This window comes from Stenotrophomonas maltophilia (assembly GCF_004920835.1).
Taxonomy (GTDB): domain Bacteria; phylum Pseudomonadota; class Gammaproteobacteria; order Xanthomonadales; family Xanthomonadaceae; genus Stenotrophomonas; species Stenotrophomonas maltophilia_AQ.
Genome location: NZ_QFHO01000002.1, coordinates 1 through 56,531 on the forward strand (window position 1 = coordinate 1; position 56,531 = coordinate 56,531).

Sequence of the window (56,531 nt, forward strand, 5' to 3'; positions counted from 1 at the left end):
GTCAAGCAGGGCAAGCCGGGCAAGGTGGCTTTGGTCGCGGTGATGCGCAAGATGCTGGTGATCCTCAACGCCCGCAAAAGGGATGCGGAGGCCCAGATGGCCTCCGCCTGACAAGACAGTTGCTACAGAAGGCCAAGGCAGTCGGGCATGGCTCGACTCTACATGGTCATGTGCAAGGGCCTTACGCGTCGCGGTTACCGCGACGCATCACGCGCTGCTTCTCGATCGCCCAGTCACGATCCTTGGCGGCATCGCGCTTGTCGTGGGTCTGCTTGCCCTTGGCCAGCGCCACTTCCAGCTTGATCTTGTTCTTGCTCCAGTACATCGCCGTTGGCACGATCGTGTAGCCATCACGCTCGACCTTGCCCACCAGCTTGTCGATCTCGCTCCGGTGCAGCAGCAGCTTGCGCTCGCGCCGGTCATTGGCCACCACATGGGTCGAGGCCTGGATCAACGGGGTGATCTGCGCGCCGATCAGGAAGATCTCACCATCCTTGACGTAGGCGTAGGCGTCGACGATGTTGCCGCGGCCAGCACGGATCGACTTCACTTCCCAGCCCTGCAGGGCCAGGCCGGCCTCGAAGCGATCTTCGATGTGGTACTCGTGACGGGCACGCTTGTTCAACGCGATGGTTTTGTTGGCCGTCGCGCTCTTTGCTTTATCCTTGCCGCTGTTCTTGCTCATTTCCGTATTGTCTCCGATTCGGGCCCGCCCGGTCGATTGCCGAAACGTCCTGTATTCATGCCAACTATCCGCCGCAGCGCCCTGGTCGAACATTCGGCCGCACGCATGTTCGACCTGGTCAACGATGTCCAGGCTTATCCGCGCCGCTTCCGCTGGTGCTCGGCTGCCCAGATCCTGGAGCAGGGCGAGGACCGCCTTGTCGCGCGCCTGGACCTGGGCCTGGGCTCGTTCAGTACCTGGTTCCAGACCGAAAACACCCTGCAGCGCCCGCACAGCATCGACATGCAGCTGCGTGACGGTCCGTTCAAGCAACTGCACGGCCGCTGGGAATTCCATGTGCTGGCCGAGGATGCCTGCAAGGTGACCCTGACCCTGGAGTTCGAGCCCAGCTCGCGGCTGCTTGGCCCGGCATTGGCGATCGGCTTCCAGGGGCTGGCCGACCGCATGGTCAACGACTTCGTCCGCGTCGCCGACGAGGCCTGAACGATGATCGAGGTCGAGGTGGTGCTGGCCTGGCCGCGACAGGTGCTCTCGCGCCGGCTGCAGCTGGAAGAGGGCGCCACCGTGGCTGAAGCCATTGTCGCTGCCGCGTTGGAAGGCAGTGCTGGATGCCCGGCCGTGGCCGTGCACGGCGTACTGGCGCGCCCGCAGCAGGTACTGCTGGATGGCGACCGCATCGAGCTGCTACGCCCGCTGCTGGCCGACCCCAAGGACAACCGCCGGCGTCGCGCGCTCGGCGGTTGATTCCCGCAACCCGTCCGCGTGGACGGGCAGGGGGCCTCAGCGGCCCTTCTTCTTCTTGTCCTTCGGCAGGTTGCGGCCGAACTGGCGGACGGTCTGCTGGGCCAGGGCCTTGTCGTTGCCCGGGAAATACTCGCCTTCCCAACGGGTCACGTTGTCGTTCTCGAAGAACACGGTGAAGTTCTTCACCTCGGTACGGCCGAGGCGGTTCACGCGCTGGCTGGCGGTGTAGTCCCAGCGCTGCGCATGGAACGGGTCGGGAATGGACGGGGTGCCCAGCAGCGCGGTGACCTGCTGCTTGCTTTGCCCGACCTGCAGCTTGGCCACGGCATCTTCCCGGATCAGGTTGCCCTGATAGATGGGTTGCTTGTAGATGATGCCGCACCCGGTGGTGGACAGGGCGACGGCGGCGACCAACAGGAGATTGCGCATCGGGACTGGCGGTTGGGGAAATCAAACCGATGATACACTCCCGGCGTGCCACCGCGACCCAATCCGAGGCAGCTGGCGCTAAATCGCCAATGAACGGAGACCTATGGAAACCCACGACCTGCGTAAAGTCGGCCTGAAGGTGACCCATCCGCGGATGCGGATCCTGGCGCTGCTCGAGCAGCGCAACGCCCAGCACCACATGACCGCCGAAGATATCTACCGCCAGCTCCTCGAGCACGGCGACGAGATCGGCCTTGCCACGGTGTACCGGGTGCTGACCCAGTTCGAGGCCGCCGGCCTCGTGCTCAAGCACAATTTCGAAGGCGGCCAGGCCGTCTACGAGCTGGACCGTGGTGGCCACCATGACCATATGGTCGACGTGGACAGCGGCAAGATCATCGAGTTCGAAAGCCACGAGATCGAGGAGCTGCAGCGCAAGATCGCAGCCGACCACGGCTACGAGCTGGAAGAGCACTCGCTGGTGCTGTACGTGCGCAAGAAGCGCAAGTAGGCCGTTCCGGCCAGCTGGATGCGACAAGACCCCGGGCCTGCCCGGGGTTTTTCGTTGATGGGGTCAGTGCCCTTTCCCTGCGGGAAGGGGATCCGACCCCGGCCTGCCCAGCACGGCGTCCAGATCCACCGCCTCGGCCATCGCCTGGTTGCCCGCATCGCCCGGGTGCAGGTGGTCGCCGGAGTCATAGGCGGCAGCCATCCGTGACGGATCCGCCGGGTCGCGCAGGGCGGCATCCAGATCGATCACCGCATCGAACGGGCTCCCGGTACGCAGCCAGGCATTGAGCTGCTGGCGCAGCGCTTCTTTTTCCGGCTGGTAGTAGTCGTCCAGCGGCGTGCCGGGCAGGGCGCCGGCGAACGGCGTCAGGGTGGCAACCAGAATGCGCAGGCCCCGGCCACGGGCCTGGTCGGCCAAGGCGCGATAGCCAGCCTGCAGTTCGGCCAGCGTTGGCCGCACCTGGTTCCGGGCGAAGGCGGTACCGGGCCAGCTGATGTCGTTGATGCCGATCAGCACGATCACGCTGGCCACGCCCGCTTGGTCCAGCGCGTCACGCTGGAAGCGACTGAGGGCGGCGTCCCCCATCCCGTCGCGCAGCAACCGGCCACCGGAGATGCCGGCGTTGACCACGGCCACGCCTTGCGGTGCCAGGCGCGCCGCCAGATGGTCGGTCCAGCGCTGGTCCTGGTCGAGGCTGGCGGTAGCGCCGTCGGTGATTGAATCGCCGATCACCACCACGCTGCGCGCGCTGGCCGCCGCCTCGACCTCGATGCCGGTCAGGAACAACCGGGCAGTGCTGGGGCTGGCCCGCTGCAGGTCGAGGGTTCGGCTCTGGTCGCCTTCGGCGATCCAGCTGGTCTGGCGGCCGTCCCAATGGAAGGTCTGCAACGGGATTGGTCCGGGCACGTAGACGCTGACCTGCAGGGCCTGGCGGTGTTTGGTGGCCAGTGGCAGAGGATCGCTCAGCCGTTCCTGGCCGGGGGCGATCAGCACGCCGGGCTGGCCGTCGAAACGGAGTGGCTGCGGCGTTGCGCCTGCCTGTGCCGCCACACTCGCCGCTCCGATCCGCAGCGGCTGGGTGCCGTAGGCATTGCTCAGTCGCACCCGCAGCCGAGGGCCGCCCAGGCTGATACGCGCGGTCTGGCGGAAGGTCTGGTCATGCAGCTCGGCCGGAATAAGGGTGGGAAACAGGAAATCCGCGCCCCACACCCGCTGCGGGCTGGCCTGCCAGCTGGCGACCCAGTGCGGGGCAGGGGCGGCGCTGGCAGCGCCGGACAGGGTGATCAACGCGGCGGCGGTGAGCTGGCTGAAGCGGTTCATCGGGCAATCCCGGGAGGAGGGAGCGCCATGGTGATTCCGCAGTGATCTGTGAACTAGACTGCGCATGGATAATCATCTGTGAACTGTATTCATAGCCATGGCACGACCCGACATCAACCGATCCGGCGAACTGGAAGTGTTCGTGCGGGTGATCGAGACCGGTGGCTTTTCCGCCGCCGCCCGTACGCTGGACATGACGCCGTCGGCAGTCAGCAAGCTGGTGGCACGGCTGGAGCAGCGGCTGGGCACGCGCCTGCTGCAGCGTTCCACCCGCCAGCTGCAGCTGACCCCGGAGGGCTGCGCGTTCTATGAGCGTGGCCTGCGCGTGCTCGCCGACCTGGAGGAGGCCGAGCGTTGCGCCAGCGCGCATGCCGAGCCGCGCGGACGGCTGCGGGTCAATTCCAACGTGCCGTTCGGCCAGCATTTCCTGTTGCCGCTGCTGCCGGCGTTCCTCGAGCGCAACCCGCAGGTCGGGGTGGACCTGACCTTGAATGACGAGGTGATCGACCTGCTCGAGCAGCGCACCGACGTGGCCGTGCGCGCCGGCCCACTGAAGAGTTCCAGCCTGGTCGCGCGACGGCTGGGCGCAACGCGGATGATGATCGTGGCCGCACCGGCCTATGCGCAGCGGCACGGCCTGCCGCGCAACGCTGAAGAGCTGCTGTCGCACAACCGTCTGGACATCGGCCATGCGCGTGCGATGCAGGGCTGGCCATTGCTGCAGGAAGGGCGCGAGCGGATGCTGCTGCCCAGCGGCAATGCCCGCGCCAGCAACGGCAATGCACTGCGTCAGCTGGTGCTGGGGGGCTTGGGCATGGCGCGACTGGCGACCTATCAGGTGCAGGAGGACATCGCTGCCGGACGCCTGTTGCCGGTGCTGGAAGCGGCCAATCCCGGTGACCTCGAAGAGGTGCACGCAGTGTTCCTGGGGCAGGGCGGTTACCTGCCGCTACGCGTACGCGCGTTCCTCGATTTCCTGGTGGAAACGGTGGATCTGGCGCGGCCGTTGGGGTGAGCCTGGTAGTGCCGGCCGTTGGCCGGCAACCTCACGATCTTCGCCCAACCGCGTCGGGGTGCCGGCCAGCGGCCGGCACTACCGTGCGGAAGTCGAGCATGGCCCGACGCTACAAAAGCGGGCCTCAGACCTGCAGCAGCTTGCGTGCGGCGGCGCGCGCTTCCTTGCTCACTTCCACGCCGCCGAGCATGCGTGCCAGTTCTTCTTCGCGCGCCTTGCTGTCCAGCTTTTCCACTGCGCTCTGGGTCATGCCTTCCACCGGCGCCTTGCTGACCCGGTAGTGCGCATGGCCCTTCGAGGCGACCTGCGGCAGGTGGGTCACGCACAGAACCTGGCGCTTCTCGCCAAGCGCACGCAGCTTCTGCCCGACGATGTCAGCCACCGCGCCGCCGATGCCGGAGTCGACCTCGTCGAACACCATGGTCGGCACCGCATCCAGGTCCAGCGCGGCCACTTCGATGGCCAGCGAGATGCGCGACAGTTCACCGCCGGAGGCCACCTTGCGCAGCGCGCGCGGCGGTTGGCCGGCGTTGGCCGCGACCAGGAATTCCACGCGTTCGGCACCCTGCGGATCGGGCTTGCCGGCGTCCTGCGGCTCCAGCTCGATCAGGAACTGGCCGCCGCCCATGCCCAGCTCGGCAATAATGCCGGAGGTGGTGGCCGACAGTTCGGCAGCAGCGCTGCGGCGGCTGGCGGACAGTACGTCGGCCTGTACGCGCCAGGCGGCGGCGGCCTTGTCGATCTCGCCGGCCAGGCGCTGCAGGCGCTCGTCGGCGCCACGCAGCTGTTCCACTTCGGCATGCATGCGCTCGCGCTGCGCGCCCAGCTCGTCCATCGGCACGCGGTGCTTGCGGGCCAGGTCGTGCAGTCGGCCGAGGCGACGCTCGTTCTCTTCGAACTGCTCGGGGTCGGCATCGAGGTCATCGTGCACCCGGTCCAGCAGCGAAAGGGCTTCGTGCAGCTGGATCGAGGCGTTCTCGATCAGGCCGTCCACCTCGCCCAGGCGCGGGTCGTGCTCGATCAGCCTCGACAGCTCATGGCGGACCTGTTGCAGCAGGTCCAGTGCGGAACTGCCGTCGTCGCCGTTGAGCTGGTTGCTGGCCGCCTGGCAGGCGCTCAACAGGGCGCTGGCATGGGCCTGGCGGCGGTGGCTGGCGCCGAGTGCGGTGATCGACTCCGGCTCCAGGTCCTCGCGGTCGAGCTCGCGCAGCTGGTGTTCGAGGAAGCCGATCCGGTCACTGACGTCGCCCTGTTGCGACAGGGCAAGCGATTCGTCGACCAGCGTCTGCCAGGCGGCGGCGGCACGGCGCACCTGGCGGCGCTCGTCCTCGTTGCGGGCATAGGCGTCGAGCAGGGCCAGCTGCGACGGACGCGTCAGCAGGGCCTGCTGCTCATGCTGGCCATGGATTTCGACCAGCAATCCGGCCAGGTCCGCCAGCTGTGCCAGCGTCACCGGGCGGCCGTTGATCCACGAACGTGAACCGCCATCGGCGCGGATCACCCGCCGCAGCTGGCACTGTTCCTCATCGTCCAGCTCGTTGTCGGCCAGCCACTGGCGTGCGGCCTGCAGCTGGTCCAGCGCGAATTCGGCGGAAAGCTCGGCGCGCGCGGCACCGTGGCGGACCACGCCACTGTCGGCGCGGAGGCCGGACAGGAAGCCCAGGGCGTCGACCATCAGCGACTTGCCGGCGCCGGTCTCGCCTGAAACGACCGTCATGCCGGGCCCGAACTCCAGTTCGGTGGCGCGGACAACGGCAAAATCCTTGATCGAAAGATGTCTGAGCATGGGTAAGGGGTATCAGCAGCCGCGCAACGCTAGCACGTGGGCGAGGGAGGTCCAATGACTTGCCAAGGTGATGCGCCGCCATTATCTAGTGTCCGTGTCTCACAGGTTGATTCCATGCACGGTTCTCCCGACCAGCTTGCCCCGCGTGCGCGCCATCTGCTGCGCACGCTGATCGCGCGTTACATCCAGGACGGCGAGCCGGTCGGCTCGCAGACGCTGGCGCGCGTGGCCGGCCTGGAGGTCAGCCCGGCCACCATCCGCAACATCCTTGGCGACCTCGAAGACCTGGGGCTGCTGGCGTCGCCGCATACCTCGGCCGGGCGCGTCCCGACCGCGCATGGCTACCGGGTGTTCGTCGACAGCCTGCTGCAGATGCAGCCGCCGGGCGAGGGCGAGCTGGCCCGCCTGCGTCAGGAACTGGCGGGCGGCGGCAGCACCCAGGCCCTGCTCGGCAGCGCCTCGGAACTGCTGTCGGCGATGAGCCACTTCGTCGGCGTGGTCAGCGCGCCACGACGCGAGCAGTTCGCCTTCCGCCAGATCGATTTCGTGGCGCTGGATGGACGCCGGGTGCTGGCGATCCTGGTGTTCGCCGACAACGAGGTGCAGAACCGCGTCATCGAGACCCGTCAGGACTTCGCGCCAGGCCAGCTGGAGCAGGTCGCCAACTACCTCAATGCCCATTTCGCCGGCCTGCCGATGGCCGAGATCCGTACCCGCCTGCTGCTGGAGCTGCGCGACGCCCGCTCGGAGCTGGAGCAGCTGCTGGCGCACAGCATCGAGCTGGCCGAGCAGGCCCTGCAGCCGCCGGCCGACGACATGCTGGTGGCCGGCCAGACCCGGCTGATGGGAGTACAGGACCTGTCCGACCTGGAGCGACTGCGTGAGCTGTTCGAGCTGTTTTCCAGCAAACGCGAGATCCTGCAGCTGCTGGAGCGCACCATCCAGGCCCCGGGCGTGCGCATCTTCATCGGTGAGGAGACAGGGATGATGCCGCTGCAGGGCGTCTCGCTGGTCACCGCCCCGTACACCGCCAATGGCCAGGTGCTGGGCGTGCTGGGCGTGATCGGGCCCAAGCGGATGGCCTACGACCGCATGATCCCGCTGGTCCAGGCCACCGCCGATGTGCTCGGCGCGGCCTTTTCACCGGCCGGGCGTACTCCCGGAACATCCGACGCTTGAAACGCAGCATCCCGCCCACACTAGGGTGGGTGGAGGCGGAGATTGACCGCCAGGGACCCAGACATGAACCACGAACATCCAGATATCGAATCCCAGCAGAGTGCCGCCGATGCGGCCGCCGCCGCCGGCGTGAGCGACGAAGTGGAGCGCCTGCGCGCCGAGCTTGAGCAGGTCAAGGCCGATGTACTGCGCGAACGCGCCGACCTCGAGAACCAGCGCAAGCGCGTTGCCCGCGACATCGAGCAGGCCCGCAAGTTCGCCAACGAGAAGCTGCTGGGCGAGCTGCTGCCGGTGTTCGACAGCCTGGATGCCGGCCTGAAGGCCGCCGGCGATGATGCCCATCCGCTGCGTGAAGGCCTGGAGCTGACCTACCGGCAGCTGCTGAAGGTCGCCGGCGACAACGGCCTGGTCCTGCTGGACCCGACCGGCCAGCCGTTCAATCCGGAGCATCACCAGGCCATCAGCCAGGTGCCGACTCCGGGTGCCGCCCCGGGCAGCGTGGTGACCGTGTTCCAGAAGGGCTACCTGCTCAACGAGCGCCTGCTGCGGCCGGCGCTCGTGGTGGTGGCGGCCGACTGACCCCCGCGGGGCCGGGAGGCGGGCACGGCCCGCGCCCGACCCGACGCTGAACGCGCCGGACAACCGGAAACACAGCGTTCGGAGGATGGCTTGAATGTTCCACGGGCCTCCCCCACTTCGTATTCATCCACCGGCCGAACGGCCGGACTGACCTAAACAGCATTCTTCAGGAGTCTCCCCCATGGGCAAGATCATTGGTATCGACCTCGGCACCACCAACTCGTGCGTGGCGATCATGGACGGCGGCAAGGCCCGCGTCATCGAGAATTCGGAAGGCGATCGCACCACTCCGTCGATCGTCGCCTACACCAAGGACGGCGAAGTCCTGGTGGGTGCCTCGGCCAAGCGCCAGGCCGTCACCAACCCCAAGAACACCTTCTACGCGGTAAAGCGCCTGATCGGCCGCAAGTTCACCGACGCCGAAGTGCAGAAGGACATCGCGCACGTCCCGTACAGCATCCTGGCCCATGACAATGGCGATGCCTGGGTGGCCACCAGCGATGCCAAGAAGATGGCACCGCAGGAAATCTCGGCCAAGGTGCTGGAGAAGATGAAGAAGACCGCCGAGGACTTCCTCGGTGAGAAGGTCACCGAAGCGGTCATCACCGTGCCGGCCTACTTCAACGACAGCCAGCGCCAGGCAACCAAGGACGCTGGCCGCATCGCCGGCCTGGACGTCAAGCGCATCATCAACGAGCCGACCGCGGCCGCGCTGGCCTATGGCCTGGACAAGGGCGACAACAAGGATCGCAAGATCGTTGTCTACGACCTGGGCGGCGGCACCTTCGACGTCTCGGTGATCGAGATCGCCAATGTCGACGGCGAGAAGCAGTTCGAAGTGCTGGCCACCAACGGCGACACCTTCCTGGGTGGCGAAGACTTCGACAACCGCGTCATCGAGTACCTGGTTGAAGAGTTCAACAAGGACCAGGGCATCGACCTGCGCAAGGATCCGCTGGCCCTGCAGCGCCTGAAGGATGCTGCCGAGCGCGCCAAGATCGAGCTGTCCAGCGCCCAGCAGACCGAAGTGAACCTGCCGTACGTCACCGCTGACGCGTCGGGTCCGAAGCACCTGAACATCAAGTTGACCCGCGCCAAGCTGGAGTCGCTGGTGGAAGAACTGATCAGGAAGTCGATCGAGCCGTGCCGCGTCGCCCTGAACGATGCCGGCCTGCGTTCGAGCGACATCAGCGAAGTGATCCTGGTCGGTGGCCAGACCCGCATGCCGAAGGTGCAGCAGGCGGTGACCGAGTTCTTCGGCAAGGAACCGCGCAAGGACGTCAACCCGGACGAAGCCGTGGCACTGGGTGCTGCGATCCAGGGCGGCGTGCTGGGCGGCGACGTCAAGGACGTGCTGCTGCTGGACGTGACCCCGCTGTCGCTGGGCATCGAAACCATGGGCGGTGTGTTCACCAAGATCATCGAAAAGAACACCACCATCCCGACCAAGGCCTCGCAGGTGTTCTCCACCGCCGAGGACAACCAGTCGGCCGTGACCGTGCACGTGCTGCAGGGTGAGCGCGAGCAGGCCCGCTTCAACAAGTCGCTGGCCAAGTTCGACCTGTCCGGCATCGAGCCGGCCCCGCGCGGCCTGCCGCAGGTGGAAGTGTCCTTCGACATCGACGCCAACGGCATCCTGCACGTGTCGGCCAAGGACAAGAAGACCAACAAGGAACAGAAGGTCGAGATCAAGGCCGGTTCGGGTCTGTCCGAGGAAGAGATCGCACGCATGGTCGCCGACGCGGAAGCCAACCGCGAAGAAGACAAGAAGTTCCAGGAGCTGGTGCAGGCCCGCAACCAGGCCGATGCCCTGATCCACGGCACCCGCAGCGCCATCACCGAGCACGGCAGCAAGGTTGGCGGCGATGTCATCGGCAAGGTGGAAGCGGCCCTGGCCGACCTGGAAACCGCGATGAAGGGTGACGACAAGGCGCAGATCGAAGCCAAGTCGAAGGTGCTGGAGGAAGCTGGCCAGTCGCTGTTCGCCGCTGCTTCGGCCGAGCAGGGCGGTGCCGCCCCGGGCGCCGACGCCGGCAATGCGGGCAAGGCGCAGGATGACGTGGTGGATGCCGAGTTCACCGAAGTCAAGGACGACAAGAAGTCCTGATCCGGACCGACGCGGGACGCTGCCTGCCAGCGTCCCGTTGTCGTACCAGGGTCCTGACCGCCCTCTGGCGTGTCGGGGCGCCCGACGCAAGAGCGGACCTGGTTCCGCTCTTCCGCTTTGACGAATCCCGACTTTCCGGAATGCGATCCACGATATGAGCAAGCGCGATTACTACGAAGTGCTGGGCGTTGCCCGCACTGCCAACGACGAAGAGCTGAAGAAGGCCTACCGCCGTTGTGCGATGAAGTTCCACCCGGACCGCAACCCGGGTGATGCGGCGGCCGAAGCCTCCTTCAAGGAGTGCAAGGAAGCCTACGAAGTGCTGTCCGACGGCAACAAGCGCCGCATGTACGACAGCCACGGCCACGCCGCGTTTGAGCACGGCATGGGCGGTGGCGGCGGTCCGGGCGGCCCGGACATGAACGATATTTTCGGCGACATCTTCGGCAACATCTTTGGTGGTGCAGGCGGCGGTGGCCCGCGCCAGGCCCGCCGTGGTGCCGATATCGGTTACGTGATGGAGCTGGACCTGGAAGAAGCGGTGCGTGGCGTCGAGCGCCGCATCGAAATTCCAACCCTGGCCGAATGTGGCGACTGCGATGGCAGCGGCTCCGAAGACGGCAAGGTCGAGACCTGCAACGTCTGCCATGGTCGCGGCCAGGTGCGCATCCAGCGCGGCATCTTCGCCATGCAGCAGGCCTGCCACAACTGCGGCGGCCGCGGCCAGATCATCGCCAAGCCCTGCAAGACCTGCCACGGCAACGGCCGTGTCGAGGAAGACAAGGTGCTGTCGGTGAAGGTGCCGGCGGGCGTGGATACCGGCGACCGCATCCGCCTGTCGGGCGAAGGCGAGGCCGGTCCGGCCGGTACGCCGCCAGGCGATCTGTACGTGGAAGTGCGGGTACGCGAGCACGCGATCTTCCAGCGCGATGGCGACGACCTGCATTGCGAAGTGCCGATCCGCATCTCGCAGGCCGCGCTGGGCGACACCGTGCGCGTGGCCACCCTCGGCGGTGAAGCGGAAATCCGCATCCCGGCCGAGACCCAGACCGGCAAGCTGTTCCGCCTGCGCGGCAAGGGCGTGCGTTCGGTGCGCAGCCGCAGCGAAGGCGACCTGTACTGCCGTGTGGTGGTGGAGACCCCGGTCAACCTCACCAACGATCAGCGCAAGCTGCTGGAGCAGTTTGAGGCGACCTTCAACGGTGAGGATGCGCGCAAGCACTCGCCGAAGTCGGCGACCTTCATCGATGGCGTGAAGGGCTTCTGGGACCGGATGACGTCCTGATTCTTCAACGGAAACGTTGAACGGTAGCGCCGGGCCGTGCCCGGCGTTTTCGTTTGTGGTGCGGTAGATCCACGCCAGGCATGGATGCCGTTCGCCGGGTCAACGGAAAAACGCCGCCGGCGTCTGCCCGAGCTGGCGCTTGAACATGCTGGTGAATGCACTCGGGCTGTCATAGCCCATCGCCAGTGCGACATCGATGACCTTTTCGCCGAGCGCCAGCCGTTCCATTGCTGCCAGCAGCCGCGCCTGCTGCCGCCACTGGCCAAAGGTCATGCCCAGTTCGCTGGCGAAATGACGCTGGATGGTTTTCACGTCCACCGCCAGTGCCTGCGCCCAGTCCTGCAACGTTGCGTCATCCGCAGGATGCTTCTGGATGTGCAGGCAGATCTTCAGCAGGCGGGGATCGGACGGTTCCGGCAGGTGCAGCGGCAGCGCATCCATCCGCCGCAGTTCGTCCAGCAGCAGGCGCACCACACGGCCATCGCGGCTGTCGTCCTCGTGCGCGCCCTCGATCAGGCTGGCAGCCAGCAGCAGTTCACGCAGCAGGGGGGCCACTTGTATCGCGAAAGCTTCGGCAGGCAGGTGTGGCGCGAACCCCGGCTCCACATACAGGCTGCGCATGTGTACCTCGGCAATGCAGTCCACCGCATGGGCAATGCCGGCAGGCACCCAGATCGCACGGGTGGAAGGCACTACCCAGCGGCCGACTTCCGAGCGCACCACCATCAACCCGGACTGCGCATAGACCAACTGGTGGCGGCGGTGCTTGTGCGGCGAGATATGCGTGCCGGCCTGGTAATGGCGGGCACGGCAGGTCACCGGTCGTTGTATCGGCACCTCCCGCCAGGGAGCGGTTTCGCGGACCGGGCAGGTGATGTCCTTTTTGCGATAGGCCATGACCAGAACGCGGCAGAAGGGAGGAAGGTGCAACCGTAGCATGCGTGGCTCGCCCCCAACCTGACTGTGTCCATGTCGACCCTGGCTTCCCCCAAAACGACCTCACGCCCGGTGGCTCCCGGCGTGTTGGCCGCCATTTCTACCTCGCATGTCGTCAACGACATGATGCAGTCGCTGATCCTGGCCATCTATCCGGTGATCAAGGGCGGCTTCAATCTCAGCTTCACCCAGATCGGCCTGATCACGCTGACCTACCAGCTCACCGCCTCGATCTTCCAGCCGCTGATCGGCATCGCCACCGATCGCCGTCCGGCGCCGTATTCGCTGCCGATCGGCATGGCCTCGACCCTGTGCGGCATGCTGCTGCTCGGCTTCGCGCCGAACTACACGATGGTGCTGCTGGCGGCGGCGATGGTCGGCATTGGTTCGGCCATCTTCCACCCGGAAGCCTCGCGCATCGCGCGGCTGGCCTCGGGCGGTCGTCATGGTTTCGCGCAGTCGGTGTTCCAGGTCGGCGGCAACTTCGGTACCGCGCTGGGCCCGTTGATTGCCGCCGCGGTAATCGTGCCGCATGGCCAGCATGCCGCATCGTGGTTTGCCGGCGCCGCCCTGATCGGCATTGCATTGCTGACCTATGTCGGTCGCTGGTACGCGCTGCACCTGGGTACACCGCGTCCGGCCAGCACCGCGTCGATGGCCCCGCGCCATCCGCCACGCACCGTGGCCAGGGTGCTGGTGATCCTGCTCGTGCTGATCTTCAGCAAGTACTTCTACATGGCCAGCATCGGCAGTTACTTCACCTTCTACCTGATCCACCACTTCGGCATTCCGGTGGCGCAGGCGCAGCTGCACCTGTTCGCCTTCCTGGTGGCCTCCGCCGCCGGCGGATTCCTCGGTGGCCCGCTGGGTGACCGCATCGGCCGCAAGCCGATCATCTGGACCTCGATCCTCGGCGTGGCGCCGTTCGCGTTGATGCTGCCGCATGCCGACCTGCTGTGGACCACGGTGCTGGCGGTGCTGATCGGCTTTGTGCTGTCCTCGGCGTTCTCGGCCATCGTGGTGTATGCGCAGGAGATGATGCCGCACCGTATCGGCATGGTGTCGGGGCTGTTCTTCGGCTTCGCGTTCGGCATGGGCGGGCTGGGGGCGGCCGTGCTGGGCCTGCTGGCGGACAAGACCAGCATTGAGTATGTCTACCAGCTGACTGCGTTCCTGCCGCTGCTCGGCATTGTCGCGGCGTGGCTGCCACCTTCGCGGCCTGTTGTTCACTGAGGGAGTGTAGGTTTGCAGGGCTTGCAGCCCTGCACCTGCCGAAGCAACGTCAACGTCAACAGCAGAAGCGGGCTATCCGTGGGTTGGCGGGGTGGGGCGGTGTGGGATGGCAGGACCGTTGGCGCCATGGATGGCGCCATCGAGCCCCCATGGATGGGTTTACGGCGTGTCCTGCCATCCCACACCGCCCCGCCAAATACGCAGATAGACCAGAGCCGGTTGTTGCCTTTGACGTTGATCTGGCCTGTAAGCAGGTGCAGGGCGCAGCCCTGCCGAACCCTCCACCGGGCGTAGAATGCGGGCATGAGCGAATCCCTTGATAACCACCTGGTCCACGGCCGCCGCCAGCGGCCGGACGGGCCCTCGCCGATCGATGTCATCTCGGTCCAGTCGCAACTTGTCTACGGCCACGCCGGCAACAGCGCCGCGCTGCCGCCGATGCGTGCACTTGGCGTGCGCGTGGCGGAGATCCCGACCGTGCTGCTCAGCAATGCGCCGTTCTACGACACCACCCGCGGCCGCGTGCTGCCCGCCGACTGGTTCGCCGATCTGCTGCTCGGCACCCGCGAACGCGGCCTGCCGCAGCGGGCGAAGATGCTGGTATCCGGCTACTTCGGCAGCACGGCCAATGGCGCCGCGTTCGCCGATTGGCTGGATGAAATCCTGCCGGCCTGCCCGCAACTGCGCTACTGCCTGGACCCGGTGATCGGCGATACCCATACCGGGCCCTACGTGGAACCGGGCCTGGAGGCGATCTTCGCCGAACGCTTGCTGCCGCATGCCTGGCTGGTGACGCCCAATGCCTTCGAACTGAATCGCCTGACCGGCATGCCTGCGCTGGCCGAGGTTGACGCCATCGCTGCCGCGCGCACGTTGCTGGACCGCGGTCCGCACTGGGTGATCGCGCACAGCGTGGGTGGCAACCCGGGTGAGTTGGTGACTTTGGCGGTCGGCCGCGAGGAAACCTGGCGCTGGACCTCGCCGCTGCTGCCGGTGGACGTGGCCGGTACCGGCGACGTGCTGATGTCGCTGGTGGTGTCGTTCCTGCTGCGCGGTGAGTCGATGCAGCAGGCGATCTCGCGCGCCATCGCCGGTACTCATGCGGCATTGGAAGCGACCCTGGACAACGGCTTCGAGGAATTCGACGTGATCGCCGCGGCGCCTGCCGCGCTGGCCGAAGGCACGCGCTTCCGCGCCGAACGCGTGGCATGAGCGGCCTGCAGGAATGCACGCCGCGCACGGTCGGCATCATCGGTAGCGCCGGCGCCTATGGGCGCTGGTTGACCCGCTTCTTCCAGCAGCACATGCAGTTGCAGGTGATCGGCCACGACCCGGCCGATGCAACCTCGCATACGCCGGAGCAGCTGTTGGCGCAGGCCGATGTGCTGGTGTTCTCGGCACCGATCCGGCACACGCCGGCGCTGATCGCCGAATACGTGCGGCAATCGGCCGGTCGCGAGCGGGACCGCCTGTGGCTGGATGTGACTTCGGTAAAGGAGGCGCCGGTACAGGCGATGCTGGTCTCGCAGGCCGAAGTGGTCGGGCTGCACCCGATGACCGCTCCGCCCAAGGCGCCGACCCTGAAGGGCCGGGTGATGGTGGTCTGCGAAGCACGGCTGCAGCACTGGCAGCCGTGGGTCGACGCGTTGTGCGCGGCGCTGCAGGCCGAGTGCGTGCGCGCTACGCCGCAGCATCACGACCAGATGATGGCGCTGGTGCAGGCGATGGTGCATGCCACCCATCTGGCCCAGGCCGGCGTGCTGCGCCAGTACCAGCCGCAGTTGGGAGATCTTGCCGCGATGATGCCGTACCGCTCCGCGTCGTTCGAGCTGGATACGGCGATCATCTCGCGCATCCTCTCGCTGAACCCGGCGATCTACGAGGACATCCAGTTCGGCAACCCCTACGTGGCGCCGATGCTGGAGCGCCTGGTGGGCCAGTTGCAGGCCCTGCAGGTACAGGTCGGGCAGGGCGACGACACTGCGCGTGCTGCGTTCCGCGAGCAGTCGCTGTCGGCCAACCACAATGCCTTCGGTGAGCAGGCGCTGGCCGCTGGCAACTACACCTTTGAACGGGTGGGGTACCTGCTGGCCGATCTGACCGAGCGCAACGCGTTGTCGGTACACCTGCCGGAAGATCGTCCAGGTTCGTTGCGTGAGCTGCTGAACGTGTTCGAGCAGCATCGCATCAGCCTGGCCTCGATCCATTCCTCGCGCACTCCAAGCGGCGAAGTGCACTTTCGTATCGGTTTCGTGGCGGGAAGTGATCCGGCCGCCATCGCACTGGCGGCGGCCGAGGTGGACGCCAGCGGCATCGGACGGGTGCTGGGCTGAGTATATTCATCCACAGGCGGTGTGGATGATTTCTGAGCAAAGGTGTGGATAACCGCCTGCAGCCCTTGCCAGGAAAGGCTGTCAAGATGGTTGGTCAAAAATTCACCACGCTTTTTATGGCGTCGGGCCATGCTCAACTACCCTTGGCAAAAAGCGTGTCGACCAAGGTCGACACCTACCAGGGCGTGGCGATACGAGCAAGGTCGACACCTATCAGGGCGGGGCGATACGAGATCCGGTAGCGCCGGGCCATGCCCGGCAAACCTCAGATCGTCAGCCGCACTTCACCGCCACTGGTGGTGAACTCACGGCCATTGCGGACCAGCTGGCGTCCATCATCCAGCTCGTAGCGCGGCGTGGACTCGGAGTTGTGCCCGCTGCCATTGGCCTCGGGCTTGAACTCGATGATGATGTGGCTGTCGCCATTGCTGTCGACGGCGGGGAACTGTCGGAACGACATCGTGCACCTCCTTCAGCAGGTGTTGCTGACGCGTGGCCAGCTTGGCGCGCCGGGTGTTAGCCGGCTGTCATCAATCGATGAACTGCAGCCTTGCCAGTTCAGCGTACAGACCGCCTTCGGCCAGCAACTGCGCGTGCGTACCCTCGGCCACGATGCGGCCCTGGTCCATCACCACGATGCGGTCTGCCTTGAGCACGGTGGCCAGGCGGTGGGCGATGACCAGCGTGGTACGGCCGGCCATCAATCGCTCCAGCGCCTGCTGCACGCCATGCTCGCTCTGCGCATCCAGCGCGCTGGTCGCTTCATCCAGCAGCAGGATCGGTGCGTCCTTCAGCAGCGCACGGGCGATCGCCACACGCTGCTGCTGGCCGCCGGACAGGCGCGCGCCACGCTCACCCAGTTCGCTGTCGTAGCCCTGCGGCAACGCACGCAGGAAGCCGTCGGCCTCGGCTGCGCGCGCAGCATCTTCGACCTCGGCGTCGCTGGCCTGCAGCCGGCCGTAGCGGATGTTGTCGCGTGCGCTGGCCGCGAACAGGGTGGGCTGCTGCGGCACCAGCGCAAGCTGGTCGCGCAGTTCGGCCGGATCGACCTCGCGTACATCGATGCCGTCCACGCAGATGTGGCCAGCAGCCGGATCGTGGAAGCGCAGCAGCATCGACAGCACCGTACTCTTGCCGGCGCCGGATGGCCCCACCAGCGCCACGGTCTCGCCCGGGCGCACATGCAGGTTGAAATGATCCAGCGCAGCCTGGTCAGGGCGCTGAGGGTAGTGGAACACCACGTCGTTGAACTGGATCTCGCCGCGCAATGGCTGTGGCAATGCGTGCGGCTGTGCCGGTGCGCGGATCTCGATGTCTTCCTGCAGCAGTTCGCCGATGCGGCCCATGCCGCCGGCCGCGCGCTGCAGCTCGTTCCATACTTCGGCCAGCGCGCCCACCGAGCCACCACCGATCAGTGCATACAGCACGAACTGGCCCAGCGTACCGGCGCTGAGGCGGCCGTCGATGACGTCGTGCGCGCCCAGCCACAACACGCCGACGATGGCGCCGAACACCAGCAGGATGGCGCTGGCGGTGACCAGCGACTGTGCGCCGATGCGGCGGCGCGCGGCACCGATGGCATCAACGAGTGCCTTGTCGAAGCGTCCGCGTTCGTACGGTTCGCGTGCATGTGCCTGCACCGTGCGCACCGCTCCCAGAGTTTCGCTGGCCAGGCTGTTGGCATCGGCGATGCGGTCCTGGCTGTTGCGTGCGACCGTGCGCAGCTTGCGCGCGCCGATGATGATCGGCAGCACCGCCAACGGGATACCCAGCAGCGACCACGCGGCCAGCCGCGGGCTGGTGACGAACAGCATCGCCAGGCTGCCGATCACGGTGACCGTGCTGCGCAGGGCCACCGACATGGTCGAGCCGACCACGCTGCGCAGCAGTTCGGTGTCTGCCGTCAGGCGCGATACCAGTTCACCGCTGCGGCTGCGGTCGTGGAAGCCCGCGCCCAGGTGGATCAGGTGGGCGTACAGCTGGCTGCGCAGGTCGGCTACCACCTTTTCGCCAAGCAGCGATACGAAGTAGAAGCGCGCCGCCGTGCCCAGTGCCATGACTACCGCCACCAGCATCAGCAGGGCGAACGCGCGGTTGATCTGGCCGCCACTGGTGAAGCCATGGTCAATCATCTGCTTCACTGCCGGTGGCAGGCTCAGCGTTGCCGCCGATGACACCGCCAAGGCCAGCAGCCAGGCCGTGAACAGGCCACTGTGGCGGCGCACGAACGGCCACAGCGTGCGCAGGCTGCCGAGGCGGCGCAGCGGCGGGGTCGAAGCGGGGGCGTCGTCCTTGTCAGTCATCCTGGTCGTCGTCTTGTATGCGGATACGGTCACGGGTGGCGTCGCGCAGGCGGATTTTCAATGCGTCGACCTGATCGGCAGGCAATTCGACCCGCAGGCACACGCCGTCGGCATCGAACTGTTCATCGCGCTTCTCTGCGGCGAAGACGGGCAGGGTGGCGTGCAGGGTGCCCAGATCCTCGAACCCGGCCAGCAGCCGCAGCCGGGACATGGCCACCAGCGGCAGCCTCGGCGCGGTACGCAGGCATTCGGCCGCGGCCCCGCCATAGGCACGCACCAGACCGCCGGCGCCCAGCTTGATGCCGCCGAACCAGCGCGTCACCACCACCATCACCCGGTCGAAGCCCTGGCCATCAATGGCGGCCAGGATCGGCCGGCCGGCGGTGCCGGCCGGCTCGCCATCATCGCTGGATCGATAGTCCTGGCCGTGCCGGTAGGCCCAGCAGTTGTGCGTGGCGTCAGTCACCGCAACCTGCTGCAGGAAGGCCATCGCCGCCACCGCACCGTCGATTGGCGCGGCGTGGGCGATGAAACGGCTGTGCTTGACTTCCAGCGTGTGGTTGACCGGCTGGGCGAGGGTATCGGGCATCCCCACCATTCTACGGGGTTGCTGCAGTACCCGGTCCGGCTCAGTCGTCCAGCAGCGGACGCAGGTCGCGCGGCAGGCGCGATTCCGGATACTGCTGGATGTAGCGCTCCAGGCTGGCGCGGGCGAGGTCGCGCTGGCCATCGTCGCGACGTTCTCGAATTTTCTGCAGCCACTGCCGCCGTGGCAGCCGGGCGTCAGCGGCCACTTCGGCCTGCACCGTGTCCGCACTCAGGCCAGCATCGCTGCCGCGGCGCATGACCCCCGGTGCGGAACGGCTGGGGGCTTCGCGCTTCATCGAGGTGATCTCTACCCGGTCCAATGCCGGGGCCTGTTCGGCCTGGACGCTGTTGGGCTCTGGCGTGCCTGCCGAGCGTGCCTTCAGCGAACCACTGGCGACAGCCGGCGCCATCAGCGGCGCGGGTGCCGAGTAGGCAGTGGGGGCAGGGGGCGCCGGTGGCGCCGCAGCCGGGGGCGGCGGCAGTGCAGCGAAGGCGCTGTCGGCAGCGGGTTCTGCCGCCATCGATCGCGCGGCCGGTGCCGGTGCATCGGTGGCTTCTACTGGTGCTGGCTTGCGCTCGCGTGCAATGGCTTCTGCCGGGGCGGCAACAGCTTCCGGTGTTGCCGGGGCAACAGCCGGTTCTGCAGCGGCAGCCGTGCTGTCTGCGGCGCTGCTTTCAATCGTCTGCTCAGTGGCGGCGACATCGGCAGCTGCAGGCGCTGCCGCCATCTGGGCTTCGCCGGCGGGAACCGGCGGCGGTTCCGGGCGCAGCTGCCAGGCGATACCGATCGCGAACACCATCGAGGCCGCGATGCCGAACACAGCCGGCCAGCGCGGGCGGGTGCGCCGCACGCGGGGCGCGTCCGGTGAGGTGGTGGCATCGGCGGACGGCGCATCCACGGCGGCACGTGCCGCGGCCAGGATGGCGGCGTCCAGCGCGGCCGGCGGTGCCTGCTCGGCGCGACGGCCGAGCAGCTGGGCCAGCTCGCGTTCTTCCGGCGTCAGGGGGTCGTTTCGGTTCATGCGTTCAATCCCGCACGCAGCTTGTCCATCGCATAGCGCAGCCGCGATTTCACGGTTTCCCGGCCCACGCCGGTGATCTGGCCAATCTCCTCCAGGCTCAGTTCCTGATCCAGCCGCAACTGCAGCACTTCACGCTGCTCGGGCGGCAGTTGCTCCATCGCCAGCTGGATGCGGCGACGCTGTTCGAATTCGGAAAGCTCGGCTTCCGGGGTCTGCCCGTCCTCGATCGCCGCCAGGCGCAGGTCGGCATCGGCCGGCGCGGCGGGGCGGTGGCGGGCAGCGCGCCAGTGGTCGTTCAAGCGGTTGTGGGCGATGCGGAACAGCCAGGTGCTGAACGCCGCTTCGGGCTGCCAGCCGGCGCGGGCGCTGATCACCCGCTGCCACACATCCTGGAAGATCTCCTCGGCCAGCGCGTTGTCCCGCAGTTGCCGCAGCAGGAAGCCGAACAGGCGCTTGCGGTGGCGTGCATACAGGCTTTCGAACGCGCGCAGGTCGCCACCGGCCCAGGCCAGCATCAAGGCTTCATCGGTTGGCAGTGCGCTGGCTTCCACGGCGTACAGGGTAAGGCCTGCAGACGGTGGCGCATAGCCGGTGGCGGCGGCGGGAAGGGCGAGGGTCATGGCTCGGAAGGGGCTACGGTCGGCAGGAAAAACGTACGGGCGCACGATTCGGGGTTTGCGGGCTTCCATTGCCCCCCGGGTGGCGCGCTATGCTCGGCGGCTCAGGGGAGGCGACGCACAGACGGCGCCAAGAGATTGTCATTTGTCCACGCATGCTGAACCGGCGGAAGAACCACTACACGAGGCCGTGCTGAGCACGGCGCTGGTGCGCGCGCTGCATGCGCTGCTGCCGGAAACGGCAGTGCTCCGGGTCGGCTGGGAAGACCCGCAGCTGGGGCGTGGCGAGGGCGGCTGGCCGCCCGTCAGCGGTGACCGGCCTGCAGTACCTGCTGGCATCGGCGATGGCCAGCATGGCTGGGACTACGACGGTGCGCGCCTGCTGCTGTCGGTGGAGGGCGCGATCCCCTCGCCGGCGTGGTGGGGGCTGGCCCGGCAGGCGATGGAGCTGGCCCTGCAGCGCGGCCGCCAGGCGGGACAGATCAAGGCGCTGGAGGAGGCCGAGCGTCTGCAGCAGGCGCTGTTCCAGATCGCCGACCTGGCCGGTGCCGACCTGGAGATGGGCGAGATGCTGCGCCACGTGCACGGTGTGCTGGGCACGCTGATGTACGCCGAGAACTGCTACATCGTCGAGTACGACGATGTGCGCGACCAGATCCGGTTCCTGTACTTCGCCGACCAGGTCGATGACTTCGTTGCCGACCCGGCGCAGAGCCATGACGCCAGCGAGATGCCGCGCAGTCTGACGGTGGCGCTGCTGCGCCATGGCAGGCCGCTCAGTGGCCCGTCACGCGAGCTGCTGGCGCGGGTGGTCGAGCAGGAGCACGATCCGCAGCGTGGCCCGGAAAGCCTGGACTGGCTGGGCGTACCGATGCTGCGCGATGGCCGCGTGTGCGGTGCCATCGTGGTGCAGAGCTACGAACACGCGGCCCGCTATGGTGAGTCCGAGCGTGCCCTGCTGGGTTTTGTCGCCCAGCATGTGCAGACCGCGATGGACCGACGCCAGGCCCAGGTGCGGCTGGAACAGCAGGTCGAGCGGCGCACCCAGCAGCTGCAGCGCGCCAACCACAGCCTGCAGGACGAGGTGGCCGAACGACGCCGTGCCGAGCAGCTGCAGACCGCGTTGTACAACATCGCCGAGATGGCGATGTCGGCCGACAGCCTGGCCCAGTTCTACGGGCGGGTACACGGCGTGGTGGGGCGCCTGCTCGACGCGCGCAATTTCTACATCGCGCTGGTCAACGCGGCGGGCAATGGCCTGGATTTCGTCTATTCGGTGGACGAGCACAATGCCAGCCGTGCGCCGCGACCGTTCAGCCGTGGCCTGACCGAATACGTGGTACGCAACCGGCGGCCGCTGCTGGCTTCGCGCGCGCAGATCGATGCGCTGCTGGCCAACGGCGAGGTGCGCGAATCCGGTGCGCGCTCGCATTGCTGGCTGGGCGTGCCGCTGCTGCGCGACGACGAAGTGGTCGGCGCGATCGTGGTGCAGAGTTACAGCCAGAACAGCACCTTCAGCGTGCACGACCAGCGCCTGCTGACCTTCGTCGCGCAGAACATCGGCACCGGCCTGGCCCGCCAGCGCGACCAGCAACGGCTGCGTTCGGCGCATGCCGAGTTGGAAAAACGGGTGGAAGAGCGCACCCGCGAGTTGGCCGAGGTCAACGAGAAACTGCTCGGCCAGATCGGCGAGCGGCTGCGCGCAGAACAACGGCTGACCCACCAGGCCATGCACGATGCGCTGACCGGCCTGCCCAACCGCCTGCATCTGCTCGACCGCCTGCAGGATGCGTTGTCGCTGGCCCGTCGCGAGGGTGGACCGGTGTTCGCCGTGTTGTTCCTTGACCTGGACCGCTTCAAGCTGGTCAACGACAGCATCGGCCATGCCGCAGGCGATCGCATGCTGGTGGAAGTGGCCAAGCGCATCGTGTCGATGGCCAGCACCGACGATGTGGTGGCGCGGCTGGGCGGTGACGAATTCGCAGTGCTGCTGCAGTGTCCGCAGGGCCTGGCGCAGGCACTGGATTTTGGCCAGCGACTGCTGCTGGCGCTGCAGGAATCGATGTGGATCGCCGGCCGCGAACTGTTCCCGTCTGGCAGCCTGGGCATCGCCCTGTGGAACCCGCGCTACCGTACCGGCGAAGAGCTGCTGCGAGATGCCGACGCCGCGATGTACCGGGCCAAGGCGCAGGGCCATGACCGCTGCGCGATCTTCGACGAGGACATGCGCGAGCAGGCCATGCGCAGCCTCGACCTGGAAGCCGATCTGCGCCGCGCGATCAACAACCACGATTTCGTGCCGTTCTACCAGCCGATCGTGCGCCTCTCCGATGGCGAGGTGGTCGGGCACGAGGCGCTGCTGCGCTGGCAGCACGAGCGCCGTGGCCTGCTGCTGCCGGGGGCGTTCCTGGAGCTGGGCGAGGAGAGTGGGCTGATCGAACAGGTCGACTGGCTGATCTACGAACAGGTCATCGCCGGCCTGGCCGAAGGCGGGCACACCTATGTGTCGGTGAACGTGTCACCGCGTCATTTCCGCTCTGCTGAGTTCAGCGGCCGGCTGTTCGGCCTGCTGGATGCGTACGGTGCCGATCCGCAGCGGCTGCGGCTGGAGATCACCGAGGTCGCACTGCTGGATGACGGCCCGCACACGCTGCGCATCCTGCAGGGCCTGCGCGAGCGCGGCATCCAGGTGCAGCTGGACGATTTCGGTACCGGCTTCTCGGCGCTGTCCTACCTGCACCGCTTCCCGATCAGCACGCTGAAGATCGACCAGAGCTTCATCGCTGGTCTGCATGGACCGGAAGTGCAGAGCACGCGCGCGCTGGTCGAGGGCGTGCTGTCGCTGGCGCGCACGTTGGGCATCGAGACCATCGGCGAGGGCATCGAAACCGAGGCGCAGCAGCAGACGCTGCGCGAACTCGGCTGCGACTACGGCCAGGGCTACCTGCTGGGGCGGCCGGCACCGTGGGGCTGCGCGGCGGTCTGAACCACCGCGCAGGGAAGCCTCAGCGCAGGGCGGCGCTACGCTTCTCGTCGATCCACTTCGAGGCCTGCGCCGGTTGGTAGTTCTTCATCCACGCCAGCATTTCTTCGATGTCCGAGCCGTACCACAGGTCCTGGCGCTGGTCCGGATGCAGGAAGCGCTCTTCCACCATGCGGTCGATCATGCCGATCAGCGGTGCGTAGAAGCCTTCCACGTCGAGGAACGCGCACGGCTTGTTGCCGATGCCCAGCTGGCGCCAGGTCAGCATCTCGAAGATCTCTTCCATGGTGCCGAAGCCGCCGGGCAGGGTGACGAAGCCATCGGCCAGGTCGAACATGCGCGATTTGCGCTCATGCATCGAGCCTACGATTTCCAGTTCGGTGAGGCCGCGATGTGCCACTTCCCAGTCGGCCAGCTGGCGCGGAATCACGCCGGTCACTTCGCCGCCGGCAGCGAGCACGGCATTGGCCACGGTTCCCATCAGGCCGACGTTGCCGCCGCCGTACACCAGGCGCATGCCATCGCGGGCGATGCGGTCGCCCAGGGCAAGGGCGCGTTCGGTATAGGCCGGCTTGCTGCCAGCGTTGGAACCACAGTACACACAGATCGATTTCATGGATCTTCCTGTCTCTTGGCCGGAAACGAAAACGCCCCATCGCCGACCGCAGAGCGGTCAGGGACGGGGTGTCTATGGATTATGGACCTTCGCGGTTGCCGTCTGTAGAGCCGAGCCGCGCTCGGCTGTTCTTCGTTCAGATCGCGGCAACGGTAGAGTCGAGCAAGCTCGACTCTACAAAGAACGGGGCTTACGCCGCGGCGGCCTGCTCGCGGCGCGGGCCTTCACGCAGGGCGCGGCCGACCAGGCCCACCAGCAGGTCCAGCTCCTCGCTGTCCATGCCGAAGTGCGGAGTGAAGCGCAGCGAGTTCTCGCCACCGTGGATCACGTTGATGCCGTGCTGGCGCAGCCATTCCTCGGTGGAATTGGCGCCGTAGCACTTGAACTGCGGGGCCAGCTCGCAGGAGAACAGCAGGCCGGTGCCCTGCACCTTGGTGATCAGGCCGCCCAGTTCGCCCTTGAGCTGCTCCAGCTTGCGCACCGCCTCGGCACCGCGCTCGGCGATGTTGGCGCGTACCTGCGGGGTCAGCTGGGCCAGGGTGGCGCAGGCCACGTCCAGCGCACGTGGGTTGCTGGTCATGGTGTTGCCGTAAATGCCCTTGCGGTACAGCTGCGCGGCATGCTCGGTCACGGCCAGCACCGACAGCGGGTACTGCGCGGCGTTGAGCGCCTTGGAATAGGTTTCCATGTCCGGCGGATCGAGGCCTTCGAAGCCCGGGTAATCGACCACCGACAGCACGCCATGCGCGCGCAGGCCGGCCTGGATCGAGTCCAGCAGCAACAGGCTGCCATGGGCACGGGTCAGTTCGCGGGCCACCGCATAGAACGACGGCGGCACCGAACGGCCCGGGTCGCCTTCGCCCATCACCGGCTCCAGGAACACCGCCTCGATGAACCACTGGTTGCGCGCGGCATCCTCGAACACCTTGCGCAGGCCGGCCTCATCGTACGGCGCCACGGTAATCACCGAGTCCTCGCCGCGGTAGCTGGCCAGGTGCTGCATGTAGCTCTTGCGGCTGGAATCGGAATACAGGGCAGGGCGGTCGGTACGGCCATGGAAGCTGCCCTTGACCACCACGCGCTTGATCGCGGCGCCGGCGTGGCGGGCACCCGGGTCGGTCTGCAGCTTGGCATTGACGTCGGCGATGCGCGCGGCCAGGCCGACCGCTTCAGAGCCGGAATTCAGGCACATGAAACGGGTGAACGGGCAGCCGCCACGACGGTGGCCGATCTCGGCGCGCAGCGCGGTGATGAAGCGCTGCTGGGACAGGCTGGGGGTCATGATGTTGGCCATCACCTGCGGGCGCGCCATCGCCTCCAGCACGGCATCCGGGGTGTGCCCGAAGCCGAGCATGCCGTAGCCGCCGGCGTCGTACAGCACCGCGCCCTTCAGGGTGACCACCCAGGGGCCGCGTGCGGCCAGTGCCACGTACGGAGTCACCGCATCATCGGCATAGAAATTGACGAAGCCGTCCTGCATCGCGTCGATCTGCGCCTGTTCGTCCTGCGCCAGCAGCGGCCCCAGGTCGGCCTGCACACGCGCGAATTCCTCGGCGGCGGCGTCCACCGCGGCGATCAGCTGCGGGTGGTTGGCGGACAGGGCCTTCAGGGTGGCATCGTCCAGGCCGGAGGTGAGGCGGGTGCCGGGCTGGTTGCGCAGGGGGGCGAGACGTTCGATGAAGCTCATTGCAGATCTCCTGAAACAATGGGTCGCACGGGTCTTCAAAAGCAAAACGCGCGTCATCACGCGCGCTTGGGGCAGGCTCGTGCAGCGGACTTCCAACTCGATGCTAGCACTTGTTTTTTTGCGCGATAACCCCGCAGAAACCTGCTGCATAGCAGCATTTTGCGCGACGTTCGCCGCGAAGCGCGCCGGCTCGCAGACGCTGGACGTACAATGCGCGCCATTGTCGACCTGTTGCCGCCCACTGCCTTGAAGAAGTCCGATTTCAACTACGACCTGCCGGCTGAACTGATCGCGCAGGCGCCCTTGGCCGAACGTTCCGCAAGCCGCCTGCTGCTGGTGCCGCAAGCCCCCGCCGCCTTCACCGATCTGCAGGTGCGAGACCTGCCGTCGCTGCTGCAGCCGGGCGATCTGCTGGTGTTCAACGACACCCGGGTGATACCGGCGCGCCTGTTCGGGCAGAAGGCCAGCGGTGGCCGCGTCGAGATCCTGATCGAGCGCCTGCTCGGCGGCCAGCAGGCACGTGCCCAGGTGGGCGCCAGCAAGTCGCCCAAGGCCGGCAGCCGCATTGCGCTGGATGCCGGTGGCGAAGCCGAGGTGCTGGGCCGCGATGGCGAGTTCTATGTGCTGCAGTTCCATGTGCCGGAATCGCTGGAGCAGTGGCTGCTGCATGCCGGTCGCCTGCCGCTGCCGCCCTACATCCAGCGCGAGCCGGGTGTGGACGACCGCGAGCGCTACCAGACTGTGTTCGCGCGTGAAGTGGGCGCGGTGGCGGCGCCGACAGCCGGCCTGCATTTCGACGAACCGCTGCTGGCCGCGCTGAAGGACAAGGGCGTGGACTTTGGCCACGTCACCCTGCACGTGGGTGCGGGCACCTTCCAGCCGGTGCGTGCCGATGACCTGAAGGACCACGTGATGCACCGCGAGTGGCTGAACGTGGGTGCCGAGCTGGTGCAGCAGGTACGGCGCACGCGCGCCGCCGGCGGCCGGGTGATCGGCGTCGGTACCACCGTGGTGCGCGCGCTGGAAAGCGCGATGCGCGATGGCGAACTGCTGCCGTTTGCTGGTGAAACGCAGATCTTCATCACCCCGGGCTACCGCATCCGCAGCGTCGACGCGATGGTGACCAACTTCCATCTGCCGGAAAGCACGCTGCTGATGATGATTTCCGCGTTCGCCGGCAAGGAGCGCGTGTTCGATGCCTACCAGCACGCGATCGCGCAGCGCTACCGCTTCTTCAGCTACGGCGACGCCATGCTGCTGTTCCCGCAGGCGGGGTAGGGTAGCGCCGGGCCATGCCCGGCGAGCACGCCGTGCGGCCCAAGAGCCGCCGGACGTGGCCCGGCGCTACCTGTAGGTGCCGCGTTTGGGGGACAATAGGCGACTATTTGCCCGAATGACCGCTCCATGTCCCGATTGCAGTTCCAGCTCCAGACCCGCGACGGCCGTGCCCGCCGTGGCCGCCTGACCTTCCCGCGTGGCACGGTGGAAACGCCGGCCTTCATGCCGGTGGGTACCTATGGCTCGGTCAAGGGCATCCTGCCGGACCAGGTGCGTGCGTTGGGTGCCGAGATCATCCTCGGCAATACCTTCCACCTGTACCTGCGGCCGGGCCTGGACATCATCGCCGACCACGGCGGCCTGCATGGCTTCTGCCGCTGGGCTGGCCCGATCCTGACCGACTCCGGCGGCTTCCAGGTGTTCTCGCTGGCCCACCGTCGCAAGATCACCGAGCAGGGCGTGACCTTCGCCTCGCCAACCGACGGTGCCCGGGTGTTCCTGGGCCCGGAAGAGAGCATGAAGATCCAGAAGGTGCTCGATTCGGATGTGGTGATGATCTTCGACGAGTGCACCCCGTACCCGGCCACCGAGGATGTGGCGCGCCGCTCGATGGAGCTGAGCCTGCGCTGGGCCCAGCGCAGCCGCAACGCGCATGACGAGCTCGGCAACGACGCGGCCCTGTTCGGCATCGTCCAGGGCGGCGTGCACACCGACCTGCGCAGCCGCTCGGCCGATGCCCTGCAGGCGATCGGCTTCGACGGCTATGCCATCGGCGGCCTGGCCGTGGGCGAGCCCGAAGACGAGCGCAACGCCATGCTCGACCACCTGGACCCGGAACTGCCCGCTGACCGCCCGCGCTACCTGATGGGCGTGGGCCGGCCGGAGGACCTGGTCGAGGGTGTCGCACGTGGCGTGGACATGTTCGACTGCGTGATGCCCACCCGCAACGCGCGCAACGGCCACTATTTCACCTCGTTCGGCACCGTTCGCATCCGTAATTCCCAGTACGCGCGCGACATGGACCCGATCGAGCCGGGCTGCGGCTGCGTGGCCTGCACCGGCGGCTACACCCGGTCCTACCTGCGCCACCTGGACCGCTGCAACGAGATGCTGGCGCCGATGCTGGGCACCCTGCATAACCTGTTCTATTACGAAAAGCTCATGGCCGACATCCGCGCGGCGATCGAGGCGGGAACCTTCCTGGCCTTCCGTGAGTCTTTCTACACGGCACGCGGGGCGGCCGCGCCGCCCCTGTAACCCGAACACCCCCTGCCAAACGGCCCAAGGACGAATGCCCGGGGCCGTGGCATACTTCAAGGCTGACCCAGATCCGCGGTCGACACCTCGTGCCCGTGAAAGGGCCGAAGCGCCGCCCAACCAAAGGACCAACGATGAACCTGCTTGCCTTCCTGATTCCCGCCGCCCACGCCCAGGCCGCCGGCGGCCAACCGCAGGGCATGGGCCTGACCACGCTGCTGTTCCCGGTCATCCTGATCGCCATCATGTACTTCCTGATGATCCGCCCGCAGATGAAGCGGCAGAAGGAGCACAAGTCCATGCTGGAGAAGATCAAGCGTGGCGACGAAGTGCTGACCAACGGCGGCATCGCCGGCAAGGTCACCGACATCGGCGACAACTTCGTCACCATCGAAGTGGCCGAGAACGTGCGCATCCGCGTGCAGAAGGGCGCTGTTGGCAGCGTGCTGCCGACCGGCACCCTGGATTCGGCCAAGTAAGCCACTCCCTTTCCGAAGCACAACCGCGGCGCCGGGGATGGCGCCGCGCGGGACCCAAGCAATGCTCGAATTTCCACGCTGGAAGTACGTCGTCATCCTGATCGTACTGGCGCTCAGCGCGCTGTACGCGCTGCCCAACATCTACCAGAAGGACCCGGCCATCCAGATCACCGCCAACCGTGGCGGGCAGATCGACGATGCGCTGCGTGACCGTGTGCTGGCCGACCTGAAGAAGGCCGGCGTGGACGCCGTTGGTGCCGAGAAGGAAGGGGAGAGCCTGATCGTCCGCCTGCCGGACCTGAAGGCGCAGTCCGCTGCCAGCGACGCCCTGCGTGACACCGTCGGTGAGAACTACACCGTGGCCCTGAACCTGGCCTCGACCGTGCCGGACTGGCTGGCCAACCTCGGTGGTCGCCCGATGGTGCTGGGCCTGGACCTTCAGGGTGGCGTGCACTTCGTGCTGCAGGTCGACCAGAAGGCCGCCCTGGACAAGCGCCTGGATGCCTACACCGAAGACGTGCGCAGCACCCTGCGTGATGCGCGCATCCCGTACCAGTCGGTGGAACGCCGCGCTGACAACAGCATCGTGGCCAACCTGAGCCCGTCCGCCGGTGACGATGCCGCGCAGCGCGCCCGTGCCGCCCTGGTCAAGGCGCAGCCGACCCTCGGCTACGACATCAGTGGCAACCGCATTACGGTGACCGTGCCGGAAACCGAGATCACCCAGATCGCCAACGGCGCCATCGAGCAGAACATCAACACCCTGCGCAACCGTGTGAACCAGCTCGGCGTGGCCGAGCCGATCATCCAGCGCCAGGGTGCCGACCGCGTGGTCGTTCAGCTGCCGGGCGTGCAGGACACCGCCGAAGCCAAGCGCATGATCGGCGCCACCGCCACCCTGGAATACCGTGCGGTGGTCGAGGGCAACGCGCAGGACGCCATCACCGCCGGCCGCATCCCGCCGGAGGCGAAGGTCTACCAGCAGCGTGATGGCCGCGGCCCGATCCTGCTGAACAAGCGCGTGATCGTCACCGGTGACCAGATGGTCGGCGCGCAGGCGGTGACTGATTCGAACAGTGGCTCCCCGGCAGTCAGCGTGACGCTGAACAACGTCGGCGGCCAGCGCATGTTCGACTTCACCAGTGCCAACGTGAACAAGCCGATGGCGGTGGTCTATACCGAGCGCGTGCCGACCGTGACCGTCGTTGACGGCCAAGAAGTGCGTGGCTTCAAGGTCAACGAGGAAGTGATCTCGGTGGCCAACATCAACGGCGTGTTCGGCAAGAACTTCCAGACCACCGGCCTGCAGAAGAAGGAAGCCGAGGACCTGGCCAAGCTGCTGAAGTCCGGCTCCCTGGCGGCGCCGATGGACTTCGTCGAAGAGCGCGTGGTCGGCCCGAGCCTGGGCGCCGAGAACGTCAAGAACGGTATGCGCGCGGTCGTGTTCGCATTCCTGTTCACCCTGGTGTTCTTCAGCGTCTACTACCGCATGTTCGGTGTGATCACCTCGATCGCGATGCTGTTCAACCTGCTGATCGTGGTCGCGGTGATGTCGCTCTTCGGTGCGACCATGACCCTGCCGGGCTTCGCCGGCCTGGCGTTGTCGGTCGGCCTGTCGGTCGACGCCAACGTGCTGATCAACGAACGTATCCGTGAAGAACTGCGTGCCGGCGTGCCGGGCAAGACCGCGATCGTGACCGGTTACGAACGTGCTTCGGGCACCATCCTCGACGCCAACCTGACCGGCCTGATCGTCGGTGTGGCGCTGTTCGCATTCGGTACCGGTCCGCTGAAGGGCTTCGCGCTGACCATGATCATCGGTATTTTCGCCTCCATGTTCACCGCGATCACCGTGTCGCGTGCACTGGCGACGCTGATCTACGGCCGCCGCAAGAAGCTCCAGAACGTGGCCATCTGACGGGACGACACGCACATGAAACTGTTTCCGCTGCACATCCTCCCGAACGACACCAAGATCGACTTCATGCGCTGGCGCCATGTCGCGATGGTCGTCACGATCATCGTGTTCCTGGCCTCGATCGCCATCATCGGCTTCAAGGGCTTCAACTACGCCCTGGACTTCACCGGCGGCACCCTGATCGAAGCCCGCTTCGACAAGGCGGTGGACGTCGAGCAGGTCCGTACCAAGCTCGAAGAGAGTGGCTTCGACGGCGCCCAGGTACAGAGTGTTGGTGGCAACACCGATCTGCTGATCCGCCTGGCCCCGCACGGTGAGCACGCCCCGGGCACCGGCGATGCCGCGCACGAGGACAAGGCCACCGCCGCGGCCGTAGTGAAGGCGCTGTCCACCGCTGACAACCAGGCTACGGTGCTGCGCAATGAGTTCGTGGGTCCGCAGATCGGCAAGGACCTGGCGATGAATGGCCTGTACGCCACCATCTTCATGCTGGCCGGCTTCCTGATCTACATCGCGGTGCGCTTCGAATGGAAGTTCGCGGTCACCGCCAGCATCGTGGCGATGTTCGACCTGATCGTGACGGTGGCTTATGTGTCCCTGCTGGGCCGTGAGTTCGACCTGACCGTGCTGGCCGGCCTGCTGTCGGTGATGGGCTTTGCGATCAACGACATCATCGTGGTCTTCGACCGCGTCCGCGAGAACTTCCGCAGCCTGCGCGTGGACTCGATGGAAGTGCTGAACCGTTCGATCAACCAGACGCTGTCGCGTACGGTGATCACGGCTGTGATGTTCTTCCTGTCAGCGCTTGCCCTGTACATGTACGGCGGCAGCTCGATGGAAGGCCTGGCTGAGACGCACATGATCGGCGCGGTGATCGTCGTGCTGTCCTCGATCCTGGTGGCGGTGCCGATGCTGACGATCGGTTTCCTGCGCGTGAGCAAGCAGGACCTGCTGCCGAAGGCGAAGGACGTCGAGGCATTGGCCCGTCGCCCGTAGGCACCTACTGCATGCAGCACACAGAGAACCCCGCGCAAGCGGGGTTTTTTGTTGGCAGGGCGGCGCCCTGCACCTGCCGAAGCAACAGCAACAGCCAAATCCAAAGCGAAGCGGCATTCCGTGGGATGGCGGGGCACTGTGAGTTTGCGGGGACGCCGTAAACCCATCCATGGGGGCTTGGTCGCCGCATCCATGCGGCTCACACCCCGCAAACCCACAGTGCCCCGCCTTCGACAGGTTCACGCGGCTGTTGGTGGGTGCCGACCGTTGGTCGGCACATCTGTCAGATATCGATACAAACAAATGGGGGCAGATCCGTTTTCCTTCGGAAAACGGATCTGCCCCCAAGAGCTGTTCCGACAGATCGCGGAAGACTGTCGAAGGCGGGGTGGGTCCGGTGGAGGGGGTGTGAGCGGCATGGATGCCGCGACCAAGCCCCCATGGACGGGTTCACGGCGTCCCCCTCCACCGGACCCACCCCGCCATCTCACAGGAACCCAGCTTTTGACGTTGCTCCGGTCTCTGCAGGTGCAGGGTGCAACCCTGCAAAACACCACCACCCTACGCCAGCGTCGGTTGTGCAATCTTCCCCCGCGCACTACGATCCTGCGGTTCGCGCGCGCAGGCGCGCGCCCGTATTCCTGCTGAGCGCCCCGCGCGCCGCATCTGCCAACCCGAGGTATCCATGGTCATCAAACCGCGCGTCCGCGGCTTCATCTGCGTCACCACCCACCCGACCGGCTGCGAGGCCGCCGTCAAGCAGCAGGTCGACTACATCCGTGCGCGCCCGCCGATCCAGAACGGCCCCAAGCGCGTGCTGGTGATCGGTGCCTCTACCGGCTACGGCTTGGCTGCGCGCATCACCGCGGCGTTCGGCAGCGGCGCGGCGACCCTGGGCATCTTCTTCGAGCGCCCTGGCACCGAGAGCAAGCCGGGCACTGCGGGCTGGTACAACTCCGCCGCGTTCCACAAGTACGCCGACGAAGCCGGCCTGTACGCCAAGAGCATCAACGGCGATGCCTTCTCCGATGAAGTGAAGGCCAGGACCATCGAGATGATCAAGGCCGATCTCGGCCAAGTGGATCAGGTGGTCTACAGCCTGGCCGCGCCGCGTCGCAAGCACCCGAAGACCGGTGAAATCATCAGCTCGACGCTGAAGCCGATCGGCGAGCCGATCACCCTGCGCGGGCTGGACACCGACAAGGAAGTGCTGACCGAGACCCACCTGCAGCCGGCCACGGCCGAGGAAATCGCCGGCACGGTCGCGGTGATGGGCGGTGAGGACTGGCAGATGTGGATCGACGCGCTGGCCGATGCCGGCGTGCTGGCCAACGGCTGCACCACCACTGCCTTCACCTACGTGGGTGAAGAGATCACCCAGGCCATTTACTGGAACGGTTCGATCGGCGCGGCCAAGAAAGACCTGGACACCAAGGTGCTGAGCCTGCGCGAGAAGTTGGCCAAGATCGGTGGCGACGCGCGCGTGTCAGTGCTCAAGGCGGTAGTCACCCAGGCCAGCTCGGCCATTCCGACCATGCCGCTGTACCTGTCGCTGCTGTTCAAGGTGATGAAGGAAAAGGGTACCCACGAAGGCTGCATCGAACAGCTCGATGTGCTCTACGACATCCTCTACGGTGCCAGCGCCGATGGCGTGGCGGTCGATCGCCTGCGCCACGACCTGGTTGATGGTGACGGCAACAAGGTCGCGCTCATCGACGAAGAAGGCCGCCTGCGTGCGGACTACAAGGAAATGGCGGCGGACGTGCAGGGCAAGGTTGTCGCGCTGTGGCCGCAGGTGACCAACGAGAACCTGTACGAGATCAGCGACCTGGCCGGCTACAAGGCCGACTTCCTGCGCCTGTTCGGCTTTGGCGTGGAGGGAGTCGATTACGAGGCCGACGTCAACCCCGACGTGAAGATCGACAACCTGGTCGATCTGACCTGATCAAGCAAAAGGCCGGCGAAAGCCGGCCTTCACTTTTGGTAGTGCCGGCCGCTGGCCGGCAACCCCGGGTACCTGAGGCTGCCGGCCAGCGGCCGGCACTACCATCGGTCAACCAAACTCGAAGCCCATCTCCGCCAGCGCTGGGCCGACAAAGTCGCCCTGCACATAGTCCACGCCGGCACTGAACAGCAGGGTCATCGAGTTGGCATCGCTGACGAACTCGGCGATGGTGCGGATGCCGGCTTCCTGCGCACGCGCGGTGATCTGGCTGATGCGGTCGATGTTCTCACGGGTGGCCGCCAGGTCGCTGGTGAAACCACGGTCCAGCTTGAGGAACTGGGGCTGGAAGTGGGCCAGCAGCTGGAACGAATCCAGCCCCGAGCCGAACTGCTCCAGGCCGATCCGGCAACCCAGCGGTGCCACTTCGGCAAGGAACTGCTGGGCGCTGCGCAGGTGGGTGAACACCTTCGCTTCCGGCGCATGCAGCCACAGCCGCTCGCCAGGCACACCCTGTGCCTGCAGCTCACGGCGAAGGGTGGCGATCATCTGCGGGTCGTCGAACGATTCCGGGGTCACCTTCACCAGCATCTGGGTGGCATGCCCTTCGCGGGCGCGCTGGCCAAGCACGGCGATCGCCTGCGAGACCACCCAGCGGTTGATGTCGGCCAGCAGGCCGTGCTCCTCGGCGATGCCCAGGAACGCAGTCGGGCTCAGCAGTTCGCCGTTGTGCTCCAGGCGCAGATACGCCTCGTACAGCTCCAGTGACTCGCCCTGCAGGTTCAGTACCGGCTGGTAGTGCAGCTGGAAGCCGTCGCCAGCCAGTGCTTCACGGATGCGCGCGACCCAGCGCAGCACGCGTTCTTCCTCCACGCGGTCAGCGGCGGCCGGGTCGAAGATGCGGCAGGTGTTGCCCAGCTCGGCGGCGGCATGCGTGCATTCGCTGGCGCGCGCCAGTACCTGGCCGATGCTGGCGATCTTCTCGCCCACCTGCACGCCGCCGATGCTCACCGTCACCGTGGCCGAGCGGGCGCCGATGCTGAACACATGCGCGGCGTAGGCCTCGCGGATGCGCTCGGCCAGCGCCACGGTCTGCGCATACGGGCCGGCCTGCAGCACGGCGAAATTGTGCTCGCCGAAACGGGCCAGTTGCGCATCCTCGCCCACCACTTCGGCCAGCAGGCCGGCGAGGGCGCCGATCAGGGTGTCGGCCGACGCCAGGCCGATGTCCGGCAGCAGGCGCGCATAGTGGTCCGGCTCGATCAGCAGCAGGCCGAACTGGCCTTCGCTGCGCCCGGCCTGGGCTACCGCGCTTTCCAGCTGCAGCATGAAGGTCGGGCGGTTGAGCAGGCCGGTGACCTGGTCGCGCTGGCGCAGGTCCTCGACCTCGCGCGCCAGTTCCGGGTCGAACTCCATGCGGCGGCGGAGCACCACCTGCAGGCAGGACTCGCCTTCATAGGTGGCGGCAGTGAATTCCATCGTCGCCGGAAACGCGCTGCCGTCCTCGTGACGGGCATCGAGCTGGTACTGCGGCGGCGGCGCCTCGCCACGGCTCAGGCCCTTCAGCAGCTGCTTGAAGCCCTCCACGTGCTGGGCGGCGACCATGTCCAGCAGGGAGATGCCTTCGATGTCGTCGAAATGCTCGTAGCCGAACATTTCCAGGTAGGCATCGTTGGCGCGGATATGCATGCCTTCGTGCACGTAGGCGATGGGATCGCGCGAGGAGGCAATCAACGCATCGCAGCGGCGCTCGGTCTCGCGCATCTGTGCCTCGATGCGGCGCAGGCCGCGACGCGCCTGCAGGTCCACCCACTGGTCACGGATCACCGCAAGCAGATGCTCGGGGCGCTGGCGCAGGGCGAGGGCGCGGATACCATGGCTGCTGGCCTGCACCAGCTCGTCCTCGTCGATGCGCTCGGCCAGCAGCACCAGCGGAATGTCCTTGCCGCTGGCAGCGATATGTTGTGCGGCCAACGGCAGTGGAATGCCCTGCGACGGTGACGCCAGCACCAGGTCGATGGCCTGGCTGGCCAGCACCTGGGCCAGTTCGGCCGCGTCCTGCGGGCGCCATGGGCGCACCGCGATGCCGCTGTTGCGCAGGGTGCTGACGATGGCTTCGGCATTCTCGCCGCTGTCGTCGACGATCAGCAGGCGGATGGTGATGTCGTTCGCGTTCTGCATGCACTGCTCCCCAATCTGCGAACCTAGATACACGATGCGCGGCGAACCGTCCATGCGCGCACCCCTTGCGCGCATCGAACGGCGATGTGGTTCACACCACGCCGCCGGCCGCGTGGCCGCTGGCCCAGGCCCACTGGAAGTTGTAGCCGCCCAGCCAGCCGGTCACATCCAGCACCTCACCGACGAAATGCAGGCCGGGCACGCGCTTGGATTCCAGCGTCGAAGACGAGACTTCGGCCGTATCCACGCCGCCCAGGGTGACTTCGGCGGTGCGGTAGCCCTCGGTGCCACTGGCCACCAGCGGGAACGCGCCCAGCAACTGTGCAGCCTGGCGCAGCACCGGCTCGTCCAGCTGGCGCACCGGACGGTCGGGCAGCCAGTGCTCGCACAGGCGCTGCGCCAGCCGCTTCGGCAGCACCTCGCCCAGCACCGTGCGCAGTTCGGCGGCGGGCCGCTCCTGCTTCATCTGGCGCAGCCAGTCACCGGCATCCTGGCCAGGCAACAGGTCCAGCTCCAGCGCGTCACCGGGTTGCCAGAACGAAGAGATCTGCAGGATCGCCGGGCCACTTACGCCGCGGTGGGTCAGCAGCATGAAGTTCTGGAAGCTCTTTCCATTGCAGCGCGCCTCGATCGGCAGCGCCACGCCGCTGAGATCGGCCAACCGTTCCTGGTGCTTGCCGCTGAGAGTGAGCGGCACCAGTCCGGCGCGGGTCGGCAGCACCTGGTGGCCGAACTGGCGGGCGATCTCATAGCCGAAACCGGTGGCGCCAAGGCTGGGAATCGACAGGCCACCGGTGGCCACCACCAGCGAGGCGCAATGGAACAGGCCCTGCGTGGTGTGTACGCGGAAACCATCGGTGCCATGCTCGATGCGCTCGACGCTGCACTGGGTACGGATCTGCACGCCCGCCGCCTGGCATTCGTCCACCAGCATCTTCACGATCTGCTTGGACGAAATGTCGCAGAACAGCTGGCCCAGCTCTTTTTCGTGATACGCGATGCCGTGCTTGTTGACCAGCTCGATGAAATGCCAAGGTGTGTAGCGCGCCAGCGCCGACTTGCAGAAGTGCGGGTTGGCCGACAGGAAGTTGGCCGGGGTGGTGCCGGTGTTGGTGAAATTGCAGCGGCCACCACCGGACATCAGGATCTTCTTGCCGATCTTGTTGGCATGGTCGATCACCTGCACCTGGCGGCCGCGCTGGCCGGCCGTGATCGCGGTCATCAGCCCGGCTGCACCGGCACCGATCACCACCACATCGCAACGGAGCGCGCTCATGCCTTGGCGCGCTTGCGCCAGTTCGGGATCACGTCGAGCTGGATCTGATCGTCCAGCAGCTGCACCTCGCCGTCCTGGATCAGCACGCTCCAGCGCATCGCACGCTTGATCTGCTGGCCCCAGCGCTCGACGAAGTCGCCGTCCAGATCAACCACGGACAGGTTGTCGAAGCGCGCCAGGCCCTTGCCCTGCTTGCCCCACCAGATCTCCGAAGCGTTGCCGCCATAGTTGATCACCTGCACCTGGCGGCTGCGGTTGCTGGCCTTGCGGATGCGCGATTCGTCGGGATGGCCCAGGTCGATCCACTGCAGGATGTCGCCGGTGTAGTCGTGTTCCCACAGGTCCGGTTCGTCATCGGTGCTCAGGCCGCGGCCGAACTCCAGGCGGTCGCCAGCGTTCAGCGCGAAGGCGAGCAGGCGCACCATCAAGCGGTCGTCGGTCTCGGACGGGTGCTGGGCCAGGGTCAGGTTGTGGGTCGCGTAATAGCCGCGATCCATGTCGCTGATCTGCAGTTCGGCCTTGCGGATGGTGGCGGTGAGAGCCATTGGGGTACCGTGGACTAAAGAGGACCATGATAGAGGTTTGCTCCGGGGGTGTCCGTGGCGGGGCTGTCTGTGCAGCGTCAACGTGGCACGCTTGGGCTCTTTTCCGTTGCCTGAGTGGACCTGATGATCCTGCCCAGCCGCCTGCAGCTTCCGCCCGGCCACTGGGCCACCCTGCTCGACGGCCTGTGCGCGCGTTTTCCGCGCATCGATCGTGAGCAATGGCAGGATCGCTTCACGCGCGGCCGGGTGCAGGACGCGCAGGGCAGGGCGCTGGCAGCGGACATGCCCTGGCAGGTGGGGCTGGAGATCCAGTATTTCCGGGAGGTGGTGGACGAGCCGGTGATCCCCTTCGCCGAGACCATCGTCCATCTCGATGCGCATCTGCTGGTGGCCGACAAGCCGCACTTCCTGCCGGTCACGCCAGCCGGAGGTTATGTGCGCGAGACGTTGCTGGCACGCCTGATCGCGCGCACCGGCAATACCGATCTGGTGCCGCTGCATCGGCTGGACCGGCTGACTGCAGGCCTGGTGCTGTTCTCCACGCAGGCTGCATCGCGCGACGCCTACCAGCGGCTGTTCCGCGAACGCCGCATCAACAAGACCTACGAGGCGCTGGCACCGGCGCTGCCCGCGGCGACGTTTCCGCTGCATCGGCACAGCCGCTTGGCCCCGGCCGAACCGTTCTTCCGCATGGCCGAAGTGCCCGGGGAGCCCAATGCGCGCAGCCGGATCGAGCTGATCGAGGGTGAGGGACCGATCTGGCGTTATCGGCTGCTGCCGGAAACCGGCCGCAAGCACCAGCTGCGCGTGCACATGGCGATGCTGGGCGCGCCGATCGAGGGCGATGACCTGTATCCGCAGCTGCGGCAGCGGCCGGCAGGCACGGCCGAGGTGCCGCTGCAGCTGCTGGCGCAGGGGCTGGCCTTCGACGACCCGTTGAGCGGCGAGCGTCGGGTGTTCAGCAGCCAGCGCTGCCTGCGCCTGCCTGATCAGGAAGGCTAGACGCGTTCAGCGGGCCGGATGGCGTGCCAGCCAGCGGTCCAGCTCGGCCGCAAACAGCTGCCGGTCGCGTGGACCCAATGGCGGAGGCCCCCCGGTCTGTACCCCGGCGCCGCGAAGTTCCTCCATGAAATTGCGCATCGACAGCCGTTCGGCAATGTTGTCCGGGGTGTACAGCTGGCCGCGCGGGTTCAGGGCCACCGCCTTCTTTTCCAGCACCAGTGCGGCCAGCGGGATGTCCTGGGTGACCACCAGGTCGCCGGCGGCCACCCGCTCGACGATGGCGCTGTCGGCCACGTCCAGGCCCTGCGGCACCTGGATCGAGCGCAGCCAGCGTGAGGGCGGGGTACGGATCCACTGGTTGGCGACCAGGGTCAGTTCGATCCCGACCCGTTCAGCCGCCCGGAACAGGATGTCGCGAATGACGGTGGGGCAGGCATCTGCATCCACCCAGATACGGGGGCGGGCGTGTTCAGCTTGGGTTTCAGCTTCAGTCATTTACCCAGTGTAGGGTAGGAAAAACCTGAATGGGGACTCGGGGTTAGCCGCGGAAAGGCGCCAACCCTTGCCACGCCTAGCGGGCGGCGTTTGCCGATGAACGTCCGGGCTATCGCTTTTTGCAGAAAACACGCGTATCGTTCGTCCCACTGTGTTTGCTAGGGTCACCGTGAATCGTGGCCTGGTGCAGTTGATCTCACGATCCGCTCATCGATCCGCTTTACCAACGCCTGCAACTCAGTCTCGGCCCCGATACCCGGTGGCTGCGATTTTTTCAACATGTGTTTCAGGAGTTAGTCAAATGTCTGATCGTCAGACCGGCACCGTCAAGTGGTTCAACGACGCCAAGGGCTTCGGCTTCATCACCCCGGAAAGCGGCCCGGACCTGTTTGTGCACTTCCGTGCCATCCAGGGCACCGGCTTCAAGACCCTGCAGGAAGGCCAGAAGGTTACCTTCATCGCCGTCCAGGGTCAGAAGGGTATGCAGGCTGACCAGGTGCAGGCGGTCTAATCCGTCTGCTACCGTTTGGTAGCCAGAACGCCGGAAGCGAAAGCTTCCGGCGTTTTTTATTGCCCGCTGCTTTTTGTAGAGTCGGGCCATGCCCGACTGCTTTCAAACGCAGTGGGGCATGGCCCGACTCTACAAAGGGCATGCACCGTGCGCGGTACGATGCAGGTCTTCCCAAGGATCGTCCCCATGCGCATCGTCCACCATCTGGAAAACTCCCGTTCACTACGCGTGCTGTGGATGCTGGAGGAGCTGGGGCTGGACTACGAGCTGCGCCGCTATCCGCGCGATCCGAAGACGCTGCTGGCACCGCCGGAACTGCGTCAGGTGCATCCGCTGGGCAAGTCGCCGGTACTGCAGGATGGTGAGCTGGTGCTGGCCGAATCCGGTGCCATCCTCGATTACCTTGCCGACCGCTACGACACCCAGCGCCAGCTGTCGCCGTCGCCGACGCCTGCCGATGGTGCCGAACGCATCGCCTACCGCTACTGGCTGCACTACGCCGAAGGCTCGGCGATGCCGCCGCTGCTGCTGACCCTGGTGATCGGTCGCATCCGCAGCGCACCGATGCCGTTCTTCGCGCGCCCGATCGCACGCAGCATCGCCGACAAGGCCGAGCGTGGCTTCATCGGCCCGCAGCGGCGTCTGCACCTGGACTGGATGGAGCGCCGCCTGACCGAAAGCCCGTGGTTCGCCGGCGAGCGCTTCAGTGCCGCCGACATCCAGATGAGCTTCCCGATCCAGGCTGCGGCTGCGCGCGGTGGTGGCATCGACGACAAGCCGGCACTGCGTGGCTTCCTCAAGCGCATCGGTGAACGCCCGGCCTATCAGCGTGCCGAGGCCCACGGCGGTCACCTGCAGGCACTCAGCGGCAATTGAGGAGGGTGGCCGTCGCCCCCATCTTCAGCACCATGGATACCGACAGCTCCCGTTTCGACAACCGCCTGCTGCATACCCTGCCAGGCGACCCCGAATCCGGCCCACGCCGCCGCGAAGTGCTGGGCGCCGCCTGGTCGCCAGTGATGCCGACCCCGGTGACGGCGCCCACGCTGCTGGCCTGGGCGCCGGACGTCGCCGCGATGCTTGGCTTCGATACCGCTGAGGTCGAGAGCGAAGGCTTCGCGCAGGTGTTTGGCGGCAATGCACTGTACGCCGGCATGCAGCCATGGGCAGCCAACTACGGTGGCCATCAGTTTGGTCACTGGGCCGGTCAGCTCGGCGATGGGCGTGCGATCTCGCTGGGTGAACTGGTCGCGCCGGATGGCCGCCACTGGGAGCTGCAGCTGAAGGGGGCCGGCCCGACGCCGTACTCACGCGGTGCCGATGGGCGCGCAGTGCTGCGCTCATCCATCCGCGAATTCCTGTGCAGCGAGGCGATGCATCATCTGGGTGTGCCGACCACGCGCGCGCTGTCGCTGGTTGGTACCGGCGACGACGTGGTGCGCGACATGTTCTATGACGGCCATCCACGTGCCGAGCCGGGTGCCATCGTATGCCGGGTGTCGCCGTCGTTCCTGCGCTTTGGTTCCTTCGAGCTTCCGGCGTCGCGCGGGGAAACCGCGTTGCTGCAGCAGCTGGTCGATGCCTGCATCGCCCGCGATTTCCCTGAACTCCAAGGGCAGGGTGAGGCACTGTACGGCGACTGGTTCGCGCAGATCGCGGTGCGCACCGCCGAGATGATCGCGCACTGGATGCGCGTCGGCTTCGTGCATGGCGTGATGAACACTGACAACCTGTCCGTGCTCGGCCTCACACTCGATTACGGCCCCTACGGATGGGTCGAGGACTTCGACCCGGACTGGACGCCGAACACCACCGACGCGCAGGGCCGCCGCTACCGTTTCGGCACCCAGCCGCAGGTGGCGTACTGGAACCTGAGCCGATTGGCGCAGGCGCTGTCTCCGCTGTTCGGCGATGTCGCACCGCTACAAGCGGGCTTGGCGGCGTATCAGACCACCTTCGTGGCCTGCACGCGTCGCGATGCTGCCGCCAAGCTCGGACTGGCCGCGGCCGATGATGACGACCTGCAGCTCTTCCTGCGCTGGCAGCAGCTGATGCAGGACGGTGCCATGGACATGACACTGGCTTGGCGTGCGCTGATGCGTATCGATCCGACGGCACCGGATGCGGCGCTGCTGGACGAGGTGTACTACGACGAGGCGCGCCAGCAGGCGGTGCAGGTACCGTTGCAGCAGTGGCTGCAGGACTACACGGCGCGGTTGCAGGCCGATCCGCTGTCGGCCAGCGAGCGCACGGCGAAGATGACCGCGGCCAATCCGCTGTACGTGCTGCGCAACTGGCTGGCCCAGGAGGCCATCGACCGCGCAGAGCAGGGCGACCTCGGCGGCGTTCATGCGTTGCAGGACGTACTGCGCGATCCATACACCGAGCGTGCCGGCCTGGAACACTTCGCCGGCAAGCGCCCGGCCTGGGCCGACAACCGCGCAGGCTGCTCGATGCTGTCCTGCAGTTCCTGAGGGTGGGTTTCGGCAGGGCTGCGCCCTGCACCCGCAGAGGCCAGGTCAACAGCCAGAGCAAAAGCGGATTCCGTGGTTTGGCGGGGCGGTGTCGGATTGCGGGGACGCCGCAAGTACGTCCGTGTAGGCTTGGCAGCCGCATCCATGCGGCTGACACCCCGCAATCCGACACCGCCCCACCTCCGACAGATTTCGCGCTGCTGCGGGTAGGTGTCGACCTTGGTCGACACGGTAGATCCACGCCATGCGTGGATGCTCTTCGTTCAATTTTCGAAATATTCGATTTCGATTGAGATTCATCCACGCATGGCGTGGATCCGCGACAGATCGCAGAAATCTGTCGAAGGCGGGGTGGGTCCGGTGGCGGGAGTGTCCGCGGCATGGATGCCGCGGCCAAGCCCCCAAGGGTGAGGGTGCTTTGCTTGCGAAGCACTGCTTCGCAAGCGCCCGAACGCACAGCCGCCAGCGGCTGGGCCGGACCGCGGAGCGGGGTTTACGGCGTCTCCCGCCACCGGGCCCACCCCGCCATCCCACAGGAATCCCGCTGTTGCCGTTGCTCTTGCCGTTGCCTTGGCTTGAAGCCTCTGCAGGTGCCGGGCGCAGCCCGGCCGATATCCCTCAACAGGCAGGCGGCGCCCGGAACGGGTACCCTATGCCGCCATCAGATAGCCAATGTGACATGACCGACGCCATCGTCGCTCCGCAGTGGGCCTCCCGCCTGCGCGACATCGCCGACTTCCCCAAGCCCGGCATCCTGTTCAAGGACATCATGCCGCTGCTCGCCCATGGCGAGGACTTCCGCGGTGCTGTCACTGCCATGGCTGATCGCTGGCGCGACCAGAAGCTGGACGCGGTGGTCGGCATCGAATCGCGTGGTTTCATCCTCGGCGCCGCGATGGCGCTGGAACTGGGCGTCGGCTTCGTGCCGGTGCGCAAGCCGGGCAAGCTGCCGGGCCAGGTGCTGCGCGAGGAATACACGCTGGAATATCGCAGCGACTGCATCGAAGTGCACGCCGATGCGCTGCCGGCCGGTGCCCGCGTGGCGATCATCGACGACGTGCTGGCCACCGGTGGCACGCTGGTCGCGGCGCTGTCGCTGGTGCGCCGCCTGGACGTTGACGTGGTCGGTGCCGGCGTACTGGTCGAGCTCGACGGCCTCGGCGGCCGCGCGCGCTGGGAAACGGACCTGCCGCTGTACACCGAACTGGTGTTCTGATTAGAGGGTAGGTGCCAACCAAGGTTGGCATCTACCAGAGCGAATGGCCGGGAGCCGGTAGTTGCCAACCTTGGTTGGCAGCGCTTTTCGCGACTGGCGCCATGGACGGGCCAACCAAGGTTGGCCGCTACCAGGTCAGATCGTTGCCAACGTGGTTGGCAACGCTGCTTCAATCACATCATCCGAACGCGGAAACGACGGCCCTTGATCTTGCCGGCTTCCAGCTTCGCCACGGCCTTGTTGGCCTGCTCACGCGCGATCGCCACATAGGAGCGGGTCGGGAAGATCGCAATCTTGCCGATGAACTTGCTCGACAGGCCGGCGTCGCCGGTCAGTGCACCGAGGATGTCGCCCGGGCGCAGCTTGTCGGTCTTGCCGCCGTCGATACGCAGCGTACGCATCGCTGCCTGCGGCAGCTCGGCCGGGCGTGAAGTCGCCAGCGGCGTCTTCTGCCAGTCCAACGGCTGACCCATCTGCGCTTCAATGGCTTCGGCGCGGGTCTTCTCGCGGCCGGCCACCAGGCTGATCGCCAGGCCACTGGCACCGGCACGGCCGGTACGGCCCACGCGGTGCTGGTAGCTCTCAACGTCGGTCGGCAGCTCGTAGTTGATCACCGCCGCCAGCTCTTCCACGTCCAGGCCGCGTGCGGCCACGTCGCTGGCCACCAGCACGTTGCAGCTGCGGTTGGCCAGCAACAACAAGACTTCCTCGCGGTCGCGCTGCTCCATGTCGCCGTGCAGGGCCAGTGCGGAGAACCCGAACTGCTGCAGCGAGTTGGCCACTTCGTCCACGTCCTTGCGGGTATTGCAGAACACCACCGCCGATTCCGGCGTGTACTTCAGCAGCAGGCCGGCAAGCGCCTTCTGGCGATGTGCCGGTTCCACCTCGCAGAACATGTGGCGGATGGCCGGTGCCTGGTCGGCGCCTTCCACGGTCACTTCCACTGCCTCGCGCAGCAGGTCACGCGCCATGGTGCGGATGCTGTCCGGGAAGGTGGCCGAGAACAGCAGGCTCTGGCGGTCCTTGTGGGTCCGGCCGGCGATCTCGCGGATCGGCTCCTCGAAGCCCATGTCGAGCATGCGGTCGGCTTCATCCAGCACCAGCGTGCGCACCGCGCCCAGATTCAGCGCGCGCTTGCGTGCCAGCTCCTGCACACGGCCAGGCGTGCCGACCACCACGTGCGGGTCGTGGCCTTCCAGCGAAGCCAGCTGCGGACCCAGCGGCACACCGCCGACCAGCAGCAACAGCTTCAGGTTGGGGATGCCGGTGGCCAGCTTACGGATCTGCTTGCCGACCTGGTCGGCCAGTTCGCGGGTCGGGCACAGCACCAGCGCCTGTACGCGGATCAGGCTGGGGTCGATCGCCTGCAGCAGGCCCAGGCCGAAGGCGGCGGTCTTGCCGCTGCCGGTCGGCGCCTGTGCGATCACATCGCGGCCATCGAGGATGGCCGGCAGGCTCTGCGCCTGCACGGGGGTGAGGGTGGTGTAGCCGAGGGCATCCAGGCCGGGCTGCAGGGCCGGGCTCAGCGGCAGGGTCGAGAAGTCAGTCATGGCGCATTGTACCCGTCTGCGCGGCCGCTCCCTGCCCCAGGGCCTCCATCCATGTGGGTGCCGACCTTGGTCGGCACTCTCCTGCTCAGCCCAGCACGGCCAGTACGCCCTGGTGGATCGCCAGACCACCGAACAGCAGCCAGGCGAACAGGATCAGCGCCAGCAGCAGCGGCTTCAGGCCTGCCTGGCGCAGCGCCGAGACGTGGGTGGTCAGGCCCAGCGCGGCCATCGCCATCGCCAGCAGGACCGTGTCCAACTGCACCAGCCCGGCCTGCAGGCCAGCCGGCAGCAGATGCAGCGAATTGAAGCCAGCCACCGCCACGAAACCGAAGGCGAACCACGGCACCACGATGCGCGCCTTGCTGCCGTCGGCGCTGGCCTTGCCGCCACGCGCCAGCCACAGCGACAGCGCCACCAGGAACGGTGCCAGCAGCATCACCCGCACCATCTTGGTGATCACCGCGGTATCGGCCGCCGCTTCGTTGACCGCGCGGCCAGCCGCCACTACCTGTGCCACTTCATGCACCGTCGCACCGGTGAACAGGCCGTACTGCTGCGCGTCCATCGCCAGCCAGCCGTGCGACTGCACCAGCGCATACAGGGCGGGATACAGGAACATCGCCAGCGTGCCGAACACCACCACTGTCGACACCGCCACCGTGACCTGCGCAGCACGGCCGCGCACCACCGGTTCGGCGGCCATCACCGCCGCGGCGCCGCAGATCGCGCTGCCGGCACCGATCAGCATCGCCGCCTCGCGTTCCATCTTGAACACGCGCATGCCCAGCCAGCAGGCCAGTCCGAAGGTGCTGGCGACCACCAGCACGTCCATCAGCACGCCAGTGACGCCAACATGGCCGATGTCCTGGAAGGTCAGGCGCAGGCCGTACAGCACGATGCCGGCGCGCAGCAGCCAGTGCTTGGAGAAGCCGACACCGGCCGCACTGCTCGGTGCCAACCGCGGGTACAAGGTGTTGCCGACCACGATTCCGGCGACGATGGCCACGGTCAGCGCACTCAGCCCGTGCGCCTGCAGCCAGGGCAGCTCGGCCAGATACAGTGACGCCGCCGCGATCAGGCCCACTAGCAGCAGGCCGGGCAGACGCGGTTGCCAGCGTTGGCGCAGGGCGGGCAGGGACCAGGGGGAGAGAGCGGGGGCGTTCATGGCAAGGGTAGGGCTGGAGTGATGGGGCAAGCGTGCGCCCCAGACGATGACCTGTAAAACGAATAATATGGGTGAAACCTACCCATCAAGGAGGTAAGCGCCATGCGCCTGACCTTGCGCCAGTTGCAGGTCTTCGTCGCCATCGCCGACCACGGCAGCACCACTGCTGCCGGTCAGGCCATTGCGCTTTCGCAATCGGCCAGCAGCGCCGCCCTGCAGGAGCTGGAGGCGCACTTCGGCACGCCGTTGTTCGACCGCATCGGCCGCCGCTTGGCCCTGAACGGCCACGGCCGCGCACTGCTGGAGCCGGCGCGCACGCTACTGGTCAACGCCGCCGATCTGGAGCGGCAGCTGGCTGCCGGCGGCGACCCGTCGCAGGGTGCACCGCTGCGGCTGGTGCTGGCCGCCAGTACCACCATCGGCAACTACCTGCTGCCGCCGCGCATCGCCGAACTGCTGCGCCAGGCGCCGCAGGCCGAAGTCGACCTGCGTATCGACAACAGTGCCGGCGTGGTCGCTGCCGTGCAGCGCCTGGATGTGGATGCCGGCCTGATCGAAGGCCCGTGCCATGAGCGCGGCCTGCAGGTCACCGCTTGGCAGCAGGACCCGCTGGTGATCGTGGCCGCCGCCGACGTTGCCGCGCGCTGGTCGCTGGATGAACTGCGCCGCGCCCGCTGGTTGCTGCGCGAACCGGGCTCCGGCACCCGCGAAGCGGTGGAGCAGGCCTTGCTGCCGCACCTGCGCGGCTTCGCCCAGACCCTGCAGCTGGGCAATACCGAAGCGATCAAGCAGGCCGCCATCGCCGGGCTGGGTCTGGCCTGTCTTTCGCGTCATGCGCTGGAAGAGCCGCTGGCCCTCGGCCGCCTGCGCGTGCTCGAGACTCCGCTGCCTGCCCTGCAGCGCACCCTGTGGCTGGTACGTCACCCCGGCAAGCAATGGCTGCCGGGGTTGCAGGCGTTGCTGGGGGAGGTGGGGTAAGCCATCAGATTCCCAGTCGATTCCATCCATCGACACTTCTTGTAGTGCTCATCCACGCATGGCGTAGATCTACCGTGTCGACCAAGGTCGACACCCACCAGAGCAGAATACCGTCCCGCCTCCCACAGGAAACCAGCTTCTGCCGTTGCCGTTGAGGTTGCCGGCCAGCGGCCGGCACTACCGCGGGTGCCGGGTGCAACCCGACCGACGCCCCCAACCGGTACAATGGCCGGATGCCTCTGATTACCCTACAGAACGTCGACTTCAGCGTCGGCGGCCCGTTGTTGCTGGAAAAGGCCGAGCTGTCGATCGAGCCGGGCGAACGCATCGCCCTGATCGGCCGCAACGGCGCCGGCAAATCCACCCTGCTCAAGCTGCTGTCCGGCGACCACAAGCCCGATGACGGCGAAGTCCGTGTGCAGCAGGGCGTGCGCGTCACCCGCCTGGAGCAGGAAGTGCCGCACGGCGCCACCGGCTCGGTATTCGACGTCGTCGCCGACGGTCTCGGCGAACTGGGCCAGTGGCTGGCCGAATTCCACCACCTCAGCCATGCCGAGGTGTTCGATGGCGAAGCGCTCGGCAACGTGCAGGCCAAGATCGACGCCGCCAACGGCTGGGGCCTGGACCAGCGCGTCAGCGAAACCCTGACCAAGCTCGATCTGGATGGCGAGGCCGAGTTCGGCCGCCTGTCCGGCGGCATGAAGCGCCGCGTGCTGCTGGCTCGTGCGCTGGTGTCCAGCCCGGATGTGTTGCTGCTGGACGAACCGACCAACCACCTCGACATCGAAGCCATCGACTGGCTCGAAGCGTTCCTGAAGGGCTGGAGCGGCAGCGTGGTGTTCGTCACCCATGACCGCCGCTTCCTGCGTGCGCTGGCCACCCGCATCGTCGAGATCGACCGCGGCCAGGTCACCAGCTGGCCCGGCGACTGGGCCAACTACGAGCGCCGCCGCGAGGAACGCCTCAACGCGCAGGCGCAGGAAAACGCCCGCTTCGACAAGCTGCTGGCACAGGAAGAAGTCTGGATCCGCCAGGGCATCAAGGCCCGCCGCACCCGCGACGAAGGCCGCGTGCGCCGCCTGAAGGCGATGCGCAACGAGCGCTCCGCGCGCCGCGACCTCAGTGGCAACGTCAAGATGGAAGCGGCCCAGGGCGTCAGCTCGGGCAAGAAGGTCATCGACGTCAAGGACATTTCGTTCGCCTTCGGCGAGCGCACCATGGTCCGTGACTTCAGCACCACCATCCTGCGTGGTGACCGCATCGGCCTGATCGGCCCCAACGGCAGCGGCAAGACCACACTGCTGAAGCTGCTGCTGGGCGAACTGCAGCCGCAGAAGGGTGAAGTCAATCCCGGCACCAACCTGCAGATCGCCTATTTCGACCAGTACCGTGCGGTGCTGCGCGAAGACTGGAGCGCCATCGAGAACGTGGCCGAGGGCCGTGATTTCCTCGAGTTCAACGGCAAGCGCAAGCATGTGCATGCCTACCTGCAGGACTTCATGTTCACGCCGGAGCGCGCGCGTGCGCCGATCACCCGCCTGTCTGGCGGTGAGCGCAACCGCCTGCTGCTGGCCAAGCTGTTCGCGCAGCCCTCCAACCTGCTGGTGATGGACGAACCGACCAACGACCTCGACGTGGAAACCCTGGAGTTGCTGGAAGAGCTGCTGGGCGAGTACACCGGCACGCTGCTGCTGGTCAGCCATGACCGTGACTTCATTGACAACGTGGTGACCTCCACGCTGGTGATGGAAGGCGACGGCGTGATCGGTGAGTACGTGGGTGGCTACAGCGACTGGCAGCGGTACGCCAGCAGCATTGCCGCCGCGCCGACGGCGGTGGCTGCCGCCAAGCCGGCCGCCGCCGCACCTGCTGCAGCGGCCGCTACGCCGGCAGCGCCCAAGCGCAAGCTGGCCTACAAGGAAGCGCGCGAGCTGGAGCAGCTGCCGAAGACCATCGAGAAGCTGGAGGGCGACGTCGAAGGGCTGACCTCGGCGATGAACGACCCGTCGTTCTACACCCGCAGCAGCGCTGAAGTGACCGCGCACACCCAGCAGCTGGCCAAGGTGCAGGCCGAGCTGGATGCGGCCTACGCGCGCTGGGAAGAGCTGGAAGGCTGAGTATCGGTCGGCGCCAGCGGTTGCGCCGATTGATGTAGAGCCGAGCCCACGCTCGGCTCAGTAGATCCACGCCATGCGTGGATATCCGGACCCGTGCGGACCAACGGTCCGCACCCACCAATCAACGGTCCGTGCGGACCAAGGTCCGCACCCACCGGGGCGCCGGCGGTCATTTGACCCCGTGCAGATCCCGCAGCTGGCTCGGCCGGCTGCCGAAGTACGCCGCCAGATCGGCAATGTCCTGATCGCTCAGGTCCTTCGCTTGTGGCGTCATCAGCGCATGCTGGCGGTCACCGGCGCGGTAGGCCTGCAGCGCATGCGCCAGGTAGTCACCGTACTGCCCACCCAGCTTCGGATAGGTCGCATCGATCGGCGCGTTGCCGTCGGCGCCGTGGCAGTCGATGCAGCTCTGGTTGGTGGCCTTGCCCTTCACCTTGGCGCGGGCCTCGCCGGCGGCCTCGCGGCCCGGCGGCAGGCCGGCGGAGGATGAAGAACCGTGTTCGCCGCTGGCATGGCCCGGGTCGGCGGCGGATTTCTCGCTGTTTTCCACCTGCGACTGTGAACAGGCGGCCAGCAGCAGGGCAACGGACAGGGCGATGGCGTGACGCATCGGATGCGCGGCTTTCGACATGGGCGGGCCTTACTTGACGGTGGACAGGTAAACAGAGAGATCGGCGATCTCCTGTTCGCTGAAACTCATCGACTGCGCCTGCATCGTCGGATGCCTGCGCTTGCCCTGCCGGTACTCGGTCAGGGCCTGGGCCAGGTACTGCTGGGTCTGGCCGCCGATCTTCGGCACCCGGTAGCTGGGGTAGGCGTTCTTGTAGCCGGTGATGCCGTGGCACCCCTGGCAGGTATAGGCCAGTACCCGGCCATTGTCGAAATTGCCGGTGGGAGCGGTGGCCTGCGGCGCGGCGGCGGGCGCCGGAGCCGGAGCGGGTGTGGCAGGAGCAGGAGCAGGAGCGGGCTGTGCGGCGGCCCCGAGGGGCAGGAGGACGGCCAGAGCGAGACAAGCGGCGAGCGGCTGCGGGCGCATGGTGTCGTTTCCGGGGATTCGGGTCTGGTCGTTCCGGCGTGGGGTACGGAACGATCCGAGTATAGCCTCAGGTTTCATCTAGCTGAAATGGGGGGCGGGCCGACCAGTGGCACGAAGGCACCATGACCTTTGGGATATGGTGTTGCCGTGAAGTGGTGCATTACTTTGCTACCACACCTGTCCACGCATCCTCCAGGGATCTGACGATGTCGCACCCAACCCTCCTGTCCGGCCGTCGCAGCGGAATCTGCGCTGCCGCACTGCTGATCTCCTCCTCCCTGCTGCTGGGCGGTTGCGCCGCAGGGCCCAATTCCGAAGCCAAGGCCGCCGAGACCAAGGAGGAGAAGAAGGTCGACGCGGTTCCGGTCGAGGTGGCCGTGGCCAGCCATCGCGCCGTTGCCGCCAGCTACACCGGCACTGCTGCGCTGGAGCCGCGCGCCGAATCGCAGGTGGTCGCCAAGACCTCTGGCGTGGCGCTGGCGGTGCTGGTCGAAGAAGGCCAGCGGGTCAGCGCCGGCCAGCCACTGGTGCGGCTGGACCCGGACCGTGCGCGCCTGGCCGTGGCGCAGAGCGAAGCGCAGATGCGCAAGCTGGAAAACAACTACCAGCGCGCGCAGAAACTGGTTGGCCAGCAGATGGTCAGCGCCGCCGACGTCGACCAGCTGCGCTACGACCTGGAAAACGTCCGCGCGCAGTACCGCCTGGCCACGCTGGAGCTGTCCTACACCACGGTTGTAGCGCCGATCTCCGGCGTGATCGCGTCGCGCTCGATCAAGACCGGCAACTTCGTGCAGATCAATACGCCGATCTTCCGCATCGTCGACAACTCGCGGCTGGAAGCCACCCTCAACGTGCCCGAGCGCGAGCTGGCCACCCTGCGCGCTGGCCAGCCGGTGACGCTGGCCGCCGACGCGCTGCCGGGCCAGAGCTTCACCGGTACGGTCGATCGCATCGCGCCGGTGGTGGATTCAGGCAGTGGTACGTTTCGCGTGGTCAGCGCCTTCGACGGCGCCGCGCACGCGCTGCAGCCCGGCATGTTCGGGCGCATCCGCATCGATTACGACCAGCGTGCCGATGCGCTCGTGGTGCCGCGCCTGGCGCTGCTCGACGACGGTGAACCGGCGGTGTTCCGGGTGCGCGAAGGCAAGGTCGCACGCGTTCCGGTCAAGCTGGGTTACGCCGAGGGCCCGTGGGTGGAGATCCGTGATGGCCTGGCGGCCGGTGATCAGGTGGTCACCGCCGGCAAGGTCGCCCTGCGCGACGGCACCGCGGTGCAGGTGATCGCCGATCCGAAGGCAAAGGCGAAGACGGTCGCAACGGCTGCCAAGCCGGCGGACAAGGCCGGGAGCAAGCAATGACCGCCCCGGGCCACGACCACGGTGCCTCGCCGGCGAGCGACGGCGCCGCCGCCGGCATGCGCGGCGGCCTGGTGGAATTCGCCACCCGCCGCCGCGTGACCATCGCCATGTGCACGGTCACCCTGCTGCTGTTCGGCGTGATCGCGCTGGGCAACCTCAAGGTCAACCTGCTGCCGGACCTGAGCTATCCGACGCTGACCGTGCGCACCGAATACACCGGCGCGGCACCGACCGAAATCGAAACCCTGATCACCCAGCCGGTTGAGGAAGCGGTCGGCGTGGTCAAGAACCTGCGCAAGCTGAAATCGGTCTCGCGCACCGGCCAGAGCGATGTGGTGCTGGAGTTCGCCTGGGGCACCAACATGGACCAGGCCAGCCTGGAAGTGCGCGACAAGATGGAAGCGCTGAATCTGCCACTGGAGGCCAAGGCGCCGGTGCTGCTGCGGTTCAATCCGTCCACCGAGCCGATCATGCGCCTGGTGCTGTCCAGCAAGACCGCACCGGCCAGCGATGCCGATGCGGTCCGCGAGCTGACCGGCCTGCGCCGCTATGCCGATGAAGACCTGAAAAAGAAGCTGGAGCCGGTCACCGGCGTGGCGGCGGTCAAGGTCGGCGGCGGCCTGGAAGACGAGATCCAGGTCGACATCGACCAGCAGAAGCTTGCCCAGCTGAACCTGCCCATCGACACCGTCATCAAGCGCCTGAAGGACGAGAACATCAACATCTCCGGCGGCCGCCTGGAGGAGGGTTCGCAGCGCTTCCTGGTGCGTACCGTCAACCAGTTCGCTGATCTGGAAGAGATCCGCAACCTGCTGGTCACCACCCAGGCGTCGAACGGCAGCGCGGCTGACTCGGCGTTGCAGCAGATGTTCAACATCGCGGCGTCGACCGGTTCGGCGGCGGCCATCGCGGCGGCCTCGGCGGCGCAGAGCGCATCGTCCGGTGGTGGCTCCAGCGTGGTTGCCAACGGTGTGCCGGTTCGCCTGAAGGACGTGGCCACCGTGCGCCAGGGCTACAAGGAACGCGAAGCGGTGATCCGCCTGGGCGGCAAGGAATCGGTGGAACTGGCGATCTACAAGGAAGGCGACGCCAATACCGTGTCCACCGCCGAAGCGCTGCGCAAGCGCCTGGAGCAGATCAAGGGCACGTTCCCGTCCGATGTCGAGATGACCACCATCGAGGACCAGTCGCGCTTCATCGAGCACGCCATCGCCGACGTCAAGAAGGATGCCGTTATCGGTGGCCTGCTGGCGATCCTGATCATCTTCCTGTTCCTGCGCGATGGCTGGAGCACGTTCGTGATCAGCCTGTCGCTGCCGGTCTCGATCATCGCCACGTTCTTCTTCATGGGCCAGCTCGGCCTCAGCTTGAACGTGATGTCGCTGGGCGGCCTGGCGCTGGCCACCGGCCTGGTGGTGGATGACTCGATCGTGGTGCTGGAGAGCATCGCCAAGGCCCGCGAGCGTGGCCTGGGCATCCTGCAGGCGGCCATCGTCGGTACCCGCGAAGTGAGCATGGCGGTGGTCGCCTCCACCCTGACCACCATCGCGGTGTTCCTGCCGCTGGTGTTCGTCGAGGGCATCGCCGGCCAGCTGTTCCGCGACCAAGCATTGACCGTGGCGATCGCCATCGCGATCTCGCTGCTGGTGTCGATGACCCTGATCCCGATGCTGAGCTCGCTGAAGGGACGGCCGCCGCTGGCGTTCCCGGAAGAGGCGCCGAACGCACCGTGGCAGCCGCAGAACCGCTGGCAGAAGCCGGTCGCGCTGGGCCGCCGTGGCGTGGTCGCGACGGCGCGCTGGAGCTTCTACGCACTGGCCTGGCTGGTGGTGCGGGTATGGCGTGGCGTGGTGGCCGTGGTGGGTCCGGTGATGCGCAAGGCCAGCGATCTGGCGATGAAGCCCTATGCCGGTGCCGAGCGTGGCTACCTGCGCCTGCTGCCGAGCGCGCTGGCGCATCCGGGCAAGGTATTGGGCGTAGCCTCGATCATCTTCGTGGCGACCATGGCGCTGGTGCCGATGCTCGGTGCCGACCTGATCCCGCAGCTGGCGCAGGACCGTTTCGAAATGACGGTGAAGCTGCCGGCCGGCACGCCGCTGAAGCAGACTGATGCACTGGTACGCGAGCTGCAGCTGGCACACGGCAAGGGCGAGGGCGTGGCTTCGCTGTACGGTGTCAGCGGCAGCGGCACCCGCCTGGATGCCAGCCCCACCGAGAGCGGCGAGAACATCGGCAAGCTGACCGTGGTGATGGAAGGCGGCGGCAACGCGCGTACCGAAGCGGAGATCACCGAGCGCCTGCGTGACACCATGGGCCGGCATCCGGGTGCACAGGTCGACTTCGCACGGCCGGCGTTGTTCAGCTTCTCCACGCCGCTGGAAATCGAGCTGCGCGGGCAGGACATGGCAACCCTGGAAGTGGCCGGCCAGCGCCTGGCGGCGATGCTGCGCGGCAACGCGCACTACGCCGACGTGAAGTCGACCGTGGAAGAGGGCTTCCCGGAAATCCAGATCCGCTTCGACCAGGAACGCGCCGGTGCGCTCGGCCTGACCACGCGCCAGATCGCCGATGTGGTGGTGAAGAAGGTGCGCGGCGACGTCGCCACCCGCTACAGCTTCCGTGACCGCAAGATCGACGTGCTGGTGCGTGCACAGGAAGGTGATCGTGCCAGCGTGGACAGCATCCGTCGGCTGATCGTCAACCCGGGCAGCACCCGTCCGGTCACCCTGGACGCGGTGGCCGATGTGGTCGCCACCACTGGCCCCAGCGAGATCCATCGCGCCGACCAGACGCGGGTGGCGGTGGTGTCGGCCAACCTGCGCGACATCGATCTTGGCGCGGCCATGCGCGAAGTGCAGCAGATGGTGTCGGAACAGCCGCTGGGCGCAGGCGTCGGCCTGCACATCGGTGGCCAGGGTGAGGAGCTGGCGCAGGCGGCGAAGTCGCTGATCTTCGCCTTCGGCCTGGCGATCTTCCTGGTCTACCTGGTGATGGCCTCGCAGTTCGAATCGCTGCTGCACCCGTTCGTGATCCTGTTCACCATCCCGCTGGCGCTGGTCGGCGCCATTCTGGCGCTGATGCTGACCGGGAAGCCCATTTCGGTGGTGGTGTTCATCGGCCTGATCCTGCTGGTCGGCCTGGTCACCAAGAACGCGATCATCCTGATCGACAAGGTCAACCAGCTGCGCGAGGCCGGCGTGGCCAAGCACGAGGCGCTGGTGGAAGGTGCCCGCTCACGCCTGCGGCCGATCATCATGACCACGCTGTGCACGCTGTTCGGCTTCCTGCCGCTGGCGGTGGCGATGGGCGAGGGTGCGGAAGTGCGTGCACCGATGGCGATCACCGTGATCGGCGGCCTGCTGGTGTCGACCCTGCTGACCCTGCTGGTCATTCCGGTGGTGTATGACCTGATGGACCGTCGCGGCGATGCGTATTACCGCGAACGTGGCCGCAAGCATGCCGGCGGGATCGAGCCGGCTGCAGCGGGCAGCGCGGCGGGTGCGGAGGAACCGGCATGAGTGTTGCCGAGTTCTCCATCCGCCGTCCGGTCACCACCATCATGTGTTTCGTGTCGCTGGTGGTGATCGGCCTGATCGCCTCGTTCCGGCTGCCGCTGGAAGCATTGCCGGACATCTCGGCACCGTTCCTGTTCGTGCAGATCCCGTACACCGGCTCGACACCGGAGGAAGTGGAGCGGACCATCATCCGCCCGGTGGAGGAATCGCTGGCGACGATGACCGGCATCAAGCGCATGCGCTCGTCGGCCACCTCCGAGGCGGCGCTGATCTACATCGAATTCAGCGACTGGGACCGCGACATTGCGATTGCCGCTTCCGATGCGCGCGAGCGCATCGATGCGATCCGCAGCGACCTGCCCGACGACCTGCAGCGCTACAACGTGTTCAAGTGGTCCAGCAGTGACCAGCCGGTGCTGAAGGTGCGCCTGGCCAGTACCACCGATCTGACCACTGCCTATGACATGCTCGACCGCGAGTTCAAGCGGCGCATCGAGCGCATTCCCGGCGTGGCCCGCGTCGACATCACCGGCGCGCCGCCGAACGAGGTGGAGATCGCCATCGATCCGAACCGGCTCAACGCGCACGGGCTGAGCATCAACGAGCTGAGCGAGCGCCTGCGCACGCTGAATTTCTCGATCTCGGCCGGACAGATCGACGACAACGGCCAGCGCGTGCGCGTGCAGCCGGTGGGCGAAATCACCGACCTGCAGGAAATGCGCGACCTGGTGATCAACGCCAAGGGCCTGCGCCTGGGTGATATCGCCGAGATACGGCTGAAGCCGGCGCGCATGAGCTATGGACGCCGCCTGGACGGCAACCCGGCGGTCGGCCTGGACATCTTCAAGGAGCGCAGCGCCAATCTGGTGGAGGTTTCGCGCGCGGCGCTGGCCGAGGTCGAGGCAATCCGCGGGGAGGCGTCGATGCGCGACGTGCAGATCAAGGTGATCGACAACCAGGGCAAGGCGGTGACCTCCTCGTTGCTGGAACTGGCAGAGGCCGGCGGCGTCGGCCTGATCCTGTCGGTGACCGTGCTGTTCTTCTTCCTGCGCCACTGGCCATCCACGCTGATGGTGACCCTGGCCATTCCGATCTGCTTCACCATCACCCTGGGGTTCATGTACTTCGTCGGGGTGACGTTGAACATCCTGACCATGATGGGCCTGCTGCTGGCGGTCGGCATGCTGGTCGACAACGCCGTGGTGGTGGTGGAGAGCATCTACCAGGAACGCGAGCGCATGCCCGGGCAGCCACGGATGGCCTCGATCATCGGCACCCGCAACG

General features: G+C 66.8%; 48 protein-coding genes and 1 pseudogene (1 of these 49 running past the window's edge). 29 read left to right on the forward strand and 20 right to left on the reverse strand.

Annotation, left to right across the window (positions count from 1 at the left end):
• Nucleotides 1-111 (forward strand): annotated as a pseudogene (locus DI041_RS01500) (IS110 family transposase); the annotation flags it as partial.
• Nucleotides 112-181: 70 nt separating this feature from the next.
• On the opposite strand, the gene smpB reads toward DI041_RS01500, so the two are convergent.
• On the reverse strand, nucleotides 182-685 hold the full coding sequence (gene smpB, locus DI041_RS01505) for an SsrA-binding protein SmpB (RefSeq protein WP_040007975.1): 504 nt from the start codon (nucleotides 683-685) through the stop codon (nucleotides 182-184).
• 57 nt (nucleotides 686-742) lie between these two features.
• Between smpB and DI041_RS01510 the strand changes: the two genes are divergently transcribed.
• Nucleotides 743-1,168, forward strand: coding sequence for a type II toxin-antitoxin system RatA family toxin (locus DI041_RS01510; protein ID WP_012510750.1), 426 nt, complete (start codon nucleotides 743-745; stop codon nucleotides 1,166-1,168).
• A gap of 3 nt (nucleotides 1,169-1,171) precedes the next feature.
• A complete protein-coding gene (locus tag DI041_RS01515; RefSeq protein ID WP_100468243.1) occupies nucleotides 1,172-1,429 on the forward strand; it encodes an RnfH family protein in 258 nt (85 codons plus the stop codon).
• Between the two features lie 36 nt (nucleotides 1,430-1,465).
• Here DI041_RS01515 and DI041_RS01520 read toward each other — a convergent pair whose 3' ends face one another.
• Nucleotides 1,466-1,858 carry an outer membrane protein assembly factor BamE gene (locus tag DI041_RS01520; RefSeq protein WP_012510752.1) on the reverse strand — a complete coding sequence of 131 codons (393 nt, stop codon included), beginning with the start codon at nucleotides 1,856-1,858 and terminating at the stop codon, nucleotides 1,466-1,468.
• 103 nt (nucleotides 1,859-1,961) lie between these two features.
• Here DI041_RS01520 and fur point away from each other — a divergent pair, with 103 nt between their 5' ends.
• Nucleotides 1,962-2,369 (forward strand): ferric iron uptake transcriptional regulator, encoded by a 408-nt coding sequence (gene fur, locus DI041_RS01525; RefSeq protein ID WP_005409235.1) that lies wholly within the window; start codon nucleotides 1,962-1,964, stop codon nucleotides 2,367-2,369.
• A 63-nt stretch (nucleotides 2,370-2,432) separates the two neighbouring features.
• Here fur and DI041_RS01530 read toward each other — a convergent pair whose 3' ends face one another.
• Nucleotides 2,433-3,689 (reverse strand): SGNH/GDSL hydrolase family protein, encoded by a 1,257-nt coding sequence (locus tag DI041_RS01530; protein WP_136640025.1) that lies wholly within the window; start codon nucleotides 3,687-3,689, stop codon nucleotides 2,433-2,435.
• A 97-nt stretch (nucleotides 3,690-3,786) separates the two neighbouring features.
• Here DI041_RS01530 and DI041_RS01535 point away from each other — a divergent pair, with 97 nt between their 5' ends.
• The gene (locus tag DI041_RS01535; protein WP_046983367.1) at nucleotides 3,787-4,704 is read left to right on the forward strand and encodes a LysR family transcriptional regulator; all 918 of its coding nucleotides are present in this window, start codon (nucleotides 3,787-3,789) and stop codon (nucleotides 4,702-4,704) included.
• 124 nt (nucleotides 4,705-4,828) lie between these two features.
• On the opposite strand, the gene recN is transcribed toward DI041_RS01535, so the two are convergent.
• Nucleotides 4,829-6,490, reverse strand: coding sequence for a DNA repair protein RecN (recN, locus tag DI041_RS01540; RefSeq protein WP_136640024.1), 1,662 nt, complete (start codon nucleotides 6,488-6,490; stop codon nucleotides 4,829-4,831).
• Nucleotides 6,491-6,604: 114 nt separating this feature from the next.
• Between recN and hrcA the strand changes: the two genes are divergently transcribed.
• The 4 genes from hrcA (at nucleotide 6,605) to dnaJ (ending at nucleotide 11,640) form a co-directional block, all read left to right on the forward strand.
• Nucleotides 6,605-7,669: a heat-inducible transcriptional repressor HrcA gene (gene hrcA / locus DI041_RS01545; RefSeq protein ID WP_046983365.1), complete on the forward strand. Its 1,065-nt coding sequence runs from the start codon at nucleotides 6,605-6,607 to the stop codon at nucleotides 7,667-7,669.
• Between the two features lie 63 nt (nucleotides 7,670-7,732).
• Nucleotides 7,733-8,248: a nucleotide exchange factor GrpE gene (gene grpE, locus DI041_RS01550; protein WP_136640023.1), complete on the forward strand. Its 516-nt coding sequence runs from the start codon at nucleotides 7,733-7,735 to the stop codon at nucleotides 8,246-8,248.
• A gap of 181 nt (nucleotides 8,249-8,429) precedes the next feature.
• Nucleotides 8,430-10,355 (forward strand): molecular chaperone DnaK, encoded by a 1,926-nt coding sequence (gene dnaK, locus DI041_RS01555; protein WP_012510757.1) that lies wholly within the window; start codon nucleotides 8,430-8,432, stop codon nucleotides 10,353-10,355.
• A 154-nt stretch (nucleotides 10,356-10,509) separates the two neighbouring features.
• Complete coding sequence (gene dnaJ / locus DI041_RS01560) at nucleotides 10,510-11,640, forward strand: molecular chaperone DnaJ (RefSeq protein ID WP_004153270.1); 1,131 nt, start codon at nucleotides 10,510-10,512, stop codon at nucleotides 11,638-11,640.
• Between the two features lie 99 nt (nucleotides 11,641-11,739).
• Here dnaJ and DI041_RS01565 read toward each other — a convergent pair whose 3' ends face one another.
• A complete protein-coding gene (locus tag DI041_RS01565) occupies nucleotides 11,740-12,537 on the reverse strand; it encodes an AraC family transcriptional regulator (protein ID WP_136640022.1) in 798 nt (265 codons plus the stop codon).
• A gap of 72 nt (nucleotides 12,538-12,609) precedes the next feature.
• Between DI041_RS01565 and DI041_RS01570 the strand changes: the two genes are divergently transcribed.
• The 3 genes from DI041_RS01570 (at nucleotide 12,610) to DI041_RS01580 (ending at nucleotide 16,142) form a co-directional block, all read left to right on the forward strand.
• Nucleotides 12,610-13,809 (forward strand): MFS transporter, encoded by a 1,200-nt coding sequence (locus tag DI041_RS01570; protein WP_136640021.1) that lies wholly within the window; start codon nucleotides 12,610-12,612, stop codon nucleotides 13,807-13,809.
• A 303-nt stretch (nucleotides 13,810-14,112) separates the two neighbouring features.
• Nucleotides 14,113-15,021, forward strand: coding sequence for a pyridoxal kinase (gene pdxY, locus DI041_RS01575; protein ID WP_136639960.1), 909 nt, complete (start codon nucleotides 14,113-14,115; stop codon nucleotides 15,019-15,021).
• Nucleotides 15,018-16,142 (forward strand): prephenate dehydrogenase, encoded by a 1,125-nt coding sequence (locus DI041_RS01580; RefSeq protein ID WP_136639959.1) that lies wholly within the window; start codon nucleotides 15,018-15,020, stop codon nucleotides 16,140-16,142. The genes pdxY and DI041_RS01580 overlap by 4 nt, the downstream gene beginning before the upstream one ends.
• Nucleotides 16,143-16,407: 265 nt before the next feature.
• On the opposite strand, the gene DI041_RS01585 is transcribed toward DI041_RS01580, so the two are convergent.
• The 5 genes from DI041_RS01585 to DI041_RS01605 form a co-directional block, all read right to left on the reverse strand.
• Entirely contained in the window at nucleotides 16,408-16,602 is a 195-nt protein-coding gene (locus tag DI041_RS01585) for a hypothetical protein (protein WP_046983651.1), read from the reverse strand.
• A gap of 70 nt (nucleotides 16,603-16,672) precedes the next feature.
• Entirely contained in the window at nucleotides 16,673-18,445 is a 1,773-nt protein-coding gene (locus tag DI041_RS01590; protein WP_046983652.1) for an ABC transporter transmembrane domain-containing protein, read from the reverse strand.
• Nucleotides 18,438-19,034, reverse strand: coding sequence for an IMPACT family protein (locus tag DI041_RS01595; RefSeq protein WP_046983661.1), 597 nt, complete (start codon nucleotides 19,032-19,034; stop codon nucleotides 18,438-18,440). The genes DI041_RS01590 and DI041_RS01595 overlap by 8 nt, the downstream gene beginning before the upstream one ends.
• Before the next feature lie 40 nt (nucleotides 19,035-19,074).
• A complete protein-coding gene (locus DI041_RS01600) occupies nucleotides 19,075-20,055 on the reverse strand; it encodes a hypothetical protein (protein WP_046983653.1) in 981 nt (326 codons plus the stop codon).
• Entirely contained in the window at nucleotides 20,052-20,570 is a 519-nt protein-coding gene (locus tag DI041_RS01605) for an RNA polymerase sigma factor (protein ID WP_229298213.1), read from the reverse strand. Before DI041_RS01605 ends, DI041_RS01600 begins: the two co-directional genes overlap by 4 nt.
• Nucleotides 20,571-20,817: 247 nt before the next feature.
• On the opposite strand from DI041_RS01605, the gene DI041_RS01610 reads away from it, so the two are divergent.
• Complete coding sequence (locus tag DI041_RS01610) at nucleotides 20,818-23,658, forward strand: bifunctional diguanylate cyclase/phosphodiesterase (protein ID WP_046983655.1); 2,841 nt, start codon at nucleotides 20,818-20,820, stop codon at nucleotides 23,656-23,658.
• 19 nt (nucleotides 23,659-23,677) lie between these two features.
• Here the strand turns inward: DI041_RS01610 and DI041_RS01615 are convergent, their stop codons facing one another.
• Both DI041_RS01615 and DI041_RS01620 read right to left on the reverse strand, forming a co-directional pair.
• A complete protein-coding gene (locus tag DI041_RS01615) occupies nucleotides 23,678-24,271 on the reverse strand; it encodes an LOG family protein (RefSeq protein WP_136639957.1) in 594 nt (197 codons plus the stop codon).
• A 190-nt stretch (nucleotides 24,272-24,461) separates the two neighbouring features.
• Entirely contained in the window at nucleotides 24,462-25,958 is a 1,497-nt protein-coding gene (locus tag DI041_RS01620) for an aminotransferase class III-fold pyridoxal phosphate-dependent enzyme (protein WP_136639956.1), read from the reverse strand.
• 210 nt (nucleotides 25,959-26,168) lie between these two features.
• On the opposite strand from DI041_RS01620, the gene queA reads away from it, so the two are divergent.
• The 6 genes from queA to fabV all read left to right on the forward strand — a co-directional run bounded on the left by queA (nucleotide 26,169) and on the right by fabV (nucleotide 33,831).
• Nucleotides 26,169-27,236, forward strand: coding sequence for a tRNA preQ1(34) S-adenosylmethionine ribosyltransferase-isomerase QueA (gene queA / locus DI041_RS01625; protein WP_046983657.1), 1,068 nt, complete (start codon nucleotides 26,169-26,171; stop codon nucleotides 27,234-27,236).
• 126 nt (nucleotides 27,237-27,362) lie between these two features.
• Complete coding sequence (gene tgt, locus DI041_RS01630; protein WP_136639955.1) at nucleotides 27,363-28,493, forward strand: tRNA guanosine(34) transglycosylase Tgt; 1,131 nt, start codon at nucleotides 27,363-27,365, stop codon at nucleotides 28,491-28,493.
• Between the two features lie 134 nt (nucleotides 28,494-28,627).
• Entirely contained in the window at nucleotides 28,628-28,972 is a 345-nt protein-coding gene (yajC, locus tag DI041_RS01635) for a preprotein translocase subunit YajC (protein WP_012510769.1), read from the forward strand.
• 61 nt (nucleotides 28,973-29,033) lie between these two features.
• Nucleotides 29,034-30,890: a protein translocase subunit SecD gene (gene secD, locus DI041_RS01640; protein WP_046983659.1), complete on the forward strand. Its 1,857-nt coding sequence runs from the start codon at nucleotides 29,034-29,036 to the stop codon at nucleotides 30,888-30,890.
• 15 nt (nucleotides 30,891-30,905) lie between these two features.
• On the forward strand, nucleotides 30,906-31,886 hold the full coding sequence (gene secF, locus DI041_RS01645; RefSeq protein WP_136639954.1) for a protein translocase subunit SecF: 981 nt from the start codon (nucleotides 30,906-30,908) through the stop codon (nucleotides 31,884-31,886).
• Nucleotides 31,887-32,571: 685 nt separating this feature from the next.
• Nucleotides 32,572-33,831 carry an enoyl-ACP reductase FabV gene (gene fabV, locus DI041_RS01655; RefSeq protein WP_136640062.1) on the forward strand — a complete coding sequence of 420 codons (1,260 nt, stop codon included), beginning with the start codon at nucleotides 32,572-32,574 and terminating at the stop codon, nucleotides 33,829-33,831.
• Nucleotides 33,832-33,939: 108 nt separating this feature from the next.
• Here fabV and DI041_RS01660 read toward each other — a convergent pair whose 3' ends face one another.
• The 3 genes from DI041_RS01660 to DI041_RS01670 form a co-directional block, all read right to left on the reverse strand.
• Nucleotides 33,940-36,009 carry an EAL domain-containing response regulator gene (locus DI041_RS01660; protein ID WP_012510772.1) on the reverse strand — a complete coding sequence of 690 codons (2,070 nt, stop codon included), beginning with the start codon at nucleotides 36,007-36,009 and terminating at the stop codon, nucleotides 33,940-33,942.
• 91 nt (nucleotides 36,010-36,100) lie between these two features.
• A complete protein-coding gene (locus DI041_RS01665; protein ID WP_136640061.1) occupies nucleotides 36,101-37,285 on the reverse strand; it encodes a BaiN/RdsA family NAD(P)/FAD-dependent oxidoreductase in 1,185 nt (394 codons plus the stop codon).
• The gene (locus DI041_RS01670; RefSeq protein WP_032969767.1) at nucleotides 37,282-37,830 is read right to left on the reverse strand and encodes a YaeQ family protein; all 549 of its coding nucleotides are present in this window, start codon (nucleotides 37,828-37,830) and stop codon (nucleotides 37,282-37,284) included. The genes DI041_RS01665 and DI041_RS01670 overlap by 4 nt, the downstream gene beginning before the upstream one ends.
• Before the next feature lie 123 nt (nucleotides 37,831-37,953).
• Between DI041_RS01670 and DI041_RS01675 the strand changes: the two genes are divergently transcribed.
• Entirely contained in the window at nucleotides 37,954-38,832 is an 879-nt protein-coding gene (locus DI041_RS01675; protein ID WP_136640060.1) for a pseudouridine synthase, read from the forward strand.
• Nucleotides 38,833-38,838: 6 nt separating this feature from the next.
• On the opposite strand, the gene DI041_RS01680 is transcribed toward DI041_RS01675, so the two are convergent.
• Nucleotides 38,839-39,327 carry a YaiI/YqxD family protein gene (locus tag DI041_RS01680; protein WP_136640059.1) on the reverse strand — a complete coding sequence of 163 codons (489 nt, stop codon included), beginning with the start codon at nucleotides 39,325-39,327 and terminating at the stop codon, nucleotides 38,839-38,841.
• Nucleotides 39,328-39,628: 301 nt separating this feature from the next.
• Between DI041_RS01680 and DI041_RS01685 the strand changes: the two genes are divergently transcribed.
• From DI041_RS01685 to DI041_RS01705, 4 genes are all read left to right on the forward strand, one after another.
• Entirely contained in the window at nucleotides 39,629-39,838 is a 210-nt protein-coding gene (locus tag DI041_RS01685) for a cold-shock protein (protein ID WP_004153307.1), read from the forward strand.
• A gap of 186 nt (nucleotides 39,839-40,024) precedes the next feature.
• Nucleotides 40,025-40,714, forward strand: a complete 690-nt coding sequence (locus DI041_RS01690; RefSeq protein ID WP_136640058.1) for a glutathione S-transferase family protein — start codon at nucleotides 40,025-40,027, stop codon at nucleotides 40,712-40,714.
• 32 nt (nucleotides 40,715-40,746) lie between these two features.
• Nucleotides 40,747-42,312, forward strand: coding sequence for a protein adenylyltransferase SelO (locus DI041_RS01695; RefSeq protein WP_136640063.1), 1,566 nt, complete (start codon nucleotides 40,747-40,749; stop codon nucleotides 42,310-42,312).
• A gap of 679 nt (nucleotides 42,313-42,991) precedes the next feature.
• Nucleotides 42,992-43,528: an adenine phosphoribosyltransferase gene (locus DI041_RS01705; RefSeq protein ID WP_136640089.1), complete on the forward strand. Its 537-nt coding sequence runs from the start codon at nucleotides 42,992-42,994 to the stop codon at nucleotides 43,526-43,528.
• A gap of 173 nt (nucleotides 43,529-43,701) precedes the next feature.
• Here DI041_RS01705 and dbpA read toward each other — a convergent pair whose 3' ends face one another.
• Together dbpA and DI041_RS01715 are read right to left on the reverse strand one after the other, a co-directional pair.
• Nucleotides 43,702-45,078: an ATP-dependent RNA helicase DbpA gene (gene dbpA, locus DI041_RS01710; protein WP_136640090.1), complete on the reverse strand. Its 1,377-nt coding sequence runs from the start codon at nucleotides 45,076-45,078 to the stop codon at nucleotides 43,702-43,704.
• Between the two features lie 85 nt (nucleotides 45,079-45,163).
• Complete coding sequence (locus tag DI041_RS01715; RefSeq protein WP_075674701.1) at nucleotides 45,164-46,243, reverse strand: YeiH family protein; 1,080 nt, start codon at nucleotides 46,241-46,243, stop codon at nucleotides 45,164-45,166.
• A gap of 102 nt (nucleotides 46,244-46,345) precedes the next feature.
• Here DI041_RS01715 and DI041_RS01720 point away from each other — a divergent pair, with 102 nt between their 5' ends.
• The gene (locus tag DI041_RS01720; protein ID WP_136639472.1) at nucleotides 46,346-47,221 is read left to right on the forward strand and encodes a LysR family transcriptional regulator; all 876 of its coding nucleotides are present in this window, start codon (nucleotides 46,346-46,348) and stop codon (nucleotides 47,219-47,221) included.
• A 233-nt stretch (nucleotides 47,222-47,454) separates the two neighbouring features.
• Nucleotides 47,455-49,338 (forward strand): ATP-binding cassette domain-containing protein, encoded by a 1,884-nt coding sequence (locus tag DI041_RS01730; protein WP_136639470.1) that lies wholly within the window; start codon nucleotides 47,455-47,457, stop codon nucleotides 49,336-49,338.
• 169 nt (nucleotides 49,339-49,507) lie between these two features.
• On the opposite strand, the gene DI041_RS01735 is transcribed toward DI041_RS01730, so the two are convergent.
• Together DI041_RS01735 and DI041_RS01740 are read right to left on the reverse strand one after the other, a co-directional pair.
• Nucleotides 49,508-49,969, reverse strand: a complete 462-nt coding sequence (locus tag DI041_RS01735) for a c-type cytochrome (RefSeq protein WP_032128319.1) — start codon at nucleotides 49,967-49,969, stop codon at nucleotides 49,508-49,510.
• 9 nt (nucleotides 49,970-49,978) lie between these two features.
• Nucleotides 49,979-50,374: a c-type cytochrome gene (locus tag DI041_RS01740; protein ID WP_136639469.1), complete on the reverse strand. Its 396-nt coding sequence runs from the start codon at nucleotides 50,372-50,374 to the stop codon at nucleotides 49,979-49,981.
• A 206-nt stretch (nucleotides 50,375-50,580) separates the two neighbouring features.
• On the opposite strand from DI041_RS01740, the gene DI041_RS01745 reads away from it, so the two are divergent.
• The 3 genes in view from DI041_RS01745 to DI041_RS01755 are tightly spaced (each overlapping or abutting the next) and all read left to right on the forward strand, a layout consistent with a single transcriptional unit that may run on beyond the window.
• Complete coding sequence (locus DI041_RS01745) at nucleotides 50,581-51,732, forward strand: efflux RND transporter periplasmic adaptor subunit (RefSeq protein WP_136639468.1); 1,152 nt, start codon at nucleotides 50,581-50,583, stop codon at nucleotides 51,730-51,732.
• Nucleotides 51,729-55,250: an efflux RND transporter permease subunit gene (locus tag DI041_RS01750; protein ID WP_169050357.1), complete on the forward strand. Its 3,522-nt coding sequence runs from the start codon at nucleotides 51,729-51,731 to the stop codon at nucleotides 55,248-55,250. Before DI041_RS01745 ends, DI041_RS01750 begins: the two co-directional genes overlap by 4 nt.
• Nucleotides 55,247-56,531 carry the start of an efflux RND transporter permease subunit gene (locus DI041_RS01755; RefSeq protein ID WP_136639467.1) on the forward strand. The gene runs 1,802 nt beyond the window's last position, so the window shows 1,285 of its 3,087 coding nt (coding positions 1-1,285); it begins with the start codon at nucleotides 55,247-55,249; its stop codon lies off the right edge, out of view. Before DI041_RS01750 ends, DI041_RS01755 begins: the two co-directional genes overlap by 4 nt.

Excerpts from the sequence above, each read along its gene's own strand:
- smpB (WP_040007975.1), bottom strand. The coding sequence starts at position 685 with ATGAGCAAGAACAGCGGCAAGGATAAAGCAAAGAGCGCGACGGCCAAC.
- DI041_RS01510 (WP_012510750.1), top strand. The coding sequence starts at position 743 with ATGCCAACTATCCGCCGCAGCGCCCTGGTCGAACATTCGGCCGCACGC.
- DI041_RS01515 (WP_100468243.1), top strand. The coding sequence starts at position 1,172 with ATGATCGAGGTCGAGGTGGTGCTGGCCTGGCCGCGACAGGTGCTCTCG.
- DI041_RS01520 (WP_012510752.1), bottom strand. The coding sequence starts at position 1,858 with ATGCGCAATCTCCTGTTGGTCGCCGCCGTCGCCCTGTCCACCACCGGG.
- fur (WP_005409235.1), top strand. The coding sequence starts at position 1,962 with ATGGAAACCCACGACCTGCGTAAAGTCGGCCTGAAGGTGACCCATCCG.
- DI041_RS01530 (WP_136640025.1), bottom strand. The coding sequence starts at position 3,689 with ATGAACCGCTTCAGCCAGCTCACCGCCGCCGCGTTGATCACCCTGTCC.
- DI041_RS01535 (WP_046983367.1), top strand. The coding sequence starts at position 3,787 with ATGGCACGACCCGACATCAACCGATCCGGCGAACTGGAAGTGTTCGTG.
- recN (WP_136640024.1), bottom strand. The coding sequence starts at position 6,490 with ATGCTCAGACATCTTTCGATCAAGGATTTTGCCGTTGTCCGCGCCACC.
- hrcA (WP_046983365.1), top strand. The coding sequence starts at position 6,605 with ATGCACGGTTCTCCCGACCAGCTTGCCCCGCGTGCGCGCCATCTGCTG.
- grpE (WP_136640023.1), top strand. The coding sequence starts at position 7,733 with ATGAACCACGAACATCCAGATATCGAATCCCAGCAGAGTGCCGCCGAT.
- dnaK (WP_012510757.1), top strand. The coding sequence starts at position 8,430 with ATGGGCAAGATCATTGGTATCGACCTCGGCACCACCAACTCGTGCGTG.
- dnaJ (WP_004153270.1), top strand. The coding sequence starts at position 10,510 with ATGAGCAAGCGCGATTACTACGAAGTGCTGGGCGTTGCCCGCACTGCC.
- DI041_RS01565 (WP_136640022.1), bottom strand. The coding sequence starts at position 12,537 with ATGGCCTATCGCAAAAAGGACATCACCTGCCCGGTCCGCGAAACCGCT.
- DI041_RS01570 (WP_136640021.1), top strand. The coding sequence starts at position 12,610 with ATGTCGACCCTGGCTTCCCCCAAAACGACCTCACGCCCGGTGGCTCCC.
- pdxY (WP_136639960.1), top strand. The coding sequence starts at position 14,113 with ATGAGCGAATCCCTTGATAACCACCTGGTCCACGGCCGCCGCCAGCGG.
- DI041_RS01580 (WP_136639959.1), top strand. The coding sequence starts at position 15,018 with ATGAGCGGCCTGCAGGAATGCACGCCGCGCACGGTCGGCATCATCGGT.
- DI041_RS01585 (WP_046983651.1), bottom strand. The coding sequence starts at position 16,602 with ATGTCGTTCCGACAGTTCCCCGCCGTCGACAGCAATGGCGACAGCCAC.
- DI041_RS01590 (WP_046983652.1), bottom strand. The coding sequence starts at position 18,445 with ATGACTGACAAGGACGACGCCCCCGCTTCGACCCCGCCGCTGCGCCGC.
- DI041_RS01595 (WP_046983661.1), bottom strand. The coding sequence starts at position 19,034 with ATGCCCGATACCCTCGCCCAGCCGGTCAACCACACGCTGGAAGTCAAG.
- DI041_RS01600 (WP_046983653.1), bottom strand. The coding sequence starts at position 20,055 with ATGAACCGAAACGACCCCCTGACGCCGGAAGAACGCGAGCTGGCCCAG.
- DI041_RS01605 (WP_229298213.1), bottom strand. The coding sequence starts at position 20,570 with ATGCTGGCCTGGGCCGGTGGCGACCTGCGCGCGTTCGAAAGCCTGTAT.
- DI041_RS01615 (WP_136639957.1), bottom strand. The coding sequence starts at position 24,271 with ATGAAATCGATCTGTGTGTACTGTGGTTCCAACGCTGGCAGCAAGCCG.
- DI041_RS01620 (WP_136639956.1), bottom strand. The coding sequence starts at position 25,958 with ATGAGCTTCATCGAACGTCTCGCCCCCCTGCGCAACCAGCCCGGCACC.
- queA (WP_046983657.1), top strand. The coding sequence starts at position 26,169 with ATGCGCGCCATTGTCGACCTGTTGCCGCCCACTGCCTTGAAGAAGTCC.
- tgt (WP_136639955.1), top strand. The coding sequence starts at position 27,363 with ATGTCCCGATTGCAGTTCCAGCTCCAGACCCGCGACGGCCGTGCCCGC.
- yajC (WP_012510769.1), top strand. The coding sequence starts at position 28,628 with ATGAACCTGCTTGCCTTCCTGATTCCCGCCGCCCACGCCCAGGCCGCC.
- secD (WP_046983659.1), top strand. The coding sequence starts at position 29,034 with ATGCTCGAATTTCCACGCTGGAAGTACGTCGTCATCCTGATCGTACTG.
- secF (WP_136639954.1), top strand. The coding sequence starts at position 30,906 with ATGAAACTGTTTCCGCTGCACATCCTCCCGAACGACACCAAGATCGAC.
- fabV (WP_136640062.1), top strand. The coding sequence starts at position 32,572 with ATGGTCATCAAACCGCGCGTCCGCGGCTTCATCTGCGTCACCACCCAC.
- DI041_RS01660 (WP_012510772.1), bottom strand. The coding sequence starts at position 36,009 with ATGCAGAACGCGAACGACATCACCATCCGCCTGCTGATCGTCGACGAC.
- DI041_RS01665 (WP_136640061.1), bottom strand. The coding sequence starts at position 37,285 with ATGAGCGCGCTCCGTTGCGATGTGGTGGTGATCGGTGCCGGTGCAGCC.
- DI041_RS01670 (WP_032969767.1), bottom strand. The coding sequence starts at position 37,830 with ATGGCTCTCACCGCCACCATCCGCAAGGCCGAACTGCAGATCAGCGAC.
- DI041_RS01675 (WP_136640060.1), top strand. The coding sequence starts at position 37,954 with ATGATCCTGCCCAGCCGCCTGCAGCTTCCGCCCGGCCACTGGGCCACC.
- DI041_RS01680 (WP_136640059.1), bottom strand. The coding sequence starts at position 39,327 with ATGACTGAAGCTGAAACCCAAGCTGAACACGCCCGCCCCCGTATCTGG.
- DI041_RS01685 (WP_004153307.1), top strand. The coding sequence starts at position 39,629 with ATGTCTGATCGTCAGACCGGCACCGTCAAGTGGTTCAACGACGCCAAG.
- DI041_RS01690 (WP_136640058.1), top strand. The coding sequence starts at position 40,025 with ATGCGCATCGTCCACCATCTGGAAAACTCCCGTTCACTACGCGTGCTG.
- DI041_RS01695 (WP_136640063.1), top strand. The coding sequence starts at position 40,747 with ATGGATACCGACAGCTCCCGTTTCGACAACCGCCTGCTGCATACCCTG.
- DI041_RS01705 (WP_136640089.1), top strand. The coding sequence starts at position 42,992 with ATGACCGACGCCATCGTCGCTCCGCAGTGGGCCTCCCGCCTGCGCGAC.
- dbpA (WP_136640090.1), bottom strand. The coding sequence starts at position 45,078 with ATGACTGACTTCTCGACCCTGCCGCTGAGCCCGGCCCTGCAGCCCGGC.
- DI041_RS01715 (WP_075674701.1), bottom strand. The coding sequence starts at position 46,243 with ATGAACGCCCCCGCTCTCTCCCCCTGGTCCCTGCCCGCCCTGCGCCAA.
- DI041_RS01720 (WP_136639472.1), top strand. The coding sequence starts at position 46,346 with ATGCGCCTGACCTTGCGCCAGTTGCAGGTCTTCGTCGCCATCGCCGAC.
- DI041_RS01730 (WP_136639470.1), top strand. The coding sequence starts at position 47,455 with ATGCCTCTGATTACCCTACAGAACGTCGACTTCAGCGTCGGCGGCCCG.
- DI041_RS01735 (WP_032128319.1), bottom strand. The coding sequence starts at position 49,969 with ATGTCGAAAGCCGCGCATCCGATGCGTCACGCCATCGCCCTGTCCGTT.
- DI041_RS01740 (WP_136639469.1), bottom strand. The coding sequence starts at position 50,374 with ATGCGCCCGCAGCCGCTCGCCGCTTGTCTCGCTCTGGCCGTCCTCCTG.
- DI041_RS01745 (WP_136639468.1), top strand. The coding sequence starts at position 50,581 with ATGTCGCACCCAACCCTCCTGTCCGGCCGTCGCAGCGGAATCTGCGCT.
- DI041_RS01750 (WP_169050357.1), top strand. The coding sequence starts at position 51,729 with ATGACCGCCCCGGGCCACGACCACGGTGCCTCGCCGGCGAGCGACGGC.